The sequence below is a fragment of the Shewanella sp. NFH-SH190041 genome, from assembly GCF_024363255.1.
GTDB lineage: Bacteria > Pseudomonadota > Gammaproteobacteria > Enterobacterales > Shewanellaceae > Shewanella.
The window spans coordinates 634,387-692,057 of the sequence record NZ_AP026070.1; the positions used below are offsets into that span (position 1 = coordinate 634,387).

Consider the following 57,671-nt stretch of genomic DNA (forward strand, 5'->3'; position numbering starts at 1 on the left):
TGGCTACTGCTGTGGGGTTTGTGAGAGCACAGTGGGAAGTTGACGGTCGGCTGAATGATCAGGTTGTCCTAGATGGTAGTCGAGTATCATTGGATAGCAGATTTGGTTTTCCCACCGGTGCTGTAATTAATAATACTATCGGCGTGACCAGTGCAACGGCAATGACGGATGAATCCTGTCAGCAAGTGTTCAATAGTGTGTTGCAAAATGCCCCCCGTAACGTGCTGTATGATCAAGATGCTCGTAATAAGCGATATACCGTTCGCATGTTAAATGGTGCTGGTGGTAAGGGCATTTCGATAGAGGAAAATGAAGTCGACAACTTGGATTTGTGTGTTTATCACCAAGTTGCCTCGTTGAAATTGAACCCGACTTCAGGGGTTCCGGAGGGGGATTTAAATCTCTCTGTTGGAAAGGGCGTTGTCTACAACCCGGGGACAGGGCAAGTAGTCAGCTTTATTAATTAATAAAAAACGCTTAATCGATGTCTGCTGTCAGAAAGACAGTTAGTGATAAAGGTGAATTATGAGAAAGCAACAGGGTTTTACTCTTATTGAGTTGGTCATAGTGATCATCATTTTGGGTATTTTGGCAGTTACTGCTGCGCCTAAGTTTATCAATCTGCAATCAGATGCTCGTGTATCCGCACTTCAGGGGGTAAAAGGTGCAATTCAGAGTGCCAACAGTTTGGTTTATTCAAAGGCTGCAATAAGTGGCCTTCAGGCTAGTGATGCAGCCTCCGTGGAGATTGCTACTGGAGTGCACGTTCCTATTAAATATGGTTATATGCAAGCAACATCTGCTGCACTAGTGGCTGGTGCAGATATCGATGCAAATGATTGGACTTTATCCTCTTCTGCTGGCGGTGTTCTCGTTCAACAAAAAAAGGCACCTGAGGGATGCTACTTTATTTATAAAGCGGCTACATCTAAAGCCTTACCTTCCTACGGGGAAATGCCGACCCCCGATAAATGCTAATTTTAAATAAATAAAAGGGCCCGCGTATGCGGGCTTTTTTATTCATATTTAGCTTGATGACTTATTTGTCTAAACGCAGGTTATTTACCATACTGAAGGGCGATAATAGCGAAAGAATCGCTGTTTTTTTATTATCCCAAGGGACAATTAAATGTTAACTACTTGGGTATCAAGGCATTCCATGACAAAAAATCATGTATTTCACTCTTATCACATGACTGGTTTTACACTGGTTGAGCTGGTTGCCACTGTGGTGTTACTAAGTATTTTAGCTGTGGCGGTGGGAGCCAGGCTGGTTTCTGTGGGCAGTGTTAGCAGCTATACCTTGCGAGATGAATTTATCAGTGAATTGCGTAAAGCCCAGTTGATGGCGATGAACAATACAGATCGTTGTTATCGGGTAGCGGTAACAGCACAGGGTTACCGTATTATCCATTATGCTGACCGTTTAGCTAACAATAGTTGCTCTGGTACTGTGGAGCGGACAGAACCATTGCAGGCTTTTGGTGGTGGGACATTTTTGACGTTATTACAGAATAGTCAGAACACATTCAATTTGGATTTTGATCGCGATGGTCGCACGTATCCGCCTTGCAATGGTAATTGTATTGAGGTGGAGGGAGAGGAGCCGACATTGATTGCCATTGAATCTGAGGGCTATATCCATGGCGGACGTTAGTGTGAATGGCAGTCGTAAATTCCAATTTCTCCCATCTACTAGGAGCAGAGTGAGCTTTAATCAAGGATTTACATTGATTGAGCTGGTTATTGGGATGCTGGTGCTGGGGATTGCGCTGGTGATGTTGGCAACCATGCTGTATCCGCAAGCGGATCGCGCAGCTGACTCATTGTATCGAGTTCGCAGTGCTGAGCTGGGACAGTCAGTAATGAATGAGATTTGGGGAAAGCGGTTTGATGAGAATACCGATGCTAATGGAGGCGCCCCTTGTGGCCCTGCGCCATTACCAAGCTGCAGTTTGAATTTGGGTTCTGACACTGGCGAAACCCGAAACGATTGGGATGATGTCGATGACTTCAATGGCATGACTCAGACCAGTAAAATTCTCGATTCTGATCGCACTTATGCAGATTTATATCCGGGTTATCAATTGAATGTGACTGTAGCAGCTGGGCCAGATGGTAAAGATATTTCAAAGCTGATAACCATTAGCGTGACCACTCCACTGGGTGAGGATATTGTTTTCAATGCGCTAAGGAGTAATTTCTGATGGCTGTAGCTGGTTTTTCCGGTTTATCACGGCGGCGAAGAAGATTAGGATTTACGCTGGTTGAGATGGTGACAGTGTTGATTATTCTTGGTGTCATTGCCGTGGGTGTCTCCAGTTTTTTGATTTTTGGTACCCGAATTTTTGTGGACTCTACCTCTGTCGATCAAGTCTTGAGTCAAAGCCGTTTTGCCTTGGAGCGGATGACACGAGAATTACGTGGTGCGGTGCCCAATAGTTTGCGAGTCAAAACAGACGGTGTGAGTTGGCAATGTCTGGAATTTGTCCCAATTGTCGCTTCAACCAGTTATCTTGATATGCCGATTTACCCACAAAGTGCCGCGAGCAGTGGGACAGTGATAAAGCCGATTAATCCTATTATTTCAGATCAAATGGCGCTGATTTACCCGCTGGTCAGCGGTGATGTGTATAGCGATCCTGCCTCGACGACGGGAAAACTTTTCGATCTAAAACAGGTTAGTGAGGACAATCATGAGCAAACTTTGACGTTTGAGCGACCCGTTCAGTTTGCTGAAGCGTCGCCTAGGCAGCGAGTGTTTTTTGTTACCCAGCCGGTTAGTTATTGTTTTATCACAGAAAGTGATGGCGGGAATCTTTATCGTTTTGCTAACTATGGTATTAATCATCCCCAGCAACTTACTCCCCTACAAATGAGCAATGGTGTGTTAATGGCGCAGAATATCAGCAATGATATTGCCACCGATCCGCCATTTAGTCTGACACCATCTACACTGGTAAATAATGCATTGGTGCAGTTAACGCCGGAGTTTCAGGTTATTGGTGAAAAATTCAGATATCAGCAGCAGGTGCAGGTGATCAATGTTCCGTAACAATGTGCCATGTTATTCCCGCCAGCAAGGTAGTGTGCTGATTGTCGGCATTTTTATTATTACCGTGATGTTTTTTCTCGCAGCAGCCTTGATCAAGGTTGTCGATAATGCAGATGAAGATGTCACGCTGGAAGTATGGGGCATTCGGGCATTTACTGCTGCAAACAGTGGCGTTGAGGCTGGGTTGGCAAAGTTATTTCCTATAGGACAACCGGCAGCGCAAACGTGTAGTGGTATTGCCGGTAATTGGCCATTACCGCCAGTGCGAGGTTTTTCTGGCTGCAAAGTTACCCTAGGATGCCAATTAGCGACAGTGACTTTTCAGGGGCGGGATATCAAACAATTTACGCTGACGAGCAATGCGGTATGTGAAAGCGGATTTTGTGATGCAAACGCCAGCAGTGACAGTCAATGCCTGAGGGTTAACCGACAAGTGGAGGTAATGGCGCGTGTGGATTAACGGTAGGCAAGTATTGTGGGGGATATTGGGTTTAACAGCTAAAACTGTTTTTGCTGTTGACCATTTTGAGTTTTCTTATAGTGCCTCCCCTTTAACTTGTGTGCCTGAATCTATCTCTGTGACTGCCTGTGCCAACGCTTCTTGTTCTGAAACTGTAGCTTCGCCGCTTTGGTTGTCATTATCTCAGCCTAATAGTCATGCTGCTGCATGGGTTGGTAGTAATGTGTTGACGTTGCAAAACGGTGTAGGAATGGCTGTGTTGCAAGGGCGAAGCAATGCTCCGGTGACACTGGCGGTTACTCAAGCGCAAATGCCAGGGAGTAATACAAACCTTGCACAGGGCAAAACGGCTATTCAGTCATCGTTGGCTTCAGGCGGTTTACCTCAACGGGCCGTCGATGGTAATCGTAATGGTGACTATTTTGCCCAGTCTAGTGTTACCCATACTGCAATTGAAGATAATCCCTGGTGGCAGGTCGATTTAGCTGCGGTAAATTATATTGACAATATCACCCTCTTTAACCGTACTGATTGCTGTAGTGAGCGATTATCCAATTTTTGGTTGTTGGTTGGCCCGGAAGATATGCAGGGGCGTTCATTGAATGAGTTGCTGGCTGATAACCGTATTTACCGGCGTTATGTCGAGACGCTTAGTAATAATTCTATAAATTTAACTGTTAATGCCTGGGGGCGGTTTGCCCGGATCCAAAAAACACAAAATGGTGTGCTAAGTTTGGCTGAAGTCGAGGTGTATGGCAGTACGGCTTTAGTCAATGTCACCTCGTCCAGTCGTTGCCGCCGAAACGGTGCTGCCGCCAACCAACAGGATTGTACCTTCAGCTTTGCTAACAGTGGTTTTGCCATCAGTGTGCCGGATAAGTTTGCTGGTCAGCCGGTTACCGCTCAAGTTAAAGCGGTAAAAAAAGACGATGCTGGCACAGCTTGCGTACCGGCTTTTGCCAATACCACTAAAGCAATCAATCTTTGGAGTCAATTTGACTCGCCTGCCAACCCTTATCCCAGCGCGAATCCACCTCGTATTAGGTTAACGGATAATAATCAGGACATAGGGTTATCCCAGAGCGATGCTACATCAATCAATGTGACATTTGATAGTCAAGGGCAAGCAGGTATAGGGCTTAATTATGCTGATGCTGGCAGTGTGTTTCTCAATGCTGTTTATACGGGCTTGGGGGACGATGCTGGATTAGTGATGACAGGGGCTGATCGATTTATTAGTGCTCCTGTCGGGCTATGCGTACAGAGCCCGGCCAATTGTGTGGCAGGGGATGCTTCTTGTCCGGTATTTCAGGCGGCCGGCACTGCTTTTACCCTGAAGGTTAGTGGGCGGGCTTGGCAAGCGAATGACGATGGTAATCTTTGTAATAACCCCATCACGCCAAACTATCAGCAGGATAATATCAAATTAGGCAGTCAGCTTGTTTCGCCCCAGCGGGGGCAGAATGGTGCATTATTGCATTCATCTTTTAACCATCTTGTTAGTCCATCAGGCCATAATGATATTGCACAAGCCATTAGTGAAGTTGGCGTCTTTGAATTTACCGCTGATCCACCGGCAGGTTATTTGGGTAGCAGTATTGATATTCCCTCAGCGAGTTCAGGCCCAGTTGGACGGTTTGTACCGAAAGAGTTTGTTGTTTCAGATACTTTTCTTACGCCGGGATGCGGTATTGCGGGTAGCGGTTTCAGTTATATGGGGCAGGGGTTTGAGGTTGATATGCGTTTGACCGCCCGCAACGCTAATCAGCAGCGCACCTATAACTATTTTTCTGCAACAGAGGACGGAGAGGATTATACCCGGGCCCGAGCTGAATGGGCTGCTGAAAATGGTAACAATGGGCTTGATCTCGGTGCGCGACTGACTCCAATTGATGAACTGAATTGGCAACAAGGGGAGGTATTCTTATCCCGACACAGCACTGAGTTTAACCGCCCATTGCCCCCCTTAGTAGATGGACCTTTTACCGTGCTGGACATTGGTATTAGGGTTGTTGATCAGGATGGTGTTGCTACCTTGGTTAATCCTAATATGGCCGCAGAGCAAGTGGGTAACTGTCTTGATGAGCCAAATACTTGTACTGCAACGTTAGTAGGTAGCCAGCAATTACTGTTTGGTCGCATGACGATGGATAATGTCTTTGGGCCAGAAAATACAGTGTTAAAAATGCCATTGCGGGCGGAATATTGGAACGGTCAGCGTTGGGATACTAACCGGTTAGATAATTGCACTTTGGCGGGGCCTGGCAGTTATCAGTTCTCAACCGTGTTGGCTACCGATGAGGATGATGAAGATGGTCATAATTTTGAACCTGGTCTCTTGTCTGGCCAGAATATTTATCGCTCAGGTAGTGGCAGTATGAGTCAAGGGGACTTTTCCTTGCTCTGGCGTGCGACCTCCGGTAGCAGTGCTCCTCGTTATCGGGGCCGGGTTGTTGCGCCGTTACAAGTACCTCTGTGGCTTAAATATTATTGGAACTGGGACGCTTCAGATCCTAATGCCAATCTTGATCCCAGAGCCGGGGCTTATTTTGGCGTGTTCAGAGGACATGATCGCGTGATCAACTGGCGTGAGCAGGAATAATTCGATGCGAGTTCATTTTTTAGCCATTACGTGATGGCTATCATGTAAAACTGGCTGCTTTTGAATACAGCCAAAGCTACACTCTCTACAATTGAAAGGTGGTTATCACTGTTTTATGGTGCGTATTCTGGTGTTGTAGAGGTTTTCTTGGCTTTCGCTCAGGTTTTTAGGCTGTATTTTCTGGTTTTTGCGATGCAAACATTCGCTTTGTTATCAGCCTTATGGGTTGGATCGGCGTTAGCATTACCTATGTGCCAAACAGTGTTTACTGCTCCGGCTTCAGGTAATCATTCTTTGAATAGTAATGTTCCCTCAAGCGTGGCATTTCGCGGCAATATTCAGTGTAAAGACCGTTCTGACTGTTTTACTCCTCAACATTTCAGTGGTATTCAAGGGCAATACAGTTATGGCCGGGGACACTTTGTTCGTGCCTCTATAGCCGTTAACGGCCCGACAGTGCTGTATTTTGACAGCCTGAATCTGAAAAATACCTTTGTTAATTCTTCCGGCAAGGCTAGGAATTTAGTGATCTATGTTAGAGGCGATCTTACGCTCGATGATCACAGTACTATTCAGGGTATTATCTATGTTGGTGGTCGTATTATCGTTGATAGTACATCACATATCATAGGTGGATTATCTTCCGCTGAACCTCTAGCCCCATCTTTGCACACTCAGGTCGAAGTGCAGCCCAGCGAGATTGCTGCAGCGCAATTAGCGTCTGTGTGTATGGCTTCTGTACCATTTGGTATGCAATTCGGGCAGGCATCCGGCAATGAGGTTACTTTCCGGCAACCATTTCCTGCGGGTACCAAACCTTTGGTGTTTCTGATGCCGAGAATTGAATCTGGAGAGTTTTCATCATCCCGTTCGACCGCAGCATTTGTGACTCATGTTGATGAAAATGGCTTCAGTTTCCAGGCCCGAAACCCAGGTAGCAGTAGCAGCCTGACAAAGATTGCTCCAGTTGATTGGATTGCTATGTTACCCGGCAGATATCAATTGGATGGCGTGACTGGAACCATCACAATACAGGCAGGAATCCGACTGATTGATGATATCGGTTTAGATGATGATAGCCGTTCTAGTTGGGTGAGCGTTCCCCAGCGACAGTCAATTATCTTAACCCAGCTACAAACTCACCATAATCAATGCTGGTTAACTGGGTATGGGCGCCGTAGCGATTTTGCACCCGATCAGCTTCAGTTAGGGATGATTTCGATGCCAGGGATGATATGTCCGCAGCGGGAGATCGATGATGAAACGGTGGCTTATTTAGCTGTTTCTCCGGGGCGAGGTGAATTCAGACAGGCTGGTGGTCGGGTGAAGTTTCAGTTCGGTCAGGGAAAAACTTCTGATAGCTGGTATCCGACCAGCATGGCGGCACAATGCAATAATGTTACCGATTTTGCCCGTGACTGGTTTTATACACCGCCTATCGTGGTGGCAGGGACAGTTCAGGATGCTCCGGATCAAACTTGGCTGCGGCGTTGCCAATTAACTCGCTCGGGAGTGAGTATGGTGGTGGATGGCCAGTTGGCTTGGTTTGGCTATCCCAAACAAAAAGATTATGGCTATCTTGCTGTTGCGCAAGATAACAGCCCTGATTTGAACTGTTTGCCAAAAGAACATTTTTCCGAACAGCATCTGAATAATAACTGGATTGCTGAGCAGTTACCTGGCTCTTACCCACCAGAAATTAACAATGGCCGTATGGTGCTCACCCGAGATATTGGTGATCAGGCTGCATCGATTACTTATCGACGGCTATTTCCCAGTGCGGGCAATATTATTCAGGTATCTTTTGATTATTATTCTTGGCATCGGAGTTGGGATAAAGGCGCTGATGGTATGGCGCTGGTATTTTCCGATGCCGCGTTATCGCCAGCTCCCGGTGGTTTTGGTGGCTCATTGGGGTATGCCCAACGTCGCCGCGATGGTGATGACTTGCCCGGTTTTAATGGTGGCTGGTTAGGGATTGCGCTGGATGAATGGGGTAATTTTTCCAGTACAGAAGCACAAAAAAATGGTGGTCCAGGTTCTCGGCCACAATCAATTGCTATGCGTGGCGCGGTAGCAACGCGATATCGTTATATACCGGCTGTGCGGGATGGTTGGCCAGACTCCCCTAAAGTGTCTCCCCCTCTGGATCGTACTCATGCTAGTGTCCCTGGTCCTGGCGACACCTATGTGATGACGCTTGATACCCGCAAACCGGGTGCCAGCATTGTGTCGGTGGATCGGATTGTGCGGGCGACAGGAGAGCGACAGCAAATCATTCATCAACGCAATATCAGTGCCGATTTACCCGGTCAGCGCTGGCGGCCGAGGGATTTTTATGTGTCGATTACCGGGTCTACCGGTGGAGAGCAAAATACCCATGCGATTGATAACTTTCAGGTGTGCTCTTTAAAAAGTAAGCCTGAAGGGAAACAGATCCACCATTTTGAGTTCGATTATAGTGGCAGTCCATTAGCTTGTGCTCCATTGGCGGTGACAATTAAGGCCTGCAACAACGCGAGTTGCTCACAGTTATTTACTGATCCGGTTGATGCCGTGTTAACACCTGCCTCAAATGGCAGTGTTGGCTGGACGTCGCAAGGTCGACCATTGCCCCATAACCGATTGACTCTGAACAATGGTCAAGCCAGTGCCATGCTGCATCAATTTGGTAGTCGGGAAGCTGATAAGGTGATCCTTGGTGTCTCATCCTCGATTCCGACAACTCAGCCTTATGCCGATACTGTCTGCAAACAAAATGGTGTTGTCGGAAGCTGTCGTCTGCAGTTTGCTGAAGCCGGTTTTATTATCAGTGATGCAAAAACTTATGCGGGCAAGCCGGTGACCATGACGTTACAAGCGGTGCGTAAGTCTAATAATGCTTTGCAATGTCAACCTGCATTTGCCAATAAAACGAAGTTACTGACCATGGGGCTGAGTACCCGACAGGGGCATCCCTCAGCGATAGCGGCGCACATTCATCAACATGGTCAAAGCGTTGCCCTATCTGAGGACTCTGGGGGGCATACTGTTCCGGTAACTTTTGATGAAAAAGGCCAAGCGACCCTGGAGCTGACCTATGCCGATGCTGGCTGGGTACAATTATTGGCGCATTATCAGGGACACCCCAGCAGCCAGGACGCAGGATTAGTGATGGATAGTGTCAACGGTAATTTGCGCAGTGTCCCTGCTGGATTTTGTATTCAGCCGGAAACCGCTGGCGTGTGTCGTCATAGTGATGCGATGCAATGTCATGCTTATCGTACCGCAGGCAGTGGTTTTCCATTAACTGTCAGTGCTCGTGCCTGGCAGAGTGATACCGATCTGCAGTTTTGTGATAACCCGCTGACGCCTGGGTTTACTATGGACAATATTAAGCTTGGTCACAGTTTAGTGGCTCCCCGTGGTGGCAAGTTGGGAAGCCTTGGGGGGGTATCTCACAAGATGATGCAGGGGCAAACAAGCTTTAATCAGAGTGTCAGTGAGGTTGGAGTATTCCGCTTTAGTGCCGCGAATCCGGTTGATGGCCATGGCCAGCCAATTTTTTATCTTAATGCAGGTTTGCCCATTGCCAGTGGATGGTCTGCACCGGTAGGGCGTTTTGTGCCAGCGCTGTATCAGGTTAATCAGGCACAGATAACGCCGGCTTGTAAGACTGGCTTTAGTTATATGGGGCAGCCCTTTACGGTCAGTTATGCGGTGCAAGCGTTGAATGAGTCACATCAGATCACCCGCAATTACAGTGGTCAGTTTGCTCGTGGCGAGGCTTCGCTGGTAGCGGAAAATCAGAATGATGGCACCTCATTGTCGGGCCGGTTAACGCCGTTACCTGCGCTGCAATGGCAGCAAGGGGAAAGCTATGTTAGTGGCGCTGTGACCTTTAATCGTTTGGTTGCGCCTAACGTTGATGGTCCCTTTAACGCTCTGAATATCGGTGTTGCAATGGCGGATAATGATGGCAGCTACACCCGTTTGGCAGATATGGATATGGATCCCAACCATGTGGGGATATGTGGCACTGCTGGCACCCCTTGCAATGCGAAACAGCTGAGGCCGCAACAGAAAATGTTGTTTGGCCGGGTGCGGATGGATAATGCTTATGGTCCGGAAAAGCAGAATTTGGCAACGCCGGTCTATGCGCAATATTGGGACGGCGCTCAGTGGCAGGTCAATCAGTTAGATCAATGTACGCGGTTAAACGAGGCTGCATTATCGCCTACTCAGACTCAATATTTACCGCCACTGCGCAGTGGTCAGGCGATTAGTCGAGCGGTTTATCACGATAAGAAGGTGATGCAAAACGGGCAATTACAGTTGCTTTGGCATAATCAATTTGCGCCAGTGCAACGGCCTCCGTATCAATTTTATCGTGGCGAGGTTACAGCTCCTTTGTCGGTTCCCAGCTGGTTGAAATTCTACTGGCGCTGGCGTGGAGCGTCACCAACAGCGAACTCTGATCCTCGCTCCAGTGCTTATTTCGGTCGTTATCGTGGTAATGATCATCTGATTTACTGGCGTGAATTGTATTGAGTCTGGGCAGTGTTTCCTGTGTAAAAAAAGCAGTTATCTAGTTTGTTTTTCTATGATTTTAGCTATCTGCATTTTTTTATAGGTAATGTGATTTAACCCATTAATTTTACGTTTTTTTTACTGGACAATCCTTCCGGTAAACGCAAAATCAACATCTTAACTACCGTCCATTTCCCTAGGATAAAATTCTTTGGTTAAGGTGTTGATTTTGTTTGCCCACTCCCTTTGCTCATGGCTGCAGTTTTCGTTGCGCCGTGGCTCTAGAACATGCTATCTGGGGCTGTGGTTATTCAGTTTGCTGCTGCCTGCTGCTGTAATGGCGAAGTCTTGTGATGATATTTTTACCGAGCCGCCTTCAGGGGGACATGGTAATACGATTACCCCTCCTGAATCTGTATGGCCTCCTAAATCCAACAGTTATCTAGAATGTGCTTATACCCGCAGTGCTAATGGACCTAAGCGGCATTTATGTACTTATGAAAGTGGAAATGGTAAGGCTCGGCAATGGTTTGATGCCAAGTTTTTAGCTGGGGATCGTGCTTTTGAGAAAGGTGTTTTTCATAAAGATGTTGAGGTATTGACTCCAGAAGTTACCGCTCGTTTGTATTTCAAGACGTTGACTGTGGATCATGCAGAGCTAAATAGTCGGCATGATGACTCACACCTTATCATCTATATTGCTGATGAATTTACGATAAAAAACAGTAAAATCAATGGTATTGTTTATTCGGCGGGTACAACAGATCTGGATAATCAATCTGAAATAGAAGGTGGCTTGGCTGTCGGTGGAGATGGGCCAATAGAGCCTCTACCCCTGCCTTCTGGTGGTGACAGTGAATATGAAACCGATGCTGAAGATATTGCTAACGCTGATTTTGGTGGAATGTGCAATAACGATATGCATTCGGGAACACTTGAACTGCAATATGGCCGGGATAGTTACAGTGGTGGCAAGGGGGAGGTGATATTTCCCAAATCATTTGCCGTAAAGCCATTGGTCTTCTTAATGCCAACCATTAAGCCTGATAATACTCAAGGGGATGCTCCAGCATCTTTGATGCTGTTAGACGTCACTGAGACTGGGTTTACATTTGAACAATTGTGGCCAGATCAGAATTATAAGCCAAACCAACCTAAGCCTCTTCCTCCCCTGCCTGAAACGCAAATTATTATGGCTGATGTGCATTGGATTGCAGCTACGCCAGGTGCCAAGCAGTTTCCTGGCGGCCCACATTTACAGGCAGGATTGGTTGAAACTGATACTGCGTTTGGCTTGTCGGAGGAGCCTTGGGAAGAGGCTACACTTGAGGGCGCTCCAACAGTGATGCTGACCCAGAACCAAGGATATTCAAAAAACAGTAATCAGGAATGCTGGCTAACCAGCTTAGGTCGTGTTGCTGGTGCTAACAATTCAGTTGTTGCGCTGGATATTTCTGAAGTCAGTACTAGCAATAAAAAGAAAGAACAATGTTATCCGGGGAGTGGATCTGGGGATGATGAGGATGACGATGAACTTTCTGATGATGTCGTCGTCGCCTACTTGGCTGCGACTCCTGGTAATGGCCTTTTTGCATTAAATGGGCAAAGTACCCGTTACCATTTTGGTACCGGTGTTACCCATCAGCTCAATGGTACGCAATCAGCAGATGTGCAATGTCAGCATCACACGCAATTACAGGGGTTTAACCAGCCTCCGGTACTGGTTGCGGGGAAAAATAGCCGCCGGGGAGGTGATGGCGGCTGGCTGCGCCGCTGTGTGTTGACTGCAAAACATGTCAGTATGGTTAATGATGAAGATCGTTTTCGAGATGATGAGAGAAAACATAAATGGGAAACATTGTCATTTATGGCGTTGGCGCCGCAGGGACAAAGCCAAGTACATCATCTTGAGTTGCATTATGGCGGCAGCCCGCTGACCTGCGCACCGCTGACGGTGACAGTAAAAGCATGTGCTTCTAACGACTGCAGTAAACTGGTTGATGGGAAGGTTGAGGTTTCCTTGACTGCCAAACTTATTGACGGTAGCAGTAGCAATAGCAGTAAATGGTCACCGGAAAAACTTACCCTGACCAATGGTGAAGGGACAGTACAGTTAAGTCATTTTTCGAAAGATGAGGTCACGATCTCCGCCCAAAGTGTACCGTTCACTGAAAATCCAACGTTATGCCATGATCGTAATAATCCTGATATCCCACCTTCTTTGAAGCAGTGCTCTTTAACTTTTGCTCCGGCAGGTTTTATTTTATCTGATTTGGATCGTTATGCTGCTCAAGGTGGGGAGATTACCATTGAAGCGGTACGGCAGTCAGACAGTACTCTTGAGTGCCACCCCACTTTTGGTGGCCAAACGAAAACGATCAAATTTTGGCATGACTTTGTTAATCCGACTGAGTCCAAGGGCTCCGCCAAATTACAACTAGCTGGAAGCGATGTTTCTGCCGAGCCTACGTTGCCAACTGCGATTGATGTGGCATTTGATGCTACAGGACGTGCGACATTGGCGGCGCAATATAATGATGCGGGTCAGTTATTACTGCATGCCGCGTATCATGGCAGTGATGCCAGCGATGATCCCGGCTTGGTGATGCAGAGTGTGAATGGCAATCTTCGATTTGTGCCATTTGGTTTGTGTATCACGCCAGAAACTCAGGCGCTATACCCCGGTAATCAAGATGATACTGTGTATATGCAGGCGGGACGGGAGTACCCATTAATCCTTAGCGCCCATGGTTATGGTAATGGTGATATCAGGCAGGTTTGTAGCGCGCAGTTGACACCATCCTTTGAATTTTCCGGTATCAAGCTTGGTAGTCGATTTGCCAAAGATATGGTTCCTAAACCGGTTCAGAGCACTATTTGGTTGGATGGTCAGGTCACTCCAAATCAATATGATCATAATGCCCCCCGTGTGGCACTACGGCAGCAGATTGATGAGGTTGGGGTGTTTTATCTGACTGCCGAGATGCCATCAGGGCCTCAATATCTGGGCTCACCTTTGCCGATTCATCCGGGAGAGTCACCAGTTGTGGGGCGTTTTGTACCCTCTTGGTTTGAAGCGCTGAATTTCTCTTTATTGCCAGCTTGTCTGGTTGGCGAATACAGTTATATGGGGCAGCCTTTCAGTATCAGTGGGACGCTGCAAGCGTTAAATCATCATGGCAACTTGACGCAGAATTACCAAGATTGGTTGGCGCGAGCAGGAAGTTATTTAGTGGCAGAAAATGATGATGATGGGACAGATCTCAGTGCTCGACTATCAGAGCTGCCATTAAGAGCGTGGCAGCAGGGCATAACAGAAACTCTGCCTTTGCAACAGGTGATTTTCAGTCGTCCGCCGGCGGCATCAGTTGATGGCCCTTTTGACCGCCTAGCTATCGGTTTGAGGGTATTGGACAATGAAAAAAATGAAACCTATGGCAGTATTTACCAGCCGGATATGAACCCCGCCAAAACAGCTCCTAATCAGGTGTTTGATGCTAAACGACTAAATCGTGATGATTTGCGCATGTTTTTTGGCCGAGCGAGGCTGTTAAATGTCTATGGTGCTGAATATCGCCCTCTGCCGCCCCCGACTGCTCCCGAGATGGGCAAATTGAATATGACAGGATTATTGGAGTATTGGGACGGGAAAGGTTGGCAAATCAATAAGCGGGATAATTGCACTCGGGTGAATGAAGCTGAGGTTGGTAATACTGGTGACATCGACAGCCGATTAGCGAGACAAATAGATGACCCCGTATTGGGCTATCGTTATGAGCCCGCACTGACTGCGCCGCAGCATATGTACCGAGGGGGGAATAACAAAGCGCAACAAGGGACGTTTTATTTACGCTGGTGGGAAGAGAGTGGTACCTATCGGGGTAAGGTCACAGCGCCGGCAAGTGTGGCTCATTGGCTGAAGTGGTATTGGAATTGGGATGGGTATAGCAATCACAAGTCTGACGATCCTCGCGCTAGTGCATTTTTTGGTCGCTATCGCGGGCATGATAGAGTGATTGCATGGCGGGAAGTACACTAAGCGAAGTGGCGGTATTAAATAATGGGCTGTTAAGTGGCAACTTATCTGGGCATATTGTTATTTTTATGTAATTAAATATCTGGATAAACACTTATTCGTATTGTTTCTGCTGTTTTTTTATCCGTTACAGTGTCGCTGCTGCTGAAAATAATATTTTTATCGGTTACTGAGGGTGACTCTTATGCTCTTTATCTGCCATTCTATAATGAGTGATACGCATAGATACGCTTGTTAATTTGATATTTTTTAAGCTAACAAATCTATTAAATGGTGGATTTATGCACAAATCAGAAATTGCTGTGTTTAAGTGCAAAAAAAAATCAGCCTATGAGCGATTGTTAACCTCTATACTCTTGTGGAATCAGGGGCGCGTTGTTAAAGTTAGCTGATCTGAATTCTCAAGACTCCACCGATACGGGCTAGATACATGTTCAAGAAGCTGCGAGGCGTTTTTTCTAACGATCTGTCGATCGATTTGGGTACCGCAAATACCCTGATTTATGTGCGTGAAGAGGGTATTGTACTGAATGAACCTTCAGTAGTTGCTATCCGGGGGGAGCGCAGCGGAGCCGGCCAGAAATCAGTCGCGGCAGTAGGTACTGAAGCCAAGCAGATGCTGGGCCGTACCCCAGGTAATATTCAGGCCATTCGGCCGATGAAAGACGGTGTGATCGCCGACTTTTATGTGACTGAAAAAATGCTGCAGCACTTTATTAAGCAAGTGCATAACAACAGCTTTTTCCGTCCAAGCCCCCGAGTCTTGGTGTGTGTGCCAGTAGGTGCTACTCAAGTAGAGCGCCGGGCTATTCGTGAGTCTGCCATGGGGGCAGGTGCTCGCGAAGTTTATTTGATTGAAGAGCCGATGGCGGCTGCAATCGGTGCTGGTCTGCCAGTGTCGGAAGCAACAGGTTCCATGGTGGTGGATATCGGTGGTGGTACCACTGAAGTGGCCATCATTTCCCTTAATGGCGTGGTGTATTCATCTTCCGTTCGTATCGGTGGTGATAAGTTCGATGATGCTATTATCAACTATGTTCGCCGTAACTATGGTAGCTTGATTGGTGAAGCAACTGCTGAGCGCATTAAGCATACGATTGGTACTGCTTACCCTGGTGATGAAGTACTGGAAATTGAAGTCCGAGGCCGTAACTTGGCAGAAGGTGTACCACGGAGCTTCACGTTGAACAGTAATGAGATTCTGGAAGCGCTGCAAGAGCCGCTGTCTGGTATCGTTAGTGCTGTGATGGTCGCTCTGGAACAGTCTCCACCAGAACTGGCTGCCGATATCTCTGAGCGCGGCATGGTATTAACCGGTGGTGGCGCGCTGCTGCGGGATCTGGACCGTCTGCTGATGCAGGAAACTGGTATCCCTGTGATGGTCGCTGAAGACCCACTCACCTGTGTGGCCCGTGGTGGCGGTCGAGCATTAGAAATGATCGATATGCACGGCGGTGACCTCTTCTCAGAAGAAAGCTAATCATTATAATAGGGCGGTGCAAACCGCCCTTACTTTTCCTCCATGAAGCCAATTTTTGTCCGCGGTATTTCCAATCAGCTCAGATTGACTCTGGCCGTTGTTTTATCAATTGCCCTGATGCTGACTAATACTCGACTGGAGCCTGTGCGCCAGTCTTTATCTTCTTTACTCAGTCCACTGCAATATCTGGCGAATGTGCCGGGCATGATGATGGATTGGTCCGCTGAAAGCCTCGCTACCCGTCATATGCTGGAGAAGCAGAATAAAGAACTGCTGCGCCAACAGTTATTGATGAGTGAGCGCTTGCAGCGTTTTGAACATTTACGCCAGGAGAATGATCGCCTCCGAGCCTTGCTGGGCTCACCTATCCATATGGATGCCCGTAAGATGGTTGCTGAAGTGATGGAAGTGGCCAGTGACCCTTATCATCATTATGTGGTGCTCAACCACGGTAGTAATTCCGGGGTGTTTGTCGGCCAACCTGTGGTCGATGCCTTTGGTGTTGTTGGCCAGGTTATTCAGGTCAGCAAGTTGACCAGCCGGGTATTGCTGGTGTCTGATGCGAGCCATGGCTTACCGGTACGGATCACCCGTAACGATGTGCGGCTGGTGGCCAATGGCACCGGCGTGCTGGATGAACTGGAACTAAAACATGTTGCCAAGAGTACGGATATTCGGGTTGGCGATTTGCTGGTGACGTCAGGTTTAGGTAAACGTTTCCCAGAAGGCTATCCAGTGGCACGGGTTACTGCGGTGATCCGCGATGATGGGCAGAGCTATGCCCGGGTCATGGCTCGGCCATTAGCAGCATTGGACCGTATTCGTTATGTACTGCTTATTTGGCCAGATGACGCCAAAAAGCTGGGTAACACGACAGAATCAGACAAGACGCCTGCAACGGAAACAGACAATAAGACCGAGGTGAAATCATGACGTATCAGGCCGCTCATGGCCGTTGGCTGGCCTGGCTAACGATGTTACTGGGGCTAATGTTCCAGATTATGCCACTGCCGGATGTGGTGGAAGCTTGGCGGCCGGATTGGTTGCTGTTGGTGTTGATTTACTGGGCGATGGCATTGCCATATCGCTATAACATTTTAACGGCGTTTGTGTTTGGGGTTGCACTGGATGTGCTGCTTGGCGCCACGTTAGGCATTCGCGCGCTGGCTTTTTCCTTAGTGATTTATGTTGTCGTGCTGCATTTTCAGCGACTGCGTAATTTTCCTGTCTGGCAGCAGTCTTGTGTTGTCGCCTTGCTCGTCAGTTTTTATCACCTAGTCGTGTTCTGGGCCGAATTTATTATGGATGGCGCTCATTTCAGCCTGACGTTGTTTTTTCCGGCGCTATCGAGCTTGCTGCTCTGGCACTGGGTGTTTTTGATTCTGCGTCGGCTGCGGCGTCATTATAAGGTGAAATAATATGACTTTAGTGTTGGCTTCGACCTCTCCTCGGCGGCGAGAATTACTCGTTCAGGCGTTATTTTCTGCCAAGGATGCTGAATTTGAACGGGTAGCCCCAGATATTGATGAGTCCCATTGTCCGGGAGAAACCCCTTCGCAGTTTGTAACCCGTCTGGCGGAAGAAAAAGCGGCGGCTGGGCTGGCGCTGTATGGCGATATTAATGCGCCGGTAGTGTTGGGCTCCGACACCATTGTGGTTTGTGATGAGGAGATTCTCGGCAAGCCAGTCGATGCTGTTGATGCCGCCGCCATGCTGCGCCGCTTATCTGGCCGCAGCCATACTGTGATGACGGCCGTTGCCCTGACAGATGGACAGCGTACCCTGTCTAAATTGGTGAGTACCCAAGTGCAATTTTGCGCGTTATCTGATGCGGATATTCAGGCCTATATCGCGACCAATGAGCCAATGGATAAGGCTGGCGCATATGGCATTCAGGCTATTGGTGGCAGTTTTGTCGCGGCGATTGATGGTAGTTATTCCGCTGTAGTGGGATTACCTTTGGTAGAGACCCGGGAGTTGCTGAAGGCATTTTCTGTGTTGTGACGGTAGTTTTTTCTGCGGAATTTACGGCACTATATCAACGGCAAAATTGAATATATTTAGAATTAATCTCATTTTACGCTAGGGCAGACCCGATGCCGGTGCCGGGGTCGACTGGCGGTCATTGAATTTGCAGGCCCGCAAGGGGTAAGTCGTGAACAGCAGCGGTTACAGTAAACAAACATCAACCCGCAAAGCGGGATCTGAACTTCTTATCAATGTCACGCCTTCTGAGGCGCGGGTGGCATTGGTCGAGCATGGCATTTTGCAGGAAGTACATATTGAACGGCGGACCAAGCGGGGTCTGGTGGGCAATATTTACAAGGGCAAAGTGACGCGGGTGTTACCCGGCATGCAAGCGGCGTTTGTTGATATCGGGTTGGAAAAGGCGGCCTTTTTGCATGCCTCGGATATTGTGCCCCATACCGAATGTGTTGCCGATGTGGAAAAAGGTAACTTTGTTGTGCGGGATATCGCTCAGCTGGTGCGCCAGGGGCAGGATATTATGGTGCAGGTGGTCAAAGATCCCCTCGGCACGAAAGGTGCTCGGCTGACGACAGATATCACACTGCCATCCCGTTATCTGGTGTTTATGCCCGGCTCCAGCCATGTTGGGGTATCCCAACGGATTGAACAGGAAGCAGAACGCAGCCGACTAAAAAACATCACCATGCCCTATGTGGATGATGATGGCGGCTTTATTATCCGTACTGCGGCCGAAGGTGCCGGAGATGATGAACTGGCGCAGGATGCAGCCTTTTTACGCCGGGTATGGACCAAGGTCTGTGAGCGGCGTAAGCGGCGGGGTATTCATCTTTTGTACCAAGACTTACCATTGCAGGTGCGGGTGGTGCGGGATTTTGTCGGTGCGGATCTGGCCAGTGTGCAGGTGGATTCCCAGTCAACCTTTGTTGAGCTGCAGGAGTTTGCCAATGAGTTTATGCCTGAGCTGGCAGGCCGGATTGAACATTACAATGGCCCATCTCCTATCTTTGAACTCTATGATGTGGAAAATGAGATTATCCGCGCGCTCAGCCGTAAGGTAGAGCTTAAATCTGGCGGTTATCTGATTATCGATCAGACCGAAGCCATGACCACGGTGGATATCAATACCGGCGCGTTTGTCGGTCATCGCAATCTGGAAGAGACCATCTTCAACACCAACCTTGAGGCGACTCAGGCCATTGCTCGCCAGCTGCGGCTCCGCAATTTGGGCGGGATTATCATTATTGATTTTATCGATATGGTGAATGAGGAGCACAAACAGCGGGTATTGACGGGGCTGCAGGCAGCACTGTCCTGTGATCGGGTTAAAACCAATATCAGTGGCTTTTCTGGCCTTGGGTTAGTGGAAATGACCCGTAAGCGCACCCGCGAAAGTTTAGAGCATGTGTTATGTGAAGAGTGCCCAGCTTGTCGCGGCACTGGCAGCATCAAAACCGTAGAGACTGTTTCCTACGAAATTTTCCGTGAGCTTATCCGGTTGGATCGTTCTTATCGTATTGATGAGTTTATGTTGTACTGCTCTCCTCGGGTGTATGAAAACCTGTGTAGCGATAATGGCCAGCAGATCGCTGAGCTGGAAGTTTATATCGGCAAACATATCCGGGTGTTCAGTGAGCCCATGTATGCCCAAGACAAATATGATGTGGTGATGGTGTAGTGGCATCTGGGACAGCGTCTTTCAGCTTTGCTCGTTGGCGCCGTCTCTGTTGGCAGCTGCTGGCGGTTATTCTGGTACTGTTTGCGCTGTCCGTCAGTCTGATCCGCGGCTTGCTGCCGAAATTAGATGATATTCGTCAGGATGTGGTCGGCTATCTGCAGCAAGAATATGGCATTACAGTGCAGGTTGGCAGTTTGGCGGCGCAGTGGCAGGCGTTTGGCCCCGCATTGACGGTCAATCACTTGGTATTACCTCCCCAACAAGGATTGCCCGTTACCCTGATTATCAGTCGGGTTCAGCTGAAGCTGGATTTCTGGCAAACACTGCTGACAGCATCACCACAAATTGAAGATGTGCTGTTTGATAAAGTGGATGTGGCGCTGGATATCGACCAGCTTCACAGGCTGTCTGGCACAGAATCCTCTGCAAATATGGATTGGCTCTATCGCTTGTTATTGGCGCAGTTAGAGCGTTTTTCCATGCAGCGAGTTAAGCTGCAACTGCTTAGTCAACGGCATGATTACCGGCCTATCTATCTGAAAAAACTTTATTGGCTTAACCGGGATAATCGTCATCGGGGGCAGGGCAGCCTGCATCTGGATGCTGATGCTTCCAAACATGAATTACTGGATCTGCGTTTTGATTTACGGGGCGATGGCAACCGGCCTGACAGTATCACTGGGCAGATTTATCTGGCTGCGCGGGGATTAGATTTAGGGGAATGGGCTTCGCGGCGCAGTAACCCGTTTAATCCTAAAGAAGCATTGCCATTGACAGGCGTAGTCAACCTGCAAGCATGGTTAGATGTCAGTCGGCGGCAGATTGATTCCGGCTATATTGCTTTTAGCCCCAGTTATCTGCAATGGCAACTTAACGGTCAGCAACAAAAGTTCAGTATTCAGAGCGGTGCCCTGAGTTGGCAACCTGAGGCTGATGGCTGGCAGTTGCAAACCCGGCAGTTGAAACTGGCGACGAATGATCAGCCCTGGCCAGATCCCCATTGGGTGGTGCGGCAACAGGGACAGCAGCTTTATGCCCATTCCGATCCGCTTTTAGCTCAGCGCTTGTTACCTTTGTTGCCTTTGATCCCAGGAATTACCCTGGATGAGTTGTACGGTTGGCAGCAGATGCAGCCTAAAGGCAATATTGGCCCTGTGGCATTGTACTGGACTTTAGAGAGTACCCCTAGAATACAAGCTCAATTGCAGCAGCTTAGCTGGCGGGCACGGGGCGCATTGCCCGGGATGTCACCGCTAGATGCCACACTAGGCTGGCAGGCAGGGAAACTGTATTTTATGCTGCCGCAGCAGCAGTTGACGGCAGACTTTAATGGTGGCTTTAAACAGCCCATCACTGCGACCTTGTCACCGCTGAGCGGAGTTTATGATACCGCTGACAGTACTTTGCTTTTGCCGGGATTACAGCTGGACAATCCCGATATTGCCTTGCAGGCTGATACTCGGCTCAGTATTGCCGGGCAACCTTTCTTATCTCTGGCGGCCAGTTTACAGCTAAAAAATGCGGCCAGAGCGCAGTATTATTTCCCCCTGCACAGCATGGATAAGGATTTAGTGGCGTATCTCAGCCAGGCGTTAACCCGGGGCCATAGTCAGGATGCCAAAGTGCTGTGGCATGGCTATCTGGCCGATTTCCCTTACCAGGATCACAGCGGCATATTTCAAGCCGGTTTCACACTAGATGATGCCAGTTTTGCATTTCAGCCCGACTGGCCTGCTGTGCAGCCTCTGACCCTAGGGGCCTTGTTTCAGAATAATGCGATGGCACTGACTATTGAGCAGGGCAAATTATTGGCGGTGGATGTCAGTGGTGCTCAGGTAGATATTGCGACGCTAGGTGAGCACAGCGTCCTGACCGTTAAAGGGGATATTCATACCCATGGTCAAGTGGCTACTGAGCTGATGCAGCATTCGGCATTAAAAGACACCGTTGGCGCGACGCTGGATGCAGTGCAGGTACGCGGCGCGCTGGATGCAAAATTAGATTTGGCGATTCCTTTGTATGATGGAGGAACGTCTCGGCTTAATGGCCAGATTAATCTGCGCCAAAATCAAATTCGGGTGACCGCACCGGGGATTGTTTTGGATGGCGTGGATGGGGTGATTGGGTTTGCGAATGATAAAGTCTCCAGCGATAAACTGACCGCCAAGGTGTTTGGCCAGCCTGTGATATTGGATTTTGCTACCGCGCCACAGGGCACGGATTATGGGCTATCTCTCAATGCTTCTGGCTCCGTGGATACGCGTTCGTTGCCAATTACATTGCATAATCCGCTGAGTGAATATTATCAGGGGCGCAGTGATTGGCAGGGACGATTGACCATGATGTTTGATGATACCGGTTACCGGTTGCAGGCCCGGGTGGATTCAGACTTACATGGCATGGCTTTGACATTGCCAGTGCCTTTTGCCAAGCCAGCGGACACGGTGCGACCATTACAGGTTGAGGTGGTCGGAGACAATAAGCAGACCGGTTTGGGGCTCAGGCTTGGGCAACAGGCTGAATTCTGGGGGGGATTTGATCCCTGCCGAAGTGGCATGTCCCATTATGATTTGCTGCTGGGCCGGCTATTTCGCCCCGGCGATACATTGGGGCATCAGGGCGGTCATATTTGGCTTGATTTAGATAAGATGGCGCTAGATAACTGGCTCCCTGTGATCCACAGCTTTGTGCCCGCGCCTTCCGCGCCTTCCGCGCTACAAGAGCCTTCAGCGACATTAGAGCTTGCAGCGTCACCAAACTCTTCGGCACAACAGGCACAACCAACGCATGAAGGGGCACAAACATTTCAAGCGCAGCCAACACTGCCAGCGCAGCAACTAAGCATTAAGCCCAACGCTGCAGCGCAACAGGTAAATAAAGCGGTCAGTGCAATATCCACTGCAACAGCCAATGTGAATTTGGCTATTCATCAGGATGCGAAGGAGAATGTTGCAGCACAATCTGCGGTGTCTGTTGCTGACAATAAGGCTGATAGTCCAGTAACCGACAATACAGCAAATGCTGTGGATACAGATTCGGCAGCATTTCCATCGCTAAAGTCCATCAGTGGCAGCGTAAAGCAATTGAACTTGTTGGGGCAGACTCTGACCGATGTGGCATTAAGCGTGCAGCCGACAGACAATGCCTGGCGCATTAGTGCTGATTCTCATCAGTTTGCCGGTCATGTGGACTTTTATCCTGACTGGCATAGCCAGGGACTAAAACTGGTGGCGAGCCGTTTGTATCTCAGCCCGATAACGAGTTCCTCCGATACTCAATCTGACGCCTCTAAGACGGATAACGCTGATGCGATAGATGCTGGCGCAGAGACAAAGGGGGCGGATCTGGCAGAACATGCGGTAGATTTGCCCCCCTTAGCACTGGATGTGGATGATTTTCGTTATGATAATAAGCCGCTGGGACACTTGGTGCTGCAGGGCTCGCCGGATAATCAGGGTTATGTACTGCAGACGTTGTCACTACACTCACCGCAGGCGAGCCTGACCGGCTCCGGGCGTTGGCTGTATCAGGGCAGCAATAATATTACTCAGTTGGATTTACGACTTAGCTCAGGCAATTTTGACGAATTGACGCAAGTGCTGGGGATTGACCCTGGCGTAAAAGATGCGCCTCTTGAGCTGACTGCCAGTTTGAACTGGCAGGGTGCCCCATATGATTTTGCTATCAGCCGTTTCAGCGGTGATGTGACCTTTGCTTTGGGTAAGGGACATTTGTCGCAGATCAGTGATAAGGGCGCGCGGATTTTCTCTCTATTTAGTTTGGATTCTTTGCTCCGTAAGTTGTCGCTCGATTTTTCTGATGTCTTTGGTAAGGGACTGTATTTTAATTCCTTTGGTGGTACGCTGCAGATCGACAACGGGGTGGTTTCCACAACCGATACGGAAATGGACGCGATCGCCGGCAATATGAAGGTACGAGGCTTTACAGACTTACGTACCGACAGCCTGAATTATGATATTCGTTTTGTGCCACAGCTGGCATCCAGTGTGCCGACCGTGGTGTTGCTCAGTACCAGCGCCTGGACACTGGGATTGGGGGCATTTGCCCTTACAAAAGTGCTTGAGCCTGTGATTGAGGTTATTTCTGAGATACGTTTCCGCTTGACCGGCACCTTGTCTGATCCCAAGCTGGAAGAGGTGGAACGTAAAAGCAAAGAGATTGAAATTCCAGAATCTGTGCTGCCCAAAGCGCCAGCACAGCGTCCTCAGGAAGCGCCCCAAGATCATCCTGGCACCTCAGCCAAGGTGATCCCGATAACCCAGGGAGGTCAATATGCAGGTGAATCTGCTGCAGTGTCAGAGCAGCCGCGATATTCAGGCCAATCTGACTTTTATCGACAAGCAGCTTGAGTTGTTACCAAGACAGCCGGGAGAGCCTCAGTTAGTGGTGTTGCCTGAATGTGCGTTGTTATTCGGCGGTCATGAACAGCAACAGTTGGCCCATGCTGGTGAGGTCGAACTCCCCAGAAACGATGATGCTGATACTGGTAATGATGATTGCGCGAATAATCGCTGTGATGACGGCCATCGTAGCGTATTAAAAGCAGCGTTGAGCACGTTAGCCCAACGCCATAGTGTCTGGTTAGTGGCCGGGACTATTCCGGCATTGGCACCGGATGGCCGGGTATATAGCCGTTGTTATGTGTTTGATGATCTCGGCCAAGTGCAGGGATATTATGACAAATTGCATTTGTTTGATGCCGATGTGGCCGATGGCACAGGCCAATACCGGGAAAGTGATACTTTTTGTCCGGGAAATCAGATAACTGTCATCGATACGCCATTCGGGCGTTTGGGGTTGGCGATTTGTTATGATATCCGTTTCCCGGAGCTGTTTCGGGCACTGCGCGCCCAAGGGGCGGAATTAATCGCGCTGCCGGCAGCTTTTACCGCCGTGACTGGCCAAGCCCACTGGCAGATACTGAATCAGGCCAGGGCGTTGGATAGCCAATGTTTTATTTTGGCCGCAGATCAGAGTGGGCAGCACAATAGCGGCAGTCGGGAAACTTGGGGGCAGAGCATGATAGTCAGTCCTTGGGGAGAGATTTTAGCCCAGTTACCCAAGGGGACAGGTTGGGTTCAGACCCGATTGACACCCGATGAACTCACTCGGGTACGCCACGCCCTGCCGATAGGGCAACATAACAGATTTGCTGCGCCGCAATTGATGTAATGCGGCTTGGCACAGCATGTGAATAGCATATCCCAAAGGGATTAAAGAGAGACTCAATGCCATTTTTAACGCAAGTAGGACAGAGCCTGTTACAGCAAGGATTGCAATTGGATGATTTGCAGTCTTATCTGGATCTTATTCATCAGAATCAGATCGATTTTTCTGATCTGTATTTTCAGGGCAGCCGCCATGAATCCTGGGTGCTGGAAGACGGCATTATTAAGGATGGCAGCTTCCACATTGAACGTGGAGTTGGGGTTCGGGCGATCAGCGGTGAAAAAACCGGTTTTGCCTATGCCGATGATATTACTCCAGAAGCATTGAAAGCTTCGGCATTGGCGGCCCGAGGCATTGCCCAGGCTGGGCAGAGCGGAAAAGTGCAGGCGTGGAAACGCCGTGGGGTTAATGCCCTGTATGACAGCGCCGATCCCATTGCCGCTATGGAGCAGGACCGAAAAATCAGTTTGCTGCGTCAGGCCGATGCCTATATCCGAAGTCTGGATCCGCGCATTATTCAGGTTGTTGTGAGCCTGTCCGGGGTACATGAAGAAGTTTTAGTGGCAGCATCTGACGGCACTTTGGCCGCAGATATTCGTCCGCTGGTGCGTTTTAACTGCTCAGTGATTATGGCGGATAACGGTAAGCGTGAACGTGGCGGTGCCGGTGGCGGTGGTCGCCATGGTTATGACGTCTTTATGGAAACGGATGAGCAGGGTCTACCTGTTTGTTTTGCCCATTGTCGTGAAGCGGTGCGTCAGGCGCAAGTCGCTTTGATTGCCATTGATGCGCCGGCCGGAGAAATGCCTGTAGTACTGGGCGCCGGATGGCCAGGAGTGCTACTGCACGAAGCGGTGGGACATGGTCTGGAAGGTGACTTTAACCGTAAAGGCTCTAGCGCATTTTCCGGCAAAGTCGGGCAACAGGTGGCATCGCCGCTGGTTACCGTGGTGGATGATGGCACCATTGCCGATCGTCGTGGCTCATTGAGCATTGATGACGAAGGCACCCCGACACAAAAAACCGTGTTGATTGAAAACGGGATTCTTAAGGGCTATATGCAGGATAAGCTGAACGCCGGATTGATGGGCGCTGCGCTGACAGGAAATGGCCGTCGTGAGTCTTATGCTCACTTGCCGATGCCTCGGATGACCAATACCTATATGTTGGCCGGTGAGTCTGATCCTGCAGATATTATCGCCTCAGTAGAGAAAGGCATTTATGCCCCGAATTTTGGTGGCGGTCAGGTGGATATCACATCTGGTAAATTTGTGTTCTCTGCATCGGAAGCTTATCTGATTGAAAATGGTGAGATCACCCAGCCTATTAAGGGCGCAACCTTGATTGGTAATGGGCCTGAGTCTATGAAGCAGATCTCTATGGTGGGTAATGATTTGGCATTGGATAAGGGCGTTGGAGTTTGCGGTAAGGATGGGCAGAGCGTGCCTGTTGGTGTTGGGCAGCCGACTCTTAAATTGGATCTCCTGACTGTGGGTGGTACCGCTTGATCTTTGGGGTAAGCTAACCTGAACCGCCGGGGCTATTTTCTCCCCTCGCGTTGTTGCCAGCGCCTCGTGTAGCACACTACACGTCGTTGCTGGCGCCTAGCGAGGAAAGAAAATCTCTCCCGGCCATTGTCTGTTAGTTTTTATTTCTTCATTTCCCAGTGTTCACATCCTTTTTTTGTTTTATCTATTATTAGATTACCTTCAACTTTGTATTTTACGTAGCCAATGATAAACGAAAAAAATTCGCTATCAGCACTCACATCCGTTAATCCAACAGCACAGCGGTCTTGTTCAATTGCTCGATCAGTAGCTTCTTTGATTGAAGGAATTCCAAGAGGAAATAGAATAATTGGTTTACTATCTTCACCTATAACACGGTTTCCTTCTGCAAAATTTCCAGCATTTAAATTAATATTTTTAGTGGATGCTAATGTTAAATCTGCAATTCGTTGAGCGCACCCTGTAGTTATTAATGTTGTAGTGACTAATAATGCCATGGAAACTGTTTTTTTTATTTTCATATTATTCCTTTAATTGTTTGTCAGAGTATCCAGTCTGAAAGATGAATATAAATGAAAACAGATAGATACTTTTATATTTAATGTAAAAATACCGGTTTGCTCACAGTTGGAATATTTTGATATGACTGTACAGTCATTTAGGGTTTATGTAACGGATGTAAGCGATTGAAAATTTTGGTTTGTAGTGGGAGCCGTGTGTGATGGTTCTTTTGCTGTTAGAATGAGCTCTGCTCAGCTACGGCTAACGATAACTAAGCTCTTTTCAAAGTGATAGGTCACCCCCAGATAACCAATACGGCTACGTCAATGACCATCGACAGCATGGATGCTGTCGTTGAGTTTCCATGGATGGACTTGCAACGAGTCATCGATGTGACAGTACAACAGCCTGCGGCAGGCAATGAACCGCGATAAACACGGCGGTAACTCAAAATGAGTTGATTTAACCTGTACTCACAGCTGCCGAGTATCGAACGTTAGCTAAAGTCATTGTTACCAAAGTGACAGGTCACACCCAGATAGCCAGTACTGCTACATCAATGACCATCGACAGCATGGATGCTGTCGTTGAGTTTCCATGGATGGACTTGCAACGAGTCATTGATGTGGCGGTACAACAGCCTGCGCCAGGCAATGAATCGCGATAAACACAGCGGTAACTCAAGATGAGTTGATTAAACCGGTAGTGTTCACAGCTGGCAAGTATTGAACGCTAGCCAAAGTCATTGTTACCAAACTGTCAGGTTACACCCAGATAACCGGTACTGCTGCATCAATGACCATCGACAGCATGGATGCTGTCGTTGAGTTTCCATGGATGGACTTGCAACGAGTCATTGATGTGGCGGTACAACAGCCTGCGGCAGGCAATGAACCGCGATAAACACAGCAGAAACTCAAAATGAGTTGATCAAACCTGTACTCACCGTTGCCATGTATCGAACGCTAGCCAAAGTCATTGTTACCAACCTGTAAGGTCACACCCAGATAACCGGTACTGCTGCATCAATGACCATCGACAGCATGGATGCTGTCGTTGAGTTTCCATGGATGGACTTGCAACGAGTCATTGATGTGGTAGTACAACAGCCTGCGGCAGGCAATGAATCGCGATAAACACAGCAGAAACTCAAGATGAGTTGATTAACCCTGTACTCACAGAGGTGCGCGCTGATAGATATTGAGCGCCACCTAGAGCCTCCCCTTGGCAAAGGGTATAATCCACCCAATTCCGATTACGTTTTACAGGTTCCATCGTGGCAAAAACTGCAGCAGCACTTCACATTTTGGTTAAGCATCAAACGCTGGCCGAAGACATCATCAAAAAACTCAATAACGGGGCCAAGTTCGATGTACTGGCTAAGCGTTATTCCAGTTGTCCATCAGGTAAAAAAGGGGGCAGCTTGGGGGAGTTTAAGAAAGGTCAGATGGTGCCAGCATTTGATAAAGTCTGCTTTACCGGAGAGTTGCTGACGCCGCATCTGGTAAAAACCAAATTTGGTTGGCACGTGGTCAAAGTGTTATACCGAACCTAGATTTACCAGCCAAATAGCTGGCAATTTTGATCTTATCAAACTGCTTTATTGTTCATCGGCAGTGAAACCCTGATGTGGTAACGCCAGTAGGTGAATGACTGAGTCTTGGTTTTTTTGTAAAAAACTGCCGCGCCAGATGCCTTAGGCAGTTGAAATACTGTTTGAGGCGGCGCGGCAGTGGGGCTGTTAAACCATTACCGTAAACATAAATTTCAGTTCGTCAGTTAGCTAAAGTAACGGTCAGCCCCAGTAGCAGAATATGGTTCACGATGCGCTATGCGATTGAATTGAACGGTTACACCAGCGTGCTGAGCATATCATCAGAATAAGGCTCCAGTGGCAGTCCGGCTTTTACCCGGGCGATATAATCCGGGTTAGCGATCAATGGGCGACCAATCGCCAGCAGATCAAATTTGTGCTCGGCAATGGCCTGACTGCCAGAATGTGGCGTATAGCCGCCGACCCCCACCAAGGTTTTACTGTAATGACTGCGCAAATAAGCGGATGCTTGGCCGCCGAGGTAGTCAAACGTCATGCTGTCATCAAAAATTCCCAGATGCAGGTAGGCTAGTTGCCGCTGCTCTAGTTGGGCGAGCAGATAATCAAATACCTGTCGATCTCGGGCATCGGGCTCAATATTGAAATAAGCGCCGGGGGAGAGACGCAGCGCGGTCCGGTCCGCGCCGATACGTTGGCTGATGGCATCTACCACGGCTAAGGGGAAACGAGCCATATTTTCCGGCGTTTCACCGTATTCATCCTGCCGTTGGTTACTGCTGTAATGCAAAAACTGATCAAGCAGATAACCATTAGCCCCGTGAATTTCAACCCCATCAAATCCTGCTTCAATGGCATTGGCCGCCGCTTGGCTGTAATCCCGCACTAAATCGGCAATGTCAGCCGTTGTTGCGGCTTTAGGTACTGTGTAGTTGAGTTCCCTTTGGCGTGGCACTGTACCGTTGATACCGATGGCAGAGGGGGCAAGTGTGTACTCTCCACCAAAGAAAAAGGGATGAGCCACCCGGCCGGTATGCCACAGCTGGGCGAAAATTTTACCCCCTTTAGCGTGAACGGTGTCAGTCACCGCCCGCCACCCAGCAATTTGCGCTGCGGTGAACAGTCCTGGCGTGTTGGGGTACCCCTGACCATCCGGGCGGATAATAATGGCTTCAGAGATAATCAGTCCGGTATCAGCGCGGCGGGCATAATAATCTACCATGGCTTGGGTTGGCACCAGCTCCGCATCCGCCATACTGCGGGTCAAGGGTGCCATCAAAATACGGTTTTGCAGGGTCAGGGTATCGTTCAGTACATAGGGTTGAAATAAGTTATCCATGCCACAGCCTCGGATGATTATTGAATGAGCGTTCAAGTTAGTCTATCTTGAATGAGTGTTCAAGAGCTTTTTTTGAACGAATATTCGAATTAGGCTAGGATGCTGCCGAAAACCGATAGGTTAAAACAGGAAATACATACAATGCGCACAGCAGAATTTGACCGGCAGCAGGTACTGAGGGCTGCCATGGACGCTTTTATTAGCAAGGGCTACAGCAAAACCAGCATGCAAGATTTAAAGCTGGCAACCGGGCTGCATCCTGGCTCGATTTATTGTGCCTTTGAGAATAAACGTGGTTTGCTGTTGGCCGCGCTAGAGCAATATCGCAATGATCGCAGCGCTCAGTTTGATGCATTTTTTGCCGGTCAAGCGCAGGTGTTTGACGGGATAGTGGCTTATCTTGATTCAGTTGTGGCTGAATGTGAGCAAGATGAGATCCGTGATTGTCTGCTACAAAAAGCCCTTAGTGAGTTATCCCATCAGGATGCCGAGGTAGAAGCGTTGATTGGTTCGATGCTGACCGATTGGCAGCAGGCGTTTTGTACCCGGTTACAATTGGCCCAGCAGCAGGGCGCGATTCCGGCAGCAAAAGATTGTGCTGCTTTGTCCCGTTTCTTGGTTATGGGCATTTATGGCATTCGTACTTATGCCCACACCAAGCCCGCGAAAGGAGTCCTTGCTCAATTGGGACATCAGCTGCTTGATTATCTGCAGCAATCCTGACAAAAACGACGTTAATGCCTATCGCTACGCCCCTTGGGTCATATCCCGCAATGGGGCGATAAATCCCTGACAGATGTCGCAGATTTGTTATTTCAGCCTGAGACAATACACTGCACTCTCTTAGGATCTGTTGACCTTTCACATTTATTTTTGCAGCGAGTTGAGGATGTTTTATACAAGGCAGAGGCTTTGATAGGTAGTCGTGCTACCTGATAAGCCATTAACGCAGTAGAAAGAAGCCCCAAACGCTGCCCAAAGGGTTTGGCTAAAAGCGTTTTACGCTTTGTTGAGAGGCTCTTGCTTAGCATTACTCGGTGGCAAACCACTCGTCGGGATTAAAACGCTTTTATCTCGAACAAAATTTAAGCATAAAAGGTCAGCAGCGCCTGGGCGGTATCAGAATTTCATCGGATACCTATTTAGACGGTACATTTCTCAGGCAGTCACGTGTAAAATAATAACGAATTAGAGTAATTACTCTACAGAGGTGAAGGTGAAACTGAGAACACTCACATTACTGTGCTTGATGCTGTTACCCGGTATGGTGATGGCTAATGAACTGAGCTTTGATCAGGCCTGGACCAAGTTGCAGCAGGTCAGTGACAAACTGAAAGCCAATGCGGCGGAAGTCAGCCGGGCACAGGCGCTGCAGCGCGGGGGCGAAGATTTGGGGCTGCCCTCATTGAATCTGACGGGGAATTATACCCATTTGGATAATCCGGTGGAGATGGATCTGCGGGATCTAAATCCACTGGCATCTTTGGATCCATCAGCCATTGCTGCGGTAGCCCAAAAGAGTCCTATTCTTGGCGCAGTGCTGCCGCAACTGGGTGGCATGCTGCAATCATTACCTATGACTACCGCCCTGACTGAGCAGGATATTTTCCGAGCCAGTTTGCAGGCGCTGTGGCCGATTTATACCGGCGGTAAAATTACTGCCGCTCAGCGTATTCAGCAAGCGCAGGTCGCCGAGAAAAAGCAATCGGCTGAGCTTGGTCGGCGGGCACTGTTTACCACCTTGGTGGACAGATATTACGGCGTCATTGTGGCGAAGCAAGCTTGGCGTACCCAGCTACAACTGGTCGATGCGTTGAAAGAGCATGTTAACCATGCCATTAAGCTGGAGCAGCAAGGACAGATTGCCAAGGTGGAACGGCTTAATGCTGAAGTGGCGTTGGCTAATGCCAAAGTGGGGTCTGGCCATGCCATGCGTCAGTATCAGATGGCACAAATTGCCCTCAACCGAATGTTGCATAGCCATAATGCTGAGCCGGATACTGGATTATTCATGTTGGCGCAGGATCCGTCTTTGCCATCACTTACTGAGCTGACCATGGCGCAGCATCCGGCGTTACGGCTCTTGGAAGCTAAAGAGGAGCAGGCCAAGGGGCTCGAGTCGTTGGAGCGCAGTGACTATCTGCCAACCGTGTTTATGTACGGCAATTACACCTTGTATGAAGATGACAGTATTGCCGCCAAGATGTCGCCGGACTGGCTGGTAGGCGTGGGTATCAAGGTGCCACTTATCGCCAATAATGGCCGCAGCGATAAGGTGGAAGCTGCCAAAAGTGCACTGCTGCAAGCCCGTTATACCAAGGCTCAGACCCGGCAAGATCTGAATCTGTTGCTGGATCAAAGTTATCGCCAATTGCAGCAGGCCCGGGAAGAGGTATCTTCCTTAAATACGACATTAGCATTGGCGCGGGAAAACCTGCGTTTGCGGGAGTTGGCATTTAATCAGGGCATGTCCACTTCAGTGGAGCGGGTTGATGCGCAGGTGAAACTGACCGCAGTTGAAACCCGTCAATTGGCCGCGACTTTTCAATATGTGCAGGCATACGCCAGACTGATGGCGGTCTCGGGGCAGCTGGATGAGTTTGTTGCCCGCAGTGGTATGGACACTGCAATTCACTCTTTAAGCATGCATGGGGAGAATGACAATGCGCGCTAACCGAATCCTTGCCGTGGTGGCATTGTTGATCCTGCTACTGTTGCTAGGATATGGCCTTAAACTGGCTTACAGCCCAAAACCTGAAGTGCTACAGGGGCAGATTGAGGCCCGGGAATACCATGTATCATCGAAAATGCCGGGTCGGATAGATCAGGTGTTGGTACGGCGTGGCGATCAGGTAAAAGCCGGCGACTTATTGTTTTCAATTACCAGTCCAGAGCTAGATGCCAAGCTGATGCAGGCCCGTGGCGGGCGTGATGCGGCGCTGGCGCTCAAAGATCAGGCTGATGCGGGAGCCCGCAAGCAGCAGGTAATGGCGGCTCGGGAGCAATGGCAGAAAGCCAAAGCCGGGGCAACCTTGGCACAAACCACCTTTAAGCGGGTGGAAAATCTGTTTACTGAAGGGGTGATTCCTCGTCAGAAACGGGATGAAGCCTATACCCAATGGCAAGCGGCCAAGTATACCGAGCAGGCTGCGCTGGCCATGTATCAGATGGCTGAAGAAGGCGCACGTTCTGAAACCAAAGCCGCCGCTGCCGGTAAGGCCATGATGGCCCAAGGTGCGGTGAACGAGGTGGAATCGGTGCTGAAAGACAGCCAGATGCGAGCCAGTCACAGTGGTGAAGTCAGTGAGGTATTGTTATTTGATGGTGAACTGGCACCCACTGGATTTCCTGTGGTGACCTTAATGGATATGAATGATAGCTGGGCATTGCTGCAAGTACGGGAAGATTTACTGTCACGCTTTAAAGTAGGGCAGGAAATGTCACTGCAAATCCCGGCGCTGGATAATATCCGCGCACTGTTTACCGTGACGTATATCAGTCCGATGGGGAATTTTGCTACTTGGCGGGCAACCGAAGCTGGGCATGATTTTGATATGCGGACCTTTGAGGTGGAGCTTAAGCCAGTCGATCCTATCAATGGTCTGCGGGCTGGTATGTCTGTGCTGTTGCCACTGTAAGGGGCGGGCATGTTGAAAATGATAGCCCGGGAATGGCGGGCGTTATGGCATGACCCTTGGCTGTTGGCATTGGTCAGTTATGTGCCTTTGCTGCTGGCCTTGGCTCTGTGGGGGTTATTTTCTGCTGCGGTCCCTCGGCAATTGCCGGTCGCCTTGGTGGATTTAGATAATACCCAGCTTAGCCGTGAGTTGGGGCGGCAGATTGAAGCCAGTCCCGTCAGCGAAGCTGTGTCTTTTCACAGTGAGAACGCGGCAATTGATGCCATGAAACGGGGGCGGGTATTTGCCCTAGTACTGATCCCCTCCCGGTTTAGTGCTCAGTTACAAAGCGGAAAACAGCCGACACTGGAGATCCGCTATAACGGTCAGTTCTTGCTGGTGGGCAAGTTGCTGCACAGTAGTTTGCAGCAAAGTTTAGCGCCGGCATTGCAGGCGCTGGGGCGTACGCAGTTGCTAGCTCACGGGGTGCCGGCGGTGCAAGCCAATCTGCATATCAGTCCGCTAACCTTTCAAATTACGCCACTATTTAACCAGTCCAGTAATTACGTGGCCTTTTTGATGCCTCCTCTGTTTATTGCGCTATTTCAGATTGTTGCCATGCTGATCTTTGTCAATGCCTTGAATCGAGAGTTGGATCAACCTAGTTATGGTCACTGGCTGGCCCATACCCGGCGAAATTTAACAGTGAAGTGGTTGGTATATCTGCCATTGGCAGTGCTGCAAAGCGCGGTGATGATGGTACTGCTGTACGGTTATCTTGGCTTGCCCATTAACGGCAGTTTCGCTTGGTTGATCTTGGTACAGGCAGTGATGTTGTCGGCGGTATTTTTGTGGGTGTGCATGATTTTCTTTTTGCTGCAGGATAAAGCCCGGATTGTCAGCTTTTGTACTGCGCTGTTTGCGCCTGCTTTTGCCTTTATGGGTGCGACCTTTCCGGTACATGAAATGCCGTTGTTAGCCCAGTGCTGGCGGGTGATGATGCCATCAAGTTTTTATATTGAATCTCAGATTGCTGTGGTCAGTTATGGGTTAGGTGGTACAGAGATCGCCCAAGAACTGTGTCGTTATCTGGGCTTTTTATTATTGCTGTTGCCGATTTCTGGGCTGATTTGGCTAAGAAAGCGCAGTTACCGATCGCAAGGGCTGGAGGAGCAGGCATGACCTGGTGGAAGCTGGTATGGCTGGAGCTTAAAGCCATCGCATCGGATAAAGCTATTGCCATTACCCTGTTTGGTGGTGTGCTGTTTTATTCTGTGCTCTATCCACTGCCTTATCTGCATGAGGTTCCGACTCGACAGCCCATTGTGGTGGTTGATCTGGATCATAGTCCGATGAGTCGGGAGCTGATTCGCCATGCCCAGGCCAGTCCAAAACTACAGGTCGCCGGGGCCGTTAATGCGATTGCTGAAGCCAAGGATTGGATCACCCATGGCCGGGCACACGGTTTATTAGTGATCCCTGCGCATTTCAGCCGGGATTTACAACTGGGCAAAGGCGCAACCTTAGCCATTGGGGGGGATGCCAGTTATTTTCTGGTTTATTCTGCGATTGCAGAAGGGCTGGTAAGTGTGGGAATGGATTTTTCCAGTCAGTTGAAATGGCACGCATTAACCGCTCGGGGAACCAATCCAGTGGCGGCAGATATGCAGTTGCATTCGCTCGATATCAATTCAGTACCGGCATTTAACCTGTCACTTGGATATACCCCATATGTGGTGCCTGGACTGTTTTTATTAATTTTGCAGCAAACTATGTTGGTGGGAACCTGTATTCTCGGTGCCGGTCAGTGGCGTAAACCCGGCTATTGGCAACAGGTATCACCTTTGATGTTGCTGGGCGGCAGACTGCTCGCTTTCGGTGCTATCTATGCCTGTTTTAGTGCCTATTATGTTGGTTGGTGTTATTACTGGTATAAGGTCAACCTACTGGCCAGCATGACGGAAATTCTGTTACTGATGGTGCCTTTTTTGCTGGCCACTGCCGCAGGCGGTGTGGCGCTCAGTACATTGTTTACCCGCCGTGAATTGCCGACTCAGGTGATCTTGCTATCTTCTATGCCGATTTTATTTGTCTCTGGTTTTGTTTGGCCACTGGCTTTGATCCCCCAGCCTCTGGTTTGGCTGTCGCAGGTCTTTCCTGTTACGCCAGCAATTATGGGAATGCTGGAAATGAACGTGATGGGAGCATCTTGGACACAGATCCAGCCTTATTGGTGGCACTTGTGGTTATTAGCGGCTATTTTTTTGCCGCTGGCTTGGTGGGGAATTCGCCATCATCGGCAACAGTTATAAAGCTGTTTCTGGGTGAGACATAGATAGTAAAAAAGGCCTGATATGACATCAGGCCTTTTTCTTATAGCTTTTGCGCTGTTATTGCAGTGTCACATTAAATGGTAATTCACTAATAATTCCAGCAGGGGTGGTGACTTTAATTGTAACCGCACTGGTGCCAGGTTGACCTGGGTGGAGCAGGCTAAAGCCTGTCGACGTTCCGCCGGCTCGGGTGGCATTGGGTACTGTGTGTCCGGTGAATTCCAGATCGCCATTGGTTATTTCAATCTGCACACTGCTGCCTACCGGCATAATTTGTCCCGCACTGTCATACAGTTGTAGGGTAAAGGCTGAGCGGCCATCAGCTGCAATCGGGCTAATAGGCGCAGTAAAGCCAGCGCCGGTACGGAAAACTTCGGTGCCATTCTGCGTCAGTGTAAAGTGGGCGGTAGAGCCTGACATGGTTAACACTAATGCTTTGCGGATATAGGTTTTGTTCGCTTGGCCGGTACCACACAGCGGGCCTTCACACTGGGGACCATTAAACTTACCATCGGGGCCACTGTACCTATCATTGCCTGCAGTATTGAGATAAATATCATTGCCATCATAACGGCGGTTTTCGTTATCGTCCCTAAATGCATCGCCTAAATCACTGAAACCAGATGAGCTATAAGCTTCCCTGTCCATGCCGTTGCCACTACATGCCTCCGGAGTACCGGTACTGGTCAGGCAGGCCTGAGCAATTGCACCACCATCTGCGGGATCAAAAATATTATTACCATTGGTGTCAAAGAAGGTTTCATGACCCAAGGCATAGGCCAATATGGTAACCCGGTGATCCGGCACTCGTGGGTTTGCTGAGGTCCAAGTGACAGAGCAGCGCCCGTTTTGCGTTAGACACTGGGGCGTTATTTGCCCGCCTTCAGTGGTGAAGTTGATGGTGGTGTCATCCGGCGCTGGGTTGCCAAAGCTGTCGGCAGCAAAAACACTGATGGTCGATTCTTGGCCATCAATGCTGGCGGCTTCCGGATTATTGACTGATGCTGAAATGCTCATACCCAATTGCTGGGGTAGACCAGTATTGATTGAGAGCTGCTCTGATTGGCTAACGATCACTTCTTTGCTGTCAGCATCTGTGGCCTTAGCTACCACTCTAACTGGGGTCGGTACGGTACCGGCCAGCACCCTGACACTCACCATACCTTGGGCATTGGTGAGCCCGGTTGTACTGCTTTGGCCATCAGCAAAACTCAGTCCACCGACGATAGTGTCCAGCGTAAAATTGACTTGTTGCTGCGCTGCGCCCTGCCCATTAGCACTGGATACTTTAAAGGTCACCAGAGATGACTCACTGGCATCGGTACCCCCTGCGCCTTTGATTCTGATATTAGCCGGCTGGGCGGAAATGAAGCTCAGATTAGCCAGACTCTGGCGGGCGAGGGTGAAAGGTAGCGTGGCGCTGAGAGTTTGTGAGCCGACTTGTGTGGTAGCAATGATTTGATCACTGCGCTCACTGTTACCACTGCAACTGACGTCTTCAAAGGTTGAACTGGCCATACCGGATAGCGTTGTGACAGGGGAATCAATCATAGCGGCATTGGCCGTGACACAATCTGAGCTGAAGTTGATGTTAGAGGGGGATTGAATCGGCGAGACCTTACCTTGGGCATCGACACTGACCAGATTTGCTGTAATACCAAAGGTACCGCCAGCGCTGACTTGATAATTACCGTCCGCATTTTTAGGTAAGGTGGTGGCTAACAGGCCTTCGACAAATTGATTATCAGCATTGAAATGTCCCAGTTTTACTGTATTCGCTTCACTGACGGCATCCCGAGCAATCACTTCGTACAGGGTGCTACCTTGCAGCGGTTGCCCTTGATAATCGACATTGATGGTCATGGTATGCGCCCCTAACGCTGATGACTGGGGCGTATAACTTACCTCGGCAATCCCGGAGTTCTGGGTTAGTGCTGTATTAGGTGTCAGAGTGGCATTGCCAGCGCTGAAGGTCACCTTTTGATTGGCAATACCTTGATTATTGGCGTCAACTAAGCGGGCTCGTAGTTGCACTGTATTATCGACCCGGAAACGTGTGACCGCATCGCCAGCGTATTGAATGCTGGCATTTAGACTGGGTGTTTGGGTTTGTGGTGGGGTGACTTCACCTGTGTATTCAAAATTACGTTTACTGGTGATAGTTTCTTCCACCGCAGGCGAAAAACTGGCGCTGACGGTACCTGCGCCTTTGGCTGCATCAGGATTGGTAATGATCACCTCAGCGATACCATTGGTATCGGACAGTCGAGTCTCCGGTGATAGCGTGCCTAAATCTGTGCTGAAACTGATTACCTGACCGGCAACAGCTTGAGCACCGGTTTTCAGGGTAGCGACAGCACAGATGCTGTCGCCGGCGTTGAAACTGAGGGTATCGGTGGGAGTGCTGCATGCACCGTTAATAACGGTTTTGAATCCCAGGTTGAGGTGGTAGCCTTGGGGCGTATTATCTGTATCAGACTCTGAATCATCTGAAGAGCCATTACAGCCCGCTAAAAACAGAACCCCGAATATGGCCGCTCCGCCATAAGGGTGAACAAGTCGCATGAGCACATCCTTATTAACTGTTGAAGGTTATTGGTCCTCGATCTCCGCACGCAAATATTTGAACAGCTCTTTGGCTGACTTGGACTCAGGGCCCTTAGCCAGTTCTTTAGTGCTTGCGCGCACCAGTTGACGCAATTTCTGGCGATCCAGTTGCGGGTGTTGCTCCAGCAGACTTTGGATTTCGGCATCGCCTTCCGCTAGCAGCTTGTCCCGCAATTTTTCAAAAATTTGGATTTTTGCAGCTTCATTGTTGTTTTTGTTTAGAACATTGTCCAGTTTATGTTGCAATTGTTCTAAATCTTCGTTGCGCATCAGTTTGCCGATAAATTGGATTTGACGGCGGTATGCTTCGGTATTTGGCTTGATTGTTTTTGTCGCCATTACCGCATCATGTAGGCTTTCGTACAGCTCCATTTTAACCAGTTGACTTTTGCTCAGCAGAGCCAGTTTGCGGCCCATTTGTTGGGCATCTTCACTTTCTTTTTTGAAGGATGTTTTGCTGATGTAATCGTCATCATTGTCATAAGGCTGTTTAAAATGTTCTGAATCGCCAACGATATTCATGGATAAACCTCTGTATAAATCATCCCCTAATATTAACACTTGCGGGAATAGTTCGCCTAAGTGATTCTGAAATGCGTAGATATTTCAATCATGCCAATAGATTAATGTGGCGCAGAAGGCGACAGATTGGTGTTATGCTTAGGCCATCGTCGGCCAGTTAAGAGACTAAACGTGTCCTCAAGCAATATTGAAAATGAATTGGGCGCCCTGAAAGATGCGGTGGCAATGGCATTGGATTATGCCAAAGCATTGGGTACCAGTGATGCAGAGGTTGCTATCAGTAAGCAACAGGGATTATCTGTTTCTACCCGTCTAAAAGAAGTGGAAACGGTGGAGTTCAACAAGGATGGTGCCTTGGGGATTACCCTTTACCGCGATGGCCGTAAAGGCAGTTCATCCACGTCTGATTTGAGCTCGGAAGCGATTCGTACTGCGGTGCAGGCCGCTAATGATATTGCTCGTTATACCAGCGAAGACCCTTGCAGTGGGTTGGCTGATAAGGCTCTGATGGCAAAAGTGTTTCCGGATCTGGATCTTTATCATCCAGCGACCTTGTCACCAGAGCAATTGGCTGAATTAGCCATCAGTGCTGAAACTGTTGCGCTGGATGCCGATAGTCGTATTACCAATTCAGATGGCGCCAGTGCTAATGCTCACACCGGGATCAAGGTTTATGGTAATAGCCATGGTTTCCTCAATGGCTATGCGAGTTCCCGCTATAGCCTAAGTTGTGTGGTTATTGGTCAGGATGATAATGGGGAGATGCAGCGGGATTATGATTATAGCGTTGCACGTCATTTTGACAGCTTATTAACACCGGTCCAAATCGGCATGCAGGCTGCGCAGAAAACCTTAAGTCGGTTAGGTGGTCGTAAAATTGCTACCTGTAAACTGCCTGTATTGTTTAGTGCTGATGTGGCTACCGGCCTATTGGGCCATTTGGTTGGGGCGATCAGCGGCAGTAGCTTATATCGCCAATCCAGCTTCCTACAGGACTCCTTAGGGCAACAGTTATTCCCTCAATGGTTGTCGATTATTGAACAGCCACATTTGCTGCGAGGGCTAGCTAGCGCGCCTTATGACAGTGAAGGGGTCGCAACCCGGGAGCGGGCGATTATTGAGCAGGGTCAGTTGGAAACTTATTTGTTGACCAGTTACTCTGCCCGTAAATTGGGTATGACAAATACCGGCCATGCTGGTGGTATTTATAACTGGGCGGTGCAGGATTCTGGTCAGTCATTTGACCAACTGGTGAAAGCTATGGGGACGGGTTTGATTGTGACCGAAGTGATGGGCCAAGGTGTTAATATGGTAACAGGGGATTATTCCCGTGGTGCCGCTGGCTTCTATGTGGAAAATGGTGAAATTCAATACCCGGTGGAAGAAATTACGATTGCTGGCAATTTAAAGGATATGTTCCGCAATATTCAGGCGATCAGTAATGGACCGGATTTGCGCTCACCAATCCGTACCGGGGCAATTTTGCTGGATCAGATGAAGATAGCCGGTAATTAACGGTAATTGTTTTTAAGCAAATGCGGGCCAAGGCCCGCATTTTTTATCCTACTGTTTTGGTTAATCAGTTTCTGGTGGCAAGGTATAACAGCGGCGTCCCCGTTGTTTGCTCATGTACAGACGTTTATCTGCAAGTTCAAACAGTTCATTTATAGGGGCTTCCTCACTGCCCGCAACACCGATACTCAGGCTGATATGGCATTGGGTTTCCCGTAGTGGCCTGCTCGCCATCATTTCCATACAGGCATCCAGTTGGCGACGTAGTACTTCAATACGAACCTTGGTTAATACAGCAAATTCATCCCCACCATAGCGATATACCCGCTCATGTCCCCATAGTGAACGTAAGATAGCCCCGACTCTGGATAGCACCAAATCACCAAATTGATGGCCGAACTTATCATTGAGTTGTTTGAAGTAATCTACATCAATCAGCAATAACTGAAAGGATTTACCACGGTTACACAGGCTGGAGAAATCCCGTTCAAATGCACGGCGGTTTTTTACTCGGGTGAGAGGGTCAAAATAAAGCTCATGTTTATTGTGTAGGTACTCATCCCGCAAACATTCAATTTCCGACAGGCTATCTTGGATAAACCAGTGACTGGTGTGGCGATCGTTTAACGGAGGAAGTGGTGTTTGGCCACTGATTTCACGTATCGCGCCGTTTAGCTGCAGTTGCTCTTGGCGTACAACCAATAGTAGGAAGTACAGTGAACAGGCAAATACTGCTAGCAGACTGATGATCGGGACGACAGATATTTTAAATTTACTCATCAGCATTTCCCGGAATACTTCCGGTGGAATATACAAATTCAGGGTCCAAGGCTGATTGAGTACATTGACCGTCATATGGTAGCCATATTGCAACAAGGTCGGATCATTATCCCGGTCGGTAGTATGGCTAAGAGTCGGCAGAGCGCCACTGCCAGTTTCCATTAACACATGATGCAGATGGTTTAACAGGAATAAGCGTTCCCGATTATCCCTTAGACTTTGATCCATGGCATATTGCAGTGGTACAGCATTGATATCGACCATCAGCAGACCGATCAATTGTCGCTTATGACCGTAGATGCGCCGGATCATAGTAAAAATATCATGTCTGCTGTTGAGTTTTAGATAGGGGCCAACCAAAGAGACTCCTTTTTGTTTTGCGCCAATAAACCAAGGGCGGTTGGTAGCATCAAAACGGGTGGGTTGGGTAAATTCTGGGTAGGATGAAATGGTATTAAACAGCAAATTATAAAAGAAAATATGGTGACGAGGGTTTTGGATTTTATCCGCTAGCACCCAATAGTCATTGATGACGGATTGGTTTTGATACACTTTTTCCGTCATGATGGATTTGGCAACGACATTGATTTGTCGACGACTGTCCTCCAATGGTTGTTGGATATCATTCATCACTAGGTTGTTCAGCGTGTAGTGATACACCTTGAGATAATTTTGCACATCAAATTGAAAGCTACCCCAAGTTTGCAGGGCAGTGATAATTATAACCACTATGCTTAGAAGGATAAACACCCGGGTAAGGTGGTAATTCACTCTTCCTCTTAACGGCATACCAAGTCTGTTTATTTGGAATAATTGTTATTATATACAGTGAATTAGTAGCTAAATATAGACCTAGCGCATACTTAACAGTAATAGTTTATGCTGCATCACTATATTTAACTAATATTCAATATATGCTGATGATTTTACAGCCATTTGTGGTAAAAAATGTAAAAAGCCACCTTTGAGAGGTGGCTTTTTGAAGCGGCTGGATAAGTTAGTCTTCCAGTGCGATCATGTCGGCCCACAGGTCATGCTCATCTGAATGAGTGATGACGGCGCGCACCATATCACCGGGAGATAGCTCCGTTTCACCATTGAGAAAGACCATTCCGTCAATCTCAGGTGCATCAGCATAAGAGCGGCCGATGGCCCCTTCTTCATCTACTTCATCAATCAAAATATCCAGCTCTCGACCGACTAACCGGGCCAGGCGCTCAGCACTGATTTCAGCTTGAACAGCCATAAAACGGCGGTATCTGTCTTCTTTAATTTCTTCGCTGATCAATTCGCCCAAAGTATTCGCAACTGCGCCTTCTACTTCTGAGTATTTGAAACAGCCAACCCGATCCAGTTTAGCTTCGTGTAAGAAGTCTAGCAGGATATTAAAATCCTCTTCGGTTTCGCCGGGAAAACCGACAATAAAGGTGGAGCGGATGACCAGATCGGGACAGATTTCCCGCCACTGTTTGATGGCGTCTAACTGACGATCAACCCGGCCCGGCCGTTTCATCATTTTTAAGATTCGTGGGCTAGCATGTTGCAGGGGCAGATCCAGATAAGGCAGGAGCAAACCCTCGGCCATCAATGGAATGAGCTCATCAACCCAAGGGTATGGGTAGACATAATGTAGTCGTACCCAAGCGCCCATTTGCCCCAATTTGCGAGCCAGCGCAGTAATATCCTGTTTGACCGGCATGCCATTCCAGAAATCTGTGCGGCCACCTTTATCTTTACCGTATGCAGAGGTGTCTTGGCTGACGACAAGTATCTCTTGTACGCCACTTTCTACCAGGCGTTTGGCCTCATCCAATACGCTGCCGACCGGACGGCTATCCAGGTCACCACGTAACTCGGGAATAATGCAAAAAGTACAACGGTTATCGCACCCTTCTGAGATTTTCAGATAAGCATAATGTTTTGGTGTCAATTTTACCCCAGTTTGCGGTATCAGACTGGTGAAGGGATTGTGCTCCGGTTTAGGTACATATTTGTGTACATGCTTAATCACCTCTTCGTAGCTATGGGGGCCCGTGATTTCTAGTACATCAGGATGAACTTGACGGATTTGATTTTCTTTCGCACCAAGGCAGCCGGTAACCAGTACTTTTCCATTTTCTTCCAGCGCTTCGCGGATGGCGTCCAGAGATTCTTGCACGGCGGCATCAATAAAACCGCAGGTGTTTACAATCACTAAGTCAGCGTTCTGGTAAGTGCTAACAACTTCGTAGCCATCGATGCGCAGTTGCGTCAGGATGCGTTCTGAATCTACTAGGTTTTTGGGGCACCCCAGCGAGACAAAGCCGATGCGCTTACTGTTACAGGGGGCATCATCAGTCATGCTGGTGGCTAACGTCTTTTCTGCTGTTTCCAGAGTGGTGGTTTGTTTAGGGTTAAAGGTTTCAACAGTCATTGTTATTCAGACTTTTTTGTCGCTAAGGAAATCAAAAAGTTGGCAGCGATTATACATAATGATAGAGGAGAAATAGAGTGTAAAATGCACTATTCTGTGGGCGGGATAGATTAATCGATAAGTTGTTAATGCTTATTTATCAATGCAGTACATTTTTATTCGCGGTTGAATAAAATAATGAGGTTGAAACGCGAGTAAAATTACCATTTCTATGGTCTAACCTATTCCTGTTTTACAGGTCGCGCATTCAACCCCGAAGTGCACCACTCGCTTCATTAAGCTGCTTTTCGTAATTCATCGAATACTACAGCAGGCTGTTTGAAACCAAGGCACTTTCTCGGACGTGAGTTAAGTGCTCGTTCGATGTCAGCAATTTGCTTATCCGTTACCGTGCGTAAATCAGTTCCCTTGCGGATATACTGCCGCAACAGACCATTGAAATTCTCATTCAACCCACGTTCCCATGATGAGTATGGGTTGGCGAAATAGATATCTACCTTCAGTGCTTGTGCAACCTTTTGATGGTCACAGAACTCGCTGCCATTGTCCGCTGTGATAGTGTGAACGTGACTGCGATACCGCCAAAGCATGCCTATCATGGCTCGGCTCACATCGGCTGCGCTTTTGGCGGGCACTTTACGGATTAGATACAGTTTGCTTTTGCGTTCAACCAAACTGACTATAGCGCCAGTGCCTTGTTTTCCCAACACCGTATCGGCTTCCCAATCACCTAATCGTGCTTTTTCGTCGACAACTGCCGGCCGGTGTTCAATACCTATGCGATTTGGAATGATAACCCGTTTCGCACGACAGCCTTTGCGGTATTTACGATGACCGCGTCTCAGCGCTTTATAGAGCTTTCCGCCACGCTGCTTGTCCTGCTGAACAAAGCCATAAATCCATGCATGACTGACAGGGTAACCGATAAGTTGACCTACGCCCGCGATTTGTTCTGGACTCCACTTTTGCTTCAGTCCGAACTCAACGAAAGTGACGGTCGTTACAGACACTCGATTTTTGGCAGCCTGGCAGCGGCGCTTAACTGTCTTGGCCTGTGCAACTTCAGGCAAATAATGATTGTCACGAATACGGTTACGACGAACCTCTCTACTCACCGTGCTGTGGCTCACTTTTAAGCGTTTGCCGATTGCTCGATAGCTGAAGCCCTCGCGTAGGTAGGCTTCGATCTGGTATCGTTGCCCTTCGATCAACTGCTTGTAACTCATGGTAATGACTTCTATTTGTTTGGCGACGATAGAGTACCACCTACAGGCAGTTGATCTCTTCTTACCGTTTAACCATGAGTGGTGCACTTATTATCTGAATTCAAGGTGTATAAGATAAATATAGTGTTAAGCCGCTAGAAAATAAGGAGTTGGTAATGAAATGTCCGATAAAGTTAGCCTATTGTTTGGCTGCATTGAATGTGATGACAATATTACCTTTAGCCGCTCAAGCTGCTGATTTTGCACGGTTGGATACTATCGGGAGTGCACGGGTTTCCGCACCAGCAGATATGGCCATAATCCATATGACAGTTCAGGTTTCAGCGCCGGATGCGATCAGTGCCAAAAGTCTGTCTGATGATGCCGTTGCGAAATTGATTGCTCGCTTACAGCAAAATGGTATTACCCGGGCAGATATTCAGAGTGCGAATTTGGATTTGCAGCCACAATACCGTTTCCCTGAGGGCAAAGCGGCAGAGTTAACCGGTTATCGGGCTAGCCGGGCTGTCAGTGTGATGCTAAGAAAATTATCACAGCTGGATGAAGTGCTTAATGCTGGTTTAAACAGTGGTCTGAATCAAGTCGATCAGATTGAATTTACCAGTAGCCAGATGGACAAGTTAAAAACTCAAGCTAGAGCGGCAGCCATTGCTGATGCTCAAAATAAAGCCTCTGCGTTAGCTAAGGGATTTGGGACTAAGTTGGGACCGGTTTGGCATATTCGCTATCTGACCCGCCAGCCTGTTGCTCCGGTGATGTATGCCAGCAAGGCTCGTAATGATGCTGTTGCAGAAAGTTATCAGCCATCCCACATCAATGTGGCTGATGAAGTAGAAGTGACCTATCGCCTTAAACCTTAATCGTTTGGTAAAGTAATCCTTAAGGATTGTCACGGACTCCCAGTCCTAGCTTCTGCTCTGCCAGTCCGTGTCAATCAGATTATACCGAGTGTGTAATGAGGTAATTTTCTATCTGTTCAGCCAGCCAATTTACTGCGGGGCCTGCCGGGTGCTCCGCACAAGTGATAAGACCATAAGGGTGCCAGTTCATGGCGGTTTTATTTTTTAATACCCGGATCACGCCATTTCTCAAATCTGGTTGGATCAATAATGCGGGGATATAAGCCCAGCCTAAGGCATCTTGCACTGCATCGCGCAAAAACTCATAGAATGGTAATGCCATATAATGCGGAGAGATTTGCTCGACCGGTTTAAGGGACTCATCATCAAGATACGCCAGTGTAATTTGGGTGTATTGTTGCAAATCGTCATGGTTGACTTTGGCTAATCGCGTCAGAGCATGACTGTGGTGGGCAACAGCCATCATCCGCAGTTGCCCCAGATGGGCAAAGTGGCAACGACTGACGCTGGTCTGGCGTGGAAACAGGCCAAAGGCGGCATCAACAAAGCCTTTTTCAACCATATCTTCTAATTCTTGGGTCGGCGCCACATAGAGAGAAAGATTCGTGGCAGTAAAACGATGGCGAAAGGCTGGAATAAGACGACGCCAAAATTCTTCTGGCAGGGCATCATCCCGGGCAACCAGTAAGCGGCTTTCGACCCCGAGTTGTGCTTGGCTACACTTCTGCTCAATTTGCTCGTTCAGTTGCAACATACGTTCAAAATCGGCCAAGACCGACTCGCCAAGGGCGGTGGGCTCGATATGGTTGCCGCTGCGGATCAGTAATTTGGCATTAAGTTGGTTTTCCAGTGCGCCCAATGCAGTACTGACTGTGGTTCGGCTTTTACCCAGTCGGGCGGCGGCTTGACTGATGGAGCCGAGTTGGCAGGCCTGCACAAACATGGCTATCTGACTTAACTTCATCTAGTTTCCCTATCCTTGTGTCCCTCAGTGTTACTTAGGCCTGATGCCAGCGTCAATTATTCCGTCACTGAGCGGTTTTGCTGCGGCTGATTGTTCACCTATTATTTTGTTAAATCAACTAATTAAATAATGAAAGGAAGGTGTGTGATGGCGCGGGCATGGTTATTTCTGTTACTGGCGATTGGCAGCGAGGTGGCGGCAACCTCTGTCATGGGGCAGGCAGGAGCCGTTGCCAAATGGTTGGCCGCGTTACTGATGTATCTGTTAATTGCCCTGTCTTATTATCTGCTATCGCTGGCGGTGAAAAAGATTTCTGTCAGTGTTGCCTATGCCACTTGGGAAGGCATGGGGATCGGGATTATCACCTTGTTATCCGTATTTGTGTTTCAGGTTCCCTTGAGCAGTCAGCAGTTGCTGGGAGTGATGATTGCGATTGTGGGGATTATCTGTGTCAATATGGGTGAGCAGCATCAGGAGCAGTCGTAATGGATCAGGCATGGATGGTGGCGTTTATGTTGTTGGTGTTGGCTGCTGGCCTGGATATTGCCGCTAATATGGCATTGGCTAAATCCTGTGGTTTTATTCATAAAGGGTGGGGAATTTCCGCCCTAGTCTTGGTGATGTTGGCATTTACCTGTTTGGCTCAAGCCGTCAGAGAAATCGATTTAGCGGTGGCTTATGCAACTTGGGGCGCTTTGGGGATTTTGGGAACAGCACTGGGCGGCGTATTTTTATTAAAGCAGCCGTTAAAGCCGGTTGGCTGGCTAGGGATTGTGCTGGTGGTGATCGCTGTGGTAGTGATGAAAACGGCTTAATATCAACATAATTTCAAAATTAATGAATCATACAAAAGCCGGCGCCGCACATAAAAGCGGTACCGGCTTTTATATCGGTATTACATCAGTCCTTCGGCAGCAAGCGCCTGTTGCATAATGGGCACTCGTTTGTCCATTGTCGGCCAGAAACTGTCTCCTTCAATATTCATCGCAAAGTAACTGATATCTTTAGTCGCAGATTCGATATAACCGACATACCAGCCTAGGTAACGATTATTACCTATTTCTCCCCCTCCGGTTTTACCGTACAGACGATAATAGGCCGTTTGTTGGATCAACATCACTTGTTTTAGTGCTGCTAGGCTTTGGCCTTTGACAGGTAATTTGCCCTGGTGCAACTGTCGTAAAAAATTGATTTGCTGCTGCGCTGATATTTTCAGGCTGCCATTAAGCCAAAAACCATTAATGCCTGAGCTGATGTCATGGTTGCCATAGTTGAATTTATTTAGGTATTGCTGCATCCGTGAAGCGCCGATTTCAACGGTTAATTGACGAAAAATTGGTACAGCTGAATGGGAAAATGCGATTGGTAATGTAACGGGATTTTGATACCAAATTTCTGGCCACCATCCCTGACGTGGATATTTATTTTTATCAAAGCTCAGCATTTGAGACAGATTTTTAATCACGCCTGTATCTAGGGCGATTAAGCTGTTGGGAATTTTGAAAGTAGAAAAAGGCGAGAAAGGAACGGTTGCTCGGTGCGGGTTTATCTGTTTAATCACGCCTTTATCATTGGCAATAATTAGGGTGCAGTTTGTCCCGCAGAGCCATGCGGTGTTTATTGACTGAGCCTGCGCTGAATAGACAGGTAGCAATGTCGTAATTAATAGAATTATTAGAGTAAAGGCTTTTGTACCACCGATGGGGCGTTTTAACATCAATAACCGCATTGGAAAAATAGACATGGCAACATAAGGTTATGAGTAATATATAAATTATCGATGTTGATCACATAGCATTCAAGGTTGGACTGGTGTTTTATCCTGCAACTGACTGTGAGCAATGTTGTGTTTTCCTACTTTAACAGACTGCGCGCAATTAGCGCGCGGTCGTAATAATCCATATTTGGGCTAATTAACGCCTGAATAGGACAATAGTTTTTTGTCGTCCAGTTAGCCTTGGTGTCCTGTTATTGCCGTTGTACCGCGGTATTGTTGTTGCCGTTGGCTCATTTCAATCGCAGGGACAGTAATTTTATCTTCCAGCAGTAAATCGGCTACGCTCTGGTCAAATGAACGGTAATGCAGTTTGACGTTAACTTGATAGTCCGTCACTCCGTTGGGGAGTGTGAAAGGATAAGCTACGGTACGGCTGCCTTTAGCCGGAATAGTATTTTGGTGGCTGAATTTTGCGACCTTCCACGGCTTATGCTCTAGCTTGCCATGAACATCAACAGCGGTGTCCTGAAAGATAACAGTATTCTCTGGCAGGCTGTTGTCAGCTTGTAAACTGCCTGAGCGCAATAGCTCTTTCCCCTGGTTATCTGTAATCACCACTTCTAACCAAACTTGGCGGATAAAGGTCAGACTGGTGGGCAGGGCGTGACCGGCTCTGCGGTTGTATACCGTTACCTCCAGTACTGGCGCATCTTGCTTGCCACTGATACGGGTGTCAAGTTCGGCTGCGGTTTGCAGACGTTTTTTCGCCTCATCAGCATGGGCTTGGGCGCCCGGTACGCCAAGCAATGGGGCAACTACGGCATTGCCGCCAACAAAGTTATGGTCATGTACCAAGGCGCGGGGCTTGCCTCCCATTCCTGCTTTACCACCAAGCCCATGATCTTTGAGATCTTTAGCTGGCTTCATTTCATCAGCAACACGGATAGCCGTGTCGACTGGCACCATATGACAGTCCTGGCATTGAATTTCTGCTTTAGCGTAGGGGGAGTTTTTCCATTCTTGGTAAGTGTGCTCCAGTGGGAAGCTGTCATGAACCGGATTGAACACATTATGGCAGTTGGCACAGAATTCAGATTTAGTATGCAGTTCGGAATAGACAACTTTATGTCCGAATGATTTAGCATCACTCAATGGGCCACGTTTGGCGCCATCCGCCGCTAATGCTAAAGAGGCATTGCCATGCTCACCGTTGGCGGTTTTGCTGATATTGGTATCAACGACACTATGGCACACTTCGCAACTGACGCCCTGTGTGGCTGCGCCTTGAGTGGTAAAGCCACCATATTTACCTGATTCTGATTTGAACTCGACTGTTTGGGTAACCGTACCTAACGCGGTATGACAGCCGCCACACAGATTGCGGGTAGCACCTTGGGTTTCGGTTTCGCCCATGGCCCACTCAGCCTGAAAAACAGGATCAATGAAGGCGATAGAGTGCATGGAGCCTTGCCAGCCTTTAAATTGTCGAGGATGGCAGCCTTTGCAGTTTTTGGCATCTTTAAACTGGTTTATCTCAACTTTTGCCCCGTCTTTAACGGTCAGATTAGACAAGGGAAAAGGCATAGGATCTGCCGCGAGTGCGGCCATTGGCAGGGTAGCAGACAGTAACAGTGCAAGGGTCGTTTTTTTCATCATCTTATAATCAAATTAGCTGCGCCGGTTCGGCATGGTTAAAGCGTGATATCGCCTACTTGTTAAATTAAGTTAAATTCGATAGGGAATGTGTTTTCCGTCTCGCAACTTTATTATTTCAAGGTATATAGTTGTAATTTGTGATGAATGCGTGCTGTGGTTGCAAATTGTTGCATTTTGTTCTGTTTATGCTTTTATTTATGTTTTAAATCAATTTGTTAAAGTTTATTTTTAATCGTTTCTGATTTTTTCGTTTAATTTTTTGCGCTGTAATTGTCTCAATAAATTAGGGTTTGATTTGTTTTTTCTGTGGCTTATGTGTGAATGCTTATTATTGCTGGCAAAAGAATCATTTTATCTGTATTTGAATAATGCTGTTGGCAAGTAACGATGGTAAAAAGCCGTCGCAAAAAATCATGACATCGAGTATGGATAAGATAACGGGGGCTTTGCGATTAACTTGGCAGTAGTCTGCAAGTGGATATCAATGCTCAGGTTTTACACTAACCCAGTTGTAGCAGGTTGTAGTTCTGGTTTTTATCTCCCGGTGGCAGATAGACTAGTCACCGGGTAAGTATGCTAATGCGTGTTGGCCTTTTGGGGTTAAATCATGTTTTAGATAAGAGTGTTTTCATTGCGACGAGTGGTTTGCCGCCTAGCATGCTAAGCAAGAACCGCTCAACAAAGCGTAAAATTGCTTTTAGCCAAATTGTGCGGCGGCTTTTGGGGCTCTTTTCTACTGTGTTATCGGTTTATCAGGTAGCGCAACTATCTATCAAAGCTTCAGCCTTGTATAAAGACCCCCTAAATCGCTGCAAAAACAAGTTTGAAAGGTCAACAGAACCTAATCAATCAGACCATATTGCTGTAATACCTGAATAATCTTTGCTCGAGGTTGCTGAGTTAGTGGCAGTGGTTTACCGGTGATCTTTGCTGCCATATCGGTATAAATACGCGATGTTTGCAGCATAATTTCCTCTGGCAGCGCAGTTTCTCGCGCTAATGCTTGGCGCTGCTCCATCTTATCTTTATTGAGCAAAATATCTGCGTCGGGAAAATATTGGAGCAAAAACTGGCGGAATCCTTCTTTTGAGTTTTCTACAATTCGGCCATCTCGAAAGGCTGCGCCGTCCCAGATCCGGGATGAGTCAGGAGTGCCAACCTCATCCATATAAATCAGCTGGTCACGACCATCTTTGTCTTTGACATAGCCAAATTCAAATTTGGTATCGACAAATAACATATCTTGCTTTGCCAAAGCATCGCTAATCAAGGCAAAGCCACGCTGCAGTAGCTGTTCATAAGTATCAATGTCTTCAACACAGTTAAAGCCGAAAGCCTGATAGTTATCCTGTAGTTGCTGGCGACTAACATTGACATCATCTTGCTCGGGCACGCCAGTCAGCCCGGTCAAAATCCCTTTGGTTGAGGGGGTCAGTAGTGGTTGCGGCAGCTGTTGGTTTTGCTGTAATCCTTCTGGCAGGCGAATACCACAAAATACTCGTTCACCAGCAGCATAAGCTCGCCACATGGAACCAGTAATATAACGGCGGATAATGGCCTCGATTTTTAGTGGTCTGGCTTGGCGGACAATCCAGACCAGAGGGTGGGGAATATCGACAATATGGCTATCAGCCAAACCATGTTGGCGAAATAGCTCAAACCAGTGATTGGCGATGGTATTGAGTGCAGCTCCCTTGCCGGGGATGCCCTGCATTCCGCCTTCGCCATGGAAAATACAATCAAAAGCAGAAATGCGATCAGAGATCACCATTACGGCCAGTGGTGTATCAGCCGGAACCGGATAATGGCGTTGGTTGATTAAGCGGCGGCTGTCCGCATCGGTAAGCCAATATACGCTGCGGACCTTGCCGCTGTGCACTGGGCGGTCAGTGCAGATAGGTAAGTCATTATTGATGGCAAGTACGGCATCAGCTGGAGTCATGTCTCTGTCCTTTACGCGGCAGGGCTGGTGGTTATTGTTGATATAAAACAACCCGTTGTCATTGCGTGGCTATTTTACCCCGTCTACTTGTGCCTAGGCGTTCGCTTTCTAGGATTCAGAGTTTCTATCTATTTGTACTGATATCGATATTTCCCGCCGAAGCAATATGCTTATATAAATATATTATTTTCCATATATATGCCTTTTCGTATATTTAATGACCTGACTGTGTACCAATGAACACTGGCGTTGATAGCGCTGAATTCATAGTCTGAGTACAAAGATTGCTGAGCGTAAAGGAGGAATAGATGACACCACTGTTGTTATTTAAGGCGCTGGCCGATGATACCCGCTTAAGGTTGTTGCTGTTATTGCAGCAGCAAGGGGAGTTGTGCGTTTGTGAGTTAATGATGGCGTTAGGGCAGAGCCAGCCGAAAATATCTCGCCATCTGGCCCTGCTGCGACGAACAGGGCTGCTGGCGGATCGTCGTCAGGGACAGTGGGTGTTTTATCGTATCGATGAGTCATTGCCTGATTGGGGCACAGGTATCTTGCAACAAGCGTTGCATGCTGCTCCTGAGGTAGTGACTTCGATGGCTACCGCCTTGATGCAGATGGGAAATCGGCCGCAGCGGCAACGGAGCTGCTGTGAGCTTACTTGCGAGTAGCGCGGTACTGACAAAGGATAAAATCAGGTCGAAGGGACGCTGGGGGATAGGATAATGAGCATTCGTGTCGGAATAAATGGCTTTGGCCGCATGGGACGGCTGATATTACGTGCTGCTTGGTCTGAGCCAGAATTAGCGTTTGTCCATATTAATGATCCGGGTGGGGATGCTGCGACCTTGGCACATTTACTGGCGTTTGACTCCATTCATGGCCGGTGGGAGCAGCAGATAAGGGCAACGGCAGATAGCATAGTGATTAATGAGCAGCAAATTGGGTATAGCCAACACAGTGCGATTGCTGCAACGGATTGGTCTGGTTGTGATCTGGTGATTGAGGCATCCGGCGTGATGCGCAGTAAGGCAAAACTACAATCTTATCTGCAACAAGGGGTAAAACGTGTGGTTGTAACGGCACCAATGGCAGAGGCCGAGGTGCTGAATGTGGTGATGGGGGTGAACCATCACCACTATGATGCAGCAGTGCACCGGATTGTTACTGCAGCATCCTGCACCACAAATTGTTTGGCTCCCGTGGTAAAAGTGATTCACGAGCATATCGGGATCCGCCATGGCAGCATGACGACCATTCACGATATTACCAATACCCAGACTATTTTGGATGCCCCTCACCGGGATCTGCGTCGCGCCCGAGCGGCCGGACAAAGCCTGATCCCCACCACAACGGGCAGTGCTAAGGCTATCGGGCAGATTTTCCCGGCATTAAATGGCCGCTTAAACGGTCATGCCGTGCGCGTGCCGTTGGCTAATGCTTCTTTAACTGACTGTGTGTTTGAATTGCAGCGCCAAACGGATGAAGCTGAAGTTAATGGATTATTAGCGCGCGCGGCAGCAACAGAATTACAGGGCATATTGGGCTATGAGCCCCGGCCACTGGTATCGGTGGATTATAAAACTGACCCCCGTAGTGCCATCGTGGATGCCCAGTCAACCATGGTGGTTAATGGCACTCAGCTGAAATTGTATGTTTGGTATGACAATGAATGGGGATATGCCAACCGAGTGGCCGAGTTGGCCCTACTGGTGGGGCGGTCTGATTTAACGACTGTTTCTAGCGGGATATCAGTGTGATACGTCGTATAGTGCGATTGGGACAGTTACCAATACCTGTGCGGCAGTATCTGTTGATCACGGCAAACTATTGGGCATTTACGTTGACCGATGGCGCGCTGCGTATGTTAGTGGTATTGCACTTTCATACGCTGGGATACAGCGCGCTGCAAATTGCGCTGCTCTTTCTGTTTTATGAGTTTTTTGGTGTTGTCACTAATTTAGTGGGGGGCTGGCTGGGCGCTCGCATAGGTTTAAATCGAACGATGAACCTTGGGTTGGGGTTGCAATTAGTGGCGTTGGCCATGCTGTTGTTGCCGCCTGTGTGGCTAACCGTCCCTTGGGTGATGGCTGCGCAGGCTATCAGCGGTATTGCAAAAGATTTAAATAAAATGAGTGCTAAGAGTGCCATTAAGACCCTGGTGATCAATCCGGATAACCGTGAAGGTCGGCTTTATCATTGGGTGGCGCTTCTGACGGGGTCAAAAAATGCGTTAAAGGGTATTGGGTTTTTCCTCGGTGCAGCCCTTCTGACGGTCTTGGGTTTTACCTCTGCAATCCTAGTGATGTTATCTGGTCTTACCTTGGTATGGTTGGTAAGTCTCTTCAGTCTTAGATCGGGATTGGGGCAAGCCAAGCTGCGGCCAAAGTTCAGGGATATTTTTTCCAAAAGTCGGGCGGTGAATATCTTATCTGCCGCCAGACTTTGTCTGTTTGCTGCGCGGGATATCTGGTTTGTGGTGGCGCTCCCCGTTTATCTATCGACTCAGTTTGGTTGGTCTTATTGGCTGGTAGGCAGTTTTTTAGCCCTCTGGGTGATTGGCTATGGCTTGGTGCAGACCCAAGCGCCACGTTTGACTGGACGAATTAATACCCATTCACATACTCATGGTGAGTCATTTAATCCTGGGGCTCAGGCAGTTTATTGGGCTGGTATGTTGGCATGTATTCCTGCCGGGATTGCACTGATGTTGCAATTGAATTTTGCCTCGGAGATTGGGTTGAGTATTGGGCTATTGTGTTTTGGTGCGGTCTTTGCGCTGAATTCTTCCTTGCATAGTTACCTGATTGTCAGTTATGCCGATCAGGATGGGGTGTCGATGGACGTCGGGTTTTATTATATGGCTAATGCGATGGGTCGGTTGTTAGGCACAGTATTATCTGGTTGGGTTTTTCAACAGTGGGGGCTGGTGGCTTGTTTATGGATAAGCAGTATGTTGTTGTGCGTTACTACCTTAATCTCTATTGGGCTTAATAATAAAAATACTGAGCTGAATAAGTAAGAATTATCAATATTGCAATTGTGGTTTGTCTAGGCATTTTTATCAAAATGAGAGCACAGTAAATAGTGGGATATTGGCCATATTTAGTGAGTGTTTTAATAAATTATTAGTTATCTGGTTTTCTATATCAAAAATTTATTAAATGACAGTTGAATGGTGTTTTTGCTTGATTTGAAGCTATTTTGCGTGATTGATCACCAACCATGGTAATAGGAATACATCATGATAACTCCATCAGAGTTCTTGGGTGATGTATATGGTTACTACACCAGGGCGGGATCGCACTTTATTAAAAAATATGATCAAATAGCGGCGTCTTTTATTATTGGTCATTGCTATGGACTTGTTTGAACACCTCTCCGTCGTTACCGAAACACGCTCTGACATTAATCGTCGGCACGATCTTATTGATGTCATCTTTCTTGTTATTAGTGCCATTGCCTCAGGAGCTGAGGGTTGGCGCGATATTCAAGAGTTTGGGGACAATAAAATTGATTGGTTAAAGCAGTACCGTTTGTATGAATCAGGTGTTCCCCGCCGGCACACGATTGCGCGCATCTTGCGCGCTATTGAAGTCGAATCACTGCTGTTAGCCCTATTAAGCTGGGCCAATGAGCATCGTTACCATTCTGGTAAGCCACTGATTGCACTGGATGGCAAGGTACTTCGAGGGGCTTATCGTAATAACCCCAAGCAAGCATTGCAGCTTGTTACTGCATACGACTGTGAGAACGGACTCGTTCTCAGCCAGCGGCCGACAGCCAATAAAAACGGTGAAATCAAAGTTGTACGACAGATGCTCAAAGTCCTTGATATCAAAGGTGCCGTCATCACTATGGATGCACTCCATTGCCAGCGTGAAACGCTTGAGTTAATCAGCAGTAAGAAAGCTCATGTCGTTGTTCAAGTTAAGAAAAATCAACCTCTACTGCATAAATTTATTCGTTCTCAATTCCAAACTCTGTGTGATGCCAATAAGGAAAAGGTCATTACTGAAGTTATTCAGCAAGCTCATGGGCGTACAGAAGCACGTTACGTCTTTCAGTTAAAGGCTAAGCTCACCCCGGAGTTAATAGAGAAATGGCCGACCATCCGCAGTTTCATTGCGGTGGAGCGCCATCGTACTCAAGATGGTAAAACCTCAATCGATACCAGCTTCTACGTCAGCTCTTTATCACCAAAACATAAGCTTTTAGGACACTATATTCGTCAACACTGGCGTATTGAAAATAGTCAACATTACATCCTTGATGTTGTTTTTAAAGAGGATGCTTCGCGCATTGCAATGGGTGATGCCGTTGAAAATATGGCGCTATTTCGCCGGTTTGTGATGAACCTGTTGCAGCAGTGCCATTGTGATGCACCAAGCCAACGAAATAAGATAAAAAAGGCGGGCTGGAATGATGATTATCGTTCAAAGGTCTTCTTTGGATAAAAAGTCATCGAAGTATGCTCTCGCCCTGGTTACTACACGGATTGAGTCATATGTCATTGCTTTTTGTGTCGTCATGATATTGGTTTTGAATATCTGTAATGTGCAGCATTATTTTAGCTTGCGGGTTGATATGGATAATCGTATGGAGGTTGTTGATTCAAGACCGCAAGATAGTACATTGTTAAGAGACAGCGATTTCTGGGCAATGGTAGTCACCCCAAGATATCGGTGAGGTATGATGTGATGGCAATGATTAATTGTGACGATACCGAGGTGTTCTTTTTTAAGAAAGGTTGTGTATTAGAACATGATACAGGCCAATCTAATGTTGAATTACTGTTTTGTCTCTCAGGTGAAATCACGATTAATATTAGCGACACACAATTTCTTACCGTGAGAGAAAAAGAGTTATTTATTATTCCCTCTTATATTAAACATTTGGCTACAACGGTAAATGGTGCCGAGTTTTTCATATTAAATATTAATGTAAAACGAATATATAGAATGTTTTCTGGTAGTCCATACCTTAGCCATATTGAACAGTTTATGGGAATAATTAACCAGGGAGTGGTGATTCAAAGAAATAGAACAGATAATATTTTTACATTAGCATCATTAATTACCAATGAATATAGTTTAGTTAATTTTAGCAACGTAATCGAAGTTATCGATAAAATCAATCAGGTAAAAGACGATGATATTTATGTATTAAACTTATCTGAAGCAGTATTAAAAGAATACCGTTTTATCTCAAGTATTGACAGTTATATTGAGGAAAACCCCTGTATGGATAGCAGGATTGAACATTTATCAAAAATGTTCAATATGTCAAGATCAACATTTATTCGTTTATTCAGTAAGCATTCAAATATGCCATTTCATCAATGGGTTATTAGAAAAAAAATTGGGATTGCATGTTATAATCTTATCTATACAAATGATCCAATACAGAATATATCAGACTATCTTGGTTTTTCTTCATCTTCACATTTTTCCCGAGAGTTTTATAAGTATAAACATATCGCTCCATTAGCCTATCGTAAATCATCAAGAACTGAAGCAGAAGATATTTATAAAAAAATAGCGTAATAAAAATTTTTATCATTATATTAATAAATCATCCTATATGAATATGAGATCGTTCCTATCATTTTGACATGTTGACACTTTTG

44 protein-coding genes (1 of these 44 running past the window's edge) are annotated in these 57,671 nt (G+C 47.9%); 33 read left to right on the forward strand and 11 right to left on the reverse strand.

What is annotated here, in order from left to right; translation table 11 throughout:
• From NFHSH190041_RS02815 to tldD, 17 genes are all read left to right on the forward strand, one after another.
• Nucleotides 1-467, forward strand: partial view of a prepilin-type N-terminal cleavage/methylation domain-containing protein gene (locus NFHSH190041_RS02815; RefSeq protein ID WP_261923806.1) — the 3' portion only. Its footprint begins 148 nt before the window's first position; only the last 467 of its 615 coding nucleotides appear in the window; its start codon lies off the left edge, out of view; the stop codon is at nucleotides 465-467.
• A 58-nt stretch (nucleotides 468-525) separates the two neighbouring features.
• The gene (locus NFHSH190041_RS02820) at nucleotides 526-978 is read left to right on the forward strand and encodes a prepilin-type N-terminal cleavage/methylation domain-containing protein (RefSeq protein WP_261923807.1); all 453 of its coding nucleotides are present in this window, start codon (nucleotides 526-528) and stop codon (nucleotides 976-978) included.
• Nucleotides 979-1,159: 181 nt separating this feature from the next.
• Nucleotides 1,160-1,657, forward strand: coding sequence for a prepilin-type N-terminal cleavage/methylation domain-containing protein (locus tag NFHSH190041_RS02825; RefSeq protein WP_261923808.1), 498 nt, complete (start codon nucleotides 1,160-1,162; stop codon nucleotides 1,655-1,657).
• Nucleotides 1,644-2,207 (forward strand): prepilin-type N-terminal cleavage/methylation domain-containing protein, encoded by a 564-nt coding sequence (locus NFHSH190041_RS02830; RefSeq protein ID WP_410010846.1) that lies wholly within the window; start codon nucleotides 1,644-1,646, stop codon nucleotides 2,205-2,207. The genes NFHSH190041_RS02825 and NFHSH190041_RS02830 overlap by 14 nt, the downstream gene beginning before the upstream one ends.
• The gene (locus NFHSH190041_RS02835; RefSeq protein ID WP_261923810.1) at nucleotides 2,207-3,055 is read left to right on the forward strand and encodes a PilW family protein; all 849 of its coding nucleotides are present in this window, start codon (nucleotides 2,207-2,209) and stop codon (nucleotides 3,053-3,055) included. Before NFHSH190041_RS02830 ends, NFHSH190041_RS02835 begins: the two co-directional genes overlap by 1 nt.
• The gene (locus NFHSH190041_RS02840) at nucleotides 3,045-3,515 is read left to right on the forward strand and encodes an MSHA biogenesis protein MshP (protein WP_261923811.1); all 471 of its coding nucleotides are present in this window, start codon (nucleotides 3,045-3,047) and stop codon (nucleotides 3,513-3,515) included. Before NFHSH190041_RS02835 ends, NFHSH190041_RS02840 begins: the two co-directional genes overlap by 11 nt.
• A 250-nt stretch (nucleotides 3,516-3,765) precedes the next feature.
• Nucleotides 3,766-6,117 (forward strand): DUF6701 domain-containing protein, encoded by a 2,352-nt coding sequence (locus tag NFHSH190041_RS02845; RefSeq protein WP_261923812.1) that lies wholly within the window; start codon nucleotides 3,766-3,768, stop codon nucleotides 6,115-6,117.
• Between the two features lie 192 nt (nucleotides 6,118-6,309).
• Nucleotides 6,310-10,647 (forward strand): DUF6701 domain-containing protein, encoded by a 4,338-nt coding sequence (locus NFHSH190041_RS02850; protein ID WP_261923813.1) that lies wholly within the window; start codon nucleotides 6,310-6,312, stop codon nucleotides 10,645-10,647.
• A gap of 199 nt (nucleotides 10,648-10,846) precedes the next feature.
• The gene (locus NFHSH190041_RS02855; RefSeq protein ID WP_315972983.1) at nucleotides 10,847-14,665 is read left to right on the forward strand and encodes a DUF6701 domain-containing protein; all 3,819 of its coding nucleotides are present in this window, start codon (nucleotides 10,847-10,849) and stop codon (nucleotides 14,663-14,665) included.
• 427 nt (nucleotides 14,666-15,092) lie between these two features.
• Nucleotides 15,093-16,142: a rod shape-determining protein gene (locus NFHSH190041_RS02860; RefSeq protein ID WP_261923815.1), complete on the forward strand. Its 1,050-nt coding sequence runs from the start codon at nucleotides 15,093-15,095 to the stop codon at nucleotides 16,140-16,142.
• Between the two features lie 42 nt (nucleotides 16,143-16,184).
• Entirely contained in the window at nucleotides 16,185-17,075 is an 891-nt protein-coding gene (gene mreC / locus NFHSH190041_RS02865; protein WP_261923816.1) for a rod shape-determining protein MreC, read from the forward strand.
• Entirely contained in the window at nucleotides 17,072-17,560 is a 489-nt protein-coding gene (gene mreD / locus NFHSH190041_RS02870) for a rod shape-determining protein MreD (protein WP_261923817.1), read from the forward strand. The genes mreC and mreD overlap by 4 nt, the downstream gene beginning before the upstream one ends.
• Before the next feature lies 1 nt (nucleotide 17,561).
• A complete protein-coding gene (locus NFHSH190041_RS02875) occupies nucleotides 17,562-18,146 on the forward strand; it encodes a Maf family protein (protein WP_261923818.1) in 585 nt (194 codons plus the stop codon).
• A 151-nt stretch (nucleotides 18,147-18,297) separates the two neighbouring features.
• Complete coding sequence (rng, locus tag NFHSH190041_RS02880; protein WP_261923819.1) at nucleotides 18,298-19,806, forward strand: ribonuclease G; 1,509 nt, start codon at nucleotides 18,298-18,300, stop codon at nucleotides 19,804-19,806.
• Nucleotides 19,806-24,176 (forward strand): YhdP family protein, encoded by a 4,371-nt coding sequence (locus tag NFHSH190041_RS02885; RefSeq protein WP_261923820.1) that lies wholly within the window; start codon nucleotides 19,806-19,808, stop codon nucleotides 24,174-24,176. The genes rng and NFHSH190041_RS02885 overlap by 1 nt, the downstream gene beginning before the upstream one ends.
• Nucleotides 24,100-24,999, forward strand: coding sequence for a carbon-nitrogen hydrolase family protein (locus NFHSH190041_RS02890; protein WP_261923821.1), 900 nt, complete (start codon nucleotides 24,100-24,102; stop codon nucleotides 24,997-24,999). Before NFHSH190041_RS02885 ends, NFHSH190041_RS02890 begins: the two co-directional genes overlap by 77 nt.
• Nucleotides 25,000-25,055: 56 nt before the next feature.
• Complete coding sequence (tldD, locus tag NFHSH190041_RS02895) at nucleotides 25,056-26,504, forward strand: metalloprotease TldD (RefSeq protein ID WP_261923822.1); 1,449 nt, start codon at nucleotides 25,056-25,058, stop codon at nucleotides 26,502-26,504.
• 140 nt (nucleotides 26,505-26,644) lie between these two features.
• Here tldD and NFHSH190041_RS02900 read toward each other — a convergent pair whose 3' ends face one another.
• Nucleotides 26,645-27,025, reverse strand: a complete 381-nt coding sequence (locus tag NFHSH190041_RS02900) for a hypothetical protein (RefSeq protein ID WP_261923823.1) — start codon at nucleotides 27,023-27,025, stop codon at nucleotides 26,645-26,647.
• Between the two features lie 500 nt (nucleotides 27,026-27,525).
• Between NFHSH190041_RS02900 and NFHSH190041_RS02905 the strand changes: the two genes are divergently transcribed.
• The gene (locus NFHSH190041_RS02905) at nucleotides 27,526-27,672 is read left to right on the forward strand and encodes a hypothetical protein (protein WP_261923824.1); all 147 of its coding nucleotides are present in this window, start codon (nucleotides 27,526-27,528) and stop codon (nucleotides 27,670-27,672) included.
• A 609-nt stretch (nucleotides 27,673-28,281) separates the two neighbouring features.
• A complete protein-coding gene (gene ppiC / locus NFHSH190041_RS02910) occupies nucleotides 28,282-28,560 on the forward strand; it encodes a peptidylprolyl isomerase PpiC (protein ID WP_261923825.1) in 279 nt (92 codons plus the stop codon).
• A 295-nt stretch (nucleotides 28,561-28,855) separates the two neighbouring features.
• Here the strand turns inward: ppiC and NFHSH190041_RS02915 are convergent, their stop codons facing one another.
• Nucleotides 28,856-29,896: an alkene reductase gene (locus NFHSH190041_RS02915; RefSeq protein WP_261923826.1), complete on the reverse strand. Its 1,041-nt coding sequence runs from the start codon at nucleotides 29,894-29,896 to the stop codon at nucleotides 28,856-28,858.
• A 141-nt stretch (nucleotides 29,897-30,037) separates the two neighbouring features.
• Between NFHSH190041_RS02915 and NFHSH190041_RS02920 the strand changes: the two genes are divergently transcribed.
• The 5 genes from NFHSH190041_RS02920 (at nucleotide 30,038) to NFHSH190041_RS02945 (ending at nucleotide 35,825) form a co-directional block, all read left to right on the forward strand.
• Nucleotides 30,038-30,619 (forward strand): TetR/AcrR family transcriptional regulator, encoded by a 582-nt coding sequence (locus NFHSH190041_RS02920; protein ID WP_261923827.1) that lies wholly within the window; start codon nucleotides 30,038-30,040, stop codon nucleotides 30,617-30,619.
• Between the two features lie 526 nt (nucleotides 30,620-31,145).
• Nucleotides 31,146-32,570 carry a TolC family protein gene (locus tag NFHSH190041_RS02930; protein ID WP_261925015.1) on the forward strand — a complete coding sequence of 475 codons (1,425 nt, stop codon included), beginning with the start codon at nucleotides 31,146-31,148 and terminating at the stop codon, nucleotides 32,568-32,570.
• Nucleotides 32,560-33,534, forward strand: coding sequence for an HlyD family secretion protein (locus NFHSH190041_RS02935; RefSeq protein ID WP_261923829.1), 975 nt, complete (start codon nucleotides 32,560-32,562; stop codon nucleotides 33,532-33,534). Before NFHSH190041_RS02930 ends, NFHSH190041_RS02935 begins: the two co-directional genes overlap by 11 nt.
• Nucleotides 33,535-33,543: 9 nt before the next feature.
• Complete coding sequence (locus tag NFHSH190041_RS02940; RefSeq protein ID WP_261923830.1) at nucleotides 33,544-34,695, forward strand: ABC transporter permease; 1,152 nt, start codon at nucleotides 33,544-33,546, stop codon at nucleotides 34,693-34,695.
• A complete protein-coding gene (locus tag NFHSH190041_RS02945; protein WP_261923831.1) occupies nucleotides 34,692-35,825 on the forward strand; it encodes an ABC transporter permease in 1,134 nt (377 codons plus the stop codon). The genes NFHSH190041_RS02940 and NFHSH190041_RS02945 overlap by 4 nt, the downstream gene beginning before the upstream one ends.
• A gap of 78 nt (nucleotides 35,826-35,903) precedes the next feature.
• Here the strand turns inward: NFHSH190041_RS02945 and NFHSH190041_RS02950 are convergent, their stop codons facing one another.
• Both NFHSH190041_RS02950 and yjgA read right to left on the reverse strand, forming a co-directional pair.
• Complete coding sequence (locus NFHSH190041_RS02950; protein WP_261923832.1) at nucleotides 35,904-38,411, reverse strand: Ig-like domain-containing protein; 2,508 nt, start codon at nucleotides 38,409-38,411, stop codon at nucleotides 35,904-35,906.
• Nucleotides 38,412-38,438: 27 nt separating this feature from the next.
• Nucleotides 38,439-38,975 (reverse strand): ribosome biogenesis factor YjgA, encoded by a 537-nt coding sequence (yjgA, locus tag NFHSH190041_RS02955; RefSeq protein WP_261923833.1) that lies wholly within the window; start codon nucleotides 38,973-38,975, stop codon nucleotides 38,439-38,441.
• A 171-nt stretch (nucleotides 38,976-39,146) separates the two neighbouring features.
• Between yjgA and pmbA the strand changes: the two genes are divergently transcribed.
• Entirely contained in the window at nucleotides 39,147-40,490 is a 1,344-nt protein-coding gene (pmbA, locus tag NFHSH190041_RS02960; RefSeq protein WP_261923834.1) for a metalloprotease PmbA, read from the forward strand.
• A gap of 60 nt (nucleotides 40,491-40,550) precedes the next feature.
• On the opposite strand, the gene NFHSH190041_RS02965 is transcribed toward pmbA, so the two are convergent.
• From NFHSH190041_RS02965 to NFHSH190041_RS02975, 3 genes are all read right to left on the reverse strand, one after another.
• The gene (locus tag NFHSH190041_RS02965; protein ID WP_261923835.1) at nucleotides 40,551-42,038 is read right to left on the reverse strand and encodes a diguanylate cyclase; all 1,488 of its coding nucleotides are present in this window, start codon (nucleotides 42,036-42,038) and stop codon (nucleotides 40,551-40,553) included.
• A 226-nt stretch (nucleotides 42,039-42,264) separates the two neighbouring features.
• The gene (gene rimO / locus NFHSH190041_RS02970; protein WP_261923836.1) at nucleotides 42,265-43,680 is read right to left on the reverse strand and encodes a 30S ribosomal protein S12 methylthiotransferase RimO; all 1,416 of its coding nucleotides are present in this window, start codon (nucleotides 43,678-43,680) and stop codon (nucleotides 42,265-42,267) included.
• Between the two features lie 275 nt (nucleotides 43,681-43,955).
• Nucleotides 43,956-44,906, reverse strand: coding sequence for an IS30 family transposase (locus tag NFHSH190041_RS02975; RefSeq protein ID WP_261921717.1), 951 nt, complete (start codon nucleotides 44,904-44,906; stop codon nucleotides 43,956-43,958).
• Nucleotides 44,907-45,061: 155 nt separating this feature from the next.
• Here NFHSH190041_RS02975 and NFHSH190041_RS02980 point away from each other — a divergent pair, with 155 nt between their 5' ends.
• On the forward strand, nucleotides 45,062-45,766 hold the full coding sequence (locus tag NFHSH190041_RS02980) for an SIMPL domain-containing protein (RefSeq protein WP_261923837.1): 705 nt from the start codon (nucleotides 45,062-45,064) through the stop codon (nucleotides 45,764-45,766).
• A 79-nt stretch (nucleotides 45,767-45,845) separates the two neighbouring features.
• Here NFHSH190041_RS02980 and NFHSH190041_RS02985 read toward each other — a convergent pair whose 3' ends face one another.
• On the reverse strand, nucleotides 45,846-46,730 hold the full coding sequence (locus tag NFHSH190041_RS02985) for a LysR family transcriptional regulator (protein ID WP_261923838.1): 885 nt from the start codon (nucleotides 46,728-46,730) through the stop codon (nucleotides 45,846-45,848).
• Between the two features lie 147 nt (nucleotides 46,731-46,877).
• Here NFHSH190041_RS02985 and NFHSH190041_RS02990 point away from each other — a divergent pair, with 147 nt between their 5' ends.
• Together NFHSH190041_RS02990 and NFHSH190041_RS02995 are read left to right on the forward strand one after the other, a co-directional pair.
• Nucleotides 46,878-47,216 carry a DMT family transporter gene (locus tag NFHSH190041_RS02990; RefSeq protein WP_261925016.1) on the forward strand — a complete coding sequence of 113 codons (339 nt, stop codon included), beginning with the start codon at nucleotides 46,878-46,880 and terminating at the stop codon, nucleotides 47,214-47,216.
• Nucleotides 47,216-47,545, forward strand: a complete 330-nt coding sequence (locus NFHSH190041_RS02995; RefSeq protein ID WP_261923839.1) for an SMR family transporter — start codon at nucleotides 47,216-47,218, stop codon at nucleotides 47,543-47,545. The genes NFHSH190041_RS02990 and NFHSH190041_RS02995 overlap by 1 nt, the downstream gene beginning before the upstream one ends.
• A gap of 80 nt (nucleotides 47,546-47,625) precedes the next feature.
• Here the strand turns inward: NFHSH190041_RS02995 and NFHSH190041_RS03000 are convergent, their stop codons facing one another.
• The 3 genes from NFHSH190041_RS03000 to NFHSH190041_RS03010 all read right to left on the reverse strand — a co-directional run bounded on the left by NFHSH190041_RS03000 (nucleotide 47,626) and on the right by NFHSH190041_RS03010 (nucleotide 52,045).
• A complete protein-coding gene (locus NFHSH190041_RS03000) occupies nucleotides 47,626-48,291 on the reverse strand; it encodes a penicillin-binding transpeptidase domain-containing protein (protein ID WP_261923840.1) in 666 nt (221 codons plus the stop codon).
• Nucleotides 48,292-48,681: 390 nt separating this feature from the next.
• Complete coding sequence (locus tag NFHSH190041_RS03005; protein WP_261923841.1) at nucleotides 48,682-50,103, reverse strand: multiheme c-type cytochrome; 1,422 nt, start codon at nucleotides 50,101-50,103, stop codon at nucleotides 48,682-48,684.
• 841 nt (nucleotides 50,104-50,944) lie between these two features.
• The gene (locus tag NFHSH190041_RS03010) at nucleotides 50,945-52,045 is read right to left on the reverse strand and encodes a phosphoribosylaminoimidazolesuccinocarboxamide synthase (RefSeq protein WP_261923842.1); all 1,101 of its coding nucleotides are present in this window, start codon (nucleotides 52,043-52,045) and stop codon (nucleotides 50,945-50,947) included.
• A gap of 308 nt (nucleotides 52,046-52,353) precedes the next feature.
• Between NFHSH190041_RS03010 and NFHSH190041_RS03015 the strand changes: the two genes are divergently transcribed.
• The 5 genes from NFHSH190041_RS03015 (at nucleotide 52,354) to NFHSH190041_RS03035 (ending at nucleotide 57,588) form a co-directional block, all read left to right on the forward strand.
• Nucleotides 52,354-52,713, forward strand: coding sequence for a metalloregulator ArsR/SmtB family transcription factor (locus NFHSH190041_RS03015; protein WP_261923843.1), 360 nt, complete (start codon nucleotides 52,354-52,356; stop codon nucleotides 52,711-52,713).
• Nucleotides 52,714-52,767: 54 nt separating this feature from the next.
• Complete coding sequence (locus NFHSH190041_RS03020) at nucleotides 52,768-53,802, forward strand: ArsJ-associated glyceraldehyde-3-phosphate dehydrogenase (protein WP_261923844.1); 1,035 nt, start codon at nucleotides 52,768-52,770, stop codon at nucleotides 53,800-53,802.
• A complete protein-coding gene (gene arsJ / locus NFHSH190041_RS03025) occupies nucleotides 53,793-55,064 on the forward strand; it encodes an organoarsenical effux MFS transporter ArsJ (protein WP_410010862.1) in 1,272 nt (423 codons plus the stop codon). The genes NFHSH190041_RS03020 and arsJ overlap by 10 nt, the downstream gene beginning before the upstream one ends.
• 337 nt (nucleotides 55,065-55,401) lie before the next feature.
• Nucleotides 55,402-56,499, forward strand: coding sequence for an ISAs1 family transposase (locus NFHSH190041_RS03030; RefSeq protein WP_261923720.1), 1,098 nt, complete (start codon nucleotides 55,402-55,404; stop codon nucleotides 56,497-56,499).
• A gap of 243 nt (nucleotides 56,500-56,742) precedes the next feature.
• Nucleotides 56,743-57,588, forward strand: coding sequence for an AraC family transcriptional regulator (locus tag NFHSH190041_RS03035; RefSeq protein ID WP_261923846.1), 846 nt, complete (start codon nucleotides 56,743-56,745; stop codon nucleotides 57,586-57,588).
• Nucleotides 57,589-57,671 lie beyond the last annotated feature (83 nt).

What these genes read in the sequence shown, in the direction of transcription:
- NFHSH190041_RS02820 (WP_261923807.1), top strand. Translation starts at nt 526, where the DNA reads ATGAGAAAGCAACAGGGTTTTACTCTTATTGAGTTGGTCATAGTGATC.
- NFHSH190041_RS02825 (WP_261923808.1), top strand. Translation starts at nt 1,160, where the DNA reads ATGACAAAAAATCATGTATTTCACTCTTATCACATGACTGGTTTTACA.
- NFHSH190041_RS02830 (WP_410010846.1), top strand. Translation starts at nt 1,644, where the DNA reads ATGGCGGACGTTAGTGTGAATGGCAGTCGTAAATTCCAATTTCTCCCA.
- NFHSH190041_RS02835 (WP_261923810.1), top strand. Translation starts at nt 2,207, where the DNA reads ATGGCTGTAGCTGGTTTTTCCGGTTTATCACGGCGGCGAAGAAGATTA.
- NFHSH190041_RS02840 (WP_261923811.1), top strand. Translation starts at nt 3,045, where the DNA reads ATGTTCCGTAACAATGTGCCATGTTATTCCCGCCAGCAAGGTAGTGTG.
- NFHSH190041_RS02845 (WP_261923812.1), top strand. Translation starts at nt 3,766, where the DNA reads ATGGCTGTGTTGCAAGGGCGAAGCAATGCTCCGGTGACACTGGCGGTT.
- NFHSH190041_RS02850 (WP_261923813.1), top strand. Translation starts at nt 6,310, where the DNA reads ATGCAAACATTCGCTTTGTTATCAGCCTTATGGGTTGGATCGGCGTTA.
- NFHSH190041_RS02860 (WP_261923815.1), top strand. Translation starts at nt 15,093, where the DNA reads ATGTTCAAGAAGCTGCGAGGCGTTTTTTCTAACGATCTGTCGATCGAT.
- mreC (WP_261923816.1), top strand. Translation starts at nt 16,185, where the DNA reads ATGAAGCCAATTTTTGTCCGCGGTATTTCCAATCAGCTCAGATTGACT.
- mreD (WP_261923817.1), top strand. Translation starts at nt 17,072, where the DNA reads ATGACGTATCAGGCCGCTCATGGCCGTTGGCTGGCCTGGCTAACGATG.
- NFHSH190041_RS02875 (WP_261923818.1), top strand. Translation starts at nt 17,562, where the DNA reads ATGACTTTAGTGTTGGCTTCGACCTCTCCTCGGCGGCGAGAATTACTC.
- NFHSH190041_RS02890 (WP_261923821.1), top strand. Translation starts at nt 24,100, where the DNA reads ATGCAGGTGAATCTGCTGCAGTGTCAGAGCAGCCGCGATATTCAGGCC.
- tldD (WP_261923822.1), top strand. Translation starts at nt 25,056, where the DNA reads ATGCCATTTTTAACGCAAGTAGGACAGAGCCTGTTACAGCAAGGATTG.
- NFHSH190041_RS02900 (WP_261923823.1), bottom strand. Translation starts at nt 27,025, where the DNA reads ATGAAAATAAAAAAAACAGTTTCCATGGCATTATTAGTCACTACAACA.
- NFHSH190041_RS02915 (WP_261923826.1), bottom strand. Translation starts at nt 29,896, where the DNA reads ATGGATAACTTATTTCAACCCTATGTACTGAACGATACCCTGACCCTG.
- NFHSH190041_RS02920 (WP_261923827.1), top strand. Translation starts at nt 30,038, where the DNA reads ATGCGCACAGCAGAATTTGACCGGCAGCAGGTACTGAGGGCTGCCATG.
- NFHSH190041_RS02930 (WP_261925015.1), top strand. Translation starts at nt 31,146, where the DNA reads ATGCTGTTACCCGGTATGGTGATGGCTAATGAACTGAGCTTTGATCAG.
- NFHSH190041_RS02935 (WP_261923829.1), top strand. Translation starts at nt 32,560, where the DNA reads ATGCGCGCTAACCGAATCCTTGCCGTGGTGGCATTGTTGATCCTGCTA.
- NFHSH190041_RS02940 (WP_261923830.1), top strand. Translation starts at nt 33,544, where the DNA reads ATGTTGAAAATGATAGCCCGGGAATGGCGGGCGTTATGGCATGACCCT.
- NFHSH190041_RS02945 (WP_261923831.1), top strand. Translation starts at nt 34,692, where the DNA reads ATGACCTGGTGGAAGCTGGTATGGCTGGAGCTTAAAGCCATCGCATCG.
- NFHSH190041_RS02950 (WP_261923832.1), bottom strand. Translation starts at nt 38,411, where the DNA reads ATGCGACTTGTTCACCCTTATGGCGGAGCGGCCATATTCGGGGTTCTG.
- yjgA (WP_261923833.1), bottom strand. Translation starts at nt 38,975, where the DNA reads ATGAATATCGTTGGCGATTCAGAACATTTTAAACAGCCTTATGACAAT.
- rimO (WP_261923836.1), bottom strand. Translation starts at nt 43,680, where the DNA reads ATGACTGTTGAAACCTTTAACCCTAAACAAACCACCACTCTGGAAACA.
- NFHSH190041_RS02975 (WP_261921717.1), bottom strand. Translation starts at nt 44,906, where the DNA reads ATGAGTTACAAGCAGTTGATCGAAGGGCAACGATACCAGATCGAAGCC.
- NFHSH190041_RS02980 (WP_261923837.1), top strand. Translation starts at nt 45,062, where the DNA reads ATGAAATGTCCGATAAAGTTAGCCTATTGTTTGGCTGCATTGAATGTG.
- NFHSH190041_RS02985 (WP_261923838.1), bottom strand. Translation starts at nt 46,730, where the DNA reads ATGAAGTTAAGTCAGATAGCCATGTTTGTGCAGGCCTGCCAACTCGGC.
- NFHSH190041_RS02990 (WP_261925016.1), top strand. Translation starts at nt 46,878, where the DNA reads ATGGCGCGGGCATGGTTATTTCTGTTACTGGCGATTGGCAGCGAGGTG.
- NFHSH190041_RS02995 (WP_261923839.1), top strand. Translation starts at nt 47,216, where the DNA reads ATGGATCAGGCATGGATGGTGGCGTTTATGTTGTTGGTGTTGGCTGCT.
- NFHSH190041_RS03005 (WP_261923841.1), bottom strand. Translation starts at nt 50,103, where the DNA reads ATGATGAAAAAAACGACCCTTGCACTGTTACTGTCTGCTACCCTGCCA.
- NFHSH190041_RS03010 (WP_261923842.1), bottom strand. Translation starts at nt 52,045, where the DNA reads ATGACTCCAGCTGATGCCGTACTTGCCATCAATAATGACTTACCTATC.
- NFHSH190041_RS03015 (WP_261923843.1), top strand. Translation starts at nt 52,354, where the DNA reads ATGACACCACTGTTGTTATTTAAGGCGCTGGCCGATGATACCCGCTTA.
- NFHSH190041_RS03020 (WP_261923844.1), top strand. Translation starts at nt 52,768, where the DNA reads ATGAGCATTCGTGTCGGAATAAATGGCTTTGGCCGCATGGGACGGCTG.
- NFHSH190041_RS03030 (WP_261923720.1), top strand. Translation starts at nt 55,402, where the DNA reads ATGGACTTGTTTGAACACCTCTCCGTCGTTACCGAAACACGCTCTGAC.
- NFHSH190041_RS03035 (WP_261923846.1), top strand. Translation starts at nt 56,743, where the DNA reads ATGGCAATGATTAATTGTGACGATACCGAGGTGTTCTTTTTTAAGAAA.